Source organism: Streptomyces sp. NPDC049915 (assembly GCF_040656475.1).
GTDB lineage: Bacteria > Actinomycetota > Actinomycetes > Streptomycetales > Streptomycetaceae > Streptomyces.
This window is the reverse complement of the sequence record NZ_JBFAMH010000002.1, coordinates 230,687-287,601: the sequence shown is the minus strand read 5'-3', so window position 1 is coordinate 287,601 and position 56,915 is coordinate 230,687. Positions and strand designations below refer to the sequence as shown.

The following is a 56,915-nucleotide window of genomic DNA, read 5'->3' as shown; positions in this document are numbered from 1 at the left end:
GCATCGAGATCGGCAGCTCCACCCGGCCCGACTGGACGCCCTGGCGCTTCTGCCGTGAGTGCGGCTACGTCCGCACCGAGAACGCCGCCGAGGACCGCAGCCCGTGCCCGCGCTGCCACAGCACCGGCATCGCCGACGACGGATCCTGCCTCCACCACGTGATCGAACCGACCGTCGTCACCTCCCGCGACAAGCGCGACGACGCCCGGATCGGTGACGACAAGGACGACCGTGAGCAGCGCTTCTACTCCGTCATCGACGCGGTCGACTTCCCCGCGGAGCACATCGAGGCCAAGGCGTCCTGGCGTCACACCCGCGAGACCTTCGGCGTCGACTACTCCCGCAAGGCGGTCATCCGGAGGATCAACGTCGGCCCGCTCCGGTTCGACGCCCGCGCCGAGGAGGAACTGGCCGGACACGACGTCCGGCTGGCGCCCTTCCACGTCTGCACCGCGTGCGGGGCGGCGAGCGCCGACGGCAAGCCCGTCTTCGACCACGACACCGACGCCCTCGACACCTCCGCCGTACGCAACCTCGCCGTCAAGCACCACCAGCCGTGGTGCCCGCTGCGCCGGGGCAAGAGGGGAGCGGACGCGCCGAAGCAGGAACCGGTACTCCTCGCCCACCAGCTCACCACCGAGGCCCTGCGCATCCTGCTGCCGGCCGCGACCGTACTCGTCGACGAGAAGGTCCACTCCTTCCGGGCCGCGCTGCGGCTGGGCGTCGACCGGCACTTCGGCGGAGACCCCGCCCACCTGGACACCACCCTCGCCACCATGCCCGACGCGGCCACCGGCGAGCGACGGCACTTCCTCGTCCTGTACGACCGGCTCCCCGGTGGCACCGGCTACCTGGACCGGCTCAAGAAGCCCGCCGCCCTGCGCGACACCCTCGCCGAGGCACGGGCAGTGCTGATGACCTGCCCCTGCAAGGAGGAGGGGCGCCGCGCCTGCCACCGCTGCCTGCACCGCCACTCCGAGGAGCGGCACCAGGACGCTGTGTCACGCCACGAGGCGCTGGAGATCATCAACAGTCTGCTCGGTCCCGTCGACGAGGACGGCCGTCCGCTCACCGACGACGAGGGGAACCTGGTCAGCTACTGGGCCACCGAGGAGATCCCGACAACCGCGGCGATCGGCCTGGACCGGCAGGTCGAGTCCGACCTGGAGGCCCGCTTCCTCGCCGCCCTGCGCGGCTGGAGCACCGGCCAGGACGACGCCTCCCTAGAGGAGAGCGGCACGCACAGCGGCAAGCTCCGCTTCGCCGGGGCCGCGGCCTGGCGCCTGACCGCCCAGCGCGACGAGGACTTCACCCGGACCGACTTCACCTTCGAGAAGACCGAGGGCACTCCCCAGAAGGTGCACGTCTTCCTCGACGGCCACCGCTACCACGCCACCCGCACGCACAACCGCATCGCGGCCGACTCCGCGAAGCGGGACGAGCTGCGGGCCGGGGGCGCCCTCGTCTTCCAGATCACCTGGGACGACCTCGAACTCTTCGAGAAGGGCGAGCGGGCCACCGTCCGCCCGGTGTGGCCGCCCTACCGGCGCACCGGCCAGGACACCGCCAAGGACTGGTACGAGGAACTCGGCGGCGACCGCGCCGACCTCGCCGACGCCGTCTTCGTCAACCCCATCGACACCCTTCTCGGCTACCTTCGCGACCCCTCCCGCACACGCTGGGGGCGGCGGGCGGAAGCACTGGTCGGCGGACTCCTAAGCGCACCTGAGCCGCTGGCCCAGAACGTCGACCCCGCCCAGGCCCGCGCGACGCTGCGCAGCGCCCTGAGCTCCCTGGCGAAGGGCGGGAACCCGACCGCCGACGTGGAACCCGTCACCGGGGACGGCGAGATCCTCGTCCTCTCCGCCACCGACGAGCACGACCTGCCCCTGCTCTACACCGTGGACCCCTCCGGAGGACCGGACGGCACCGCCAAGGTCGGCTGGGGCGCCCTCGCCGTACTCGACGACCAGGACGACGACCGGCTCGGCACCCCCGCACACAAACTCCGGTGGCGCTCCTGGCTCTACTGGTCCAACCTCCTGCAGTTCCTCGCCTTCAGCGGCGGCGACGGCGTGCAGCTCGCCGCCAGCCGGGCCGCCGACTTCGCCGTGGAGGCACTACGGGTCGGAGGCGGAGCCGGGGAGCTGGAGACGCTCGTCGCCCGGCTGCGTCCGGAGACGGAGACCGACGGCGCCACGGCTCCCGCGGACGTCACGGAGCCGACGGCGACCGACCGGCCCTCGATCCCCTCCTCCCTGGAACAGGCGGTCGAAGGCCTGCTCCGAGACGCCGCCTGGGACGAGGACATCCTCGAACTCCTCGAAGAGGACGAACCCGACTCCGACCTCACCCGACTGGCCAAGGCACTCGCCGCACGCGGCAAGAAGGCCCCGGCCTTCGGCTACGAACTGGGCGACCGCGGCTGGCAGGCCGACTTCGCCTGGCCCGACGCCCCCACCAAGGTGGCGGTGTTCGTCGACTCCGACACCCACGACAGCGAGGAGCGGCAGAAGCGGAACGCCGCCTACACCGGCGACGGCTGGACCGTGCGCACGGCAGCCGACTGGCTCGACCACCTCGACGCCCTGCTCACCCTGCTCCCGGACACGGAAGGCACCACCCACCGATGACCGCACGGCTCAGCCTGTACGAGAAGGCCGAACAGGAGCTGTACAAGCTCGACCGCTCGGTCAAGGGAAAGTTCTACGACTTCTCCCACCGCTTCCGGCAGGACCCCGACCACCCGGGTCTCGACCTCAAGCCGCTCAAGGGTGACGGCCGCGTCTACCGCGCCAAGATCGACCAGTCCTACCGCGCGCTCCTCGCCAAGATCGGCATCGACGAAGTCGGCCGCGAGAAGTGGCTGGTCGTCGCTGTCCGCCACCGCAAGCACGTCTACGAGGAACTCTCCGTCGCGATCAACCGCATCACCGGGGAGATCGAGTTCGTCGACCTCTCCGTGGTGGGCCAGAGCGTCCTCCAGCGGGCCGGGATGACGCTCACCCCGGCCGAGCAGCCCGAAACAGCGGACGAGCCGGAGACGTCCGCCCCCGTACCGGCCACCTCGGAACCCGCGGACGACGCCACCGCTGTGCCCGAGGCCGAGCCGCTCCTCGCCGGCCTCACCACCGAAGACCTCCGTGACCTCGGTGTCGCCGAACAGCTCATCGATCTCGCCCTCGCAGTCACCGAGAGCACCGAACTTGACGCCCTCGTCTCCGGCGCCCCCCTCCTCACCAAGGACATCCTGTACGGCCTCGCCGCCGGCCTGTCCATCGACGACGTCCGCAAGGAGATCACGGCCCCCGTCGACGTCGAACTCGACGAAGACGAGCGGCACGACCTGGACGCGGCGCTCGCCCGTACCACGGTCACCACCATCGACGACGCCCTCAAGGACATCATCGAGGAGGGCGACTTCCGGGCCTGGAAGGTCTTCCTCCACCCCGCCCAGGCCAAACTCGTCGACCGCCGCTACAATGGCCCGTTCCGGGTCTCCGGCGGCCCCGGCACGGGCAAGACCATCGTCGCCCTCCACCGCGTCAAGCACCTCGCCGAGCAACTGCCCCCCGGCCACAACAAGCCGATCCTGTTCACCACCTTCACCAAGAACCTCACCACCGACCTGCGTGCCCGTCTGGCGTCCCTGCTCGAACCCGAACTGCTGGCCCGCGTCGACATCACGCACATCGACCAGCTTGCCGCCCGCGTCCTCAACGAGAACACCGTCGCCGGAGCCGGGAAGCAGCGCATTTACGACAACGTCGCCCTGAACACCCTCCGCCAGGTCCTCCTCGAACTCGACGAGAAGCGCTGGGACGCGGAGTTCCTCTACGAGGAGTGGGAGCAGGTGATCCTTGGTCAGTCCCTCGGCACCCGCAAGGCGTACTTCGATGCGCGGCGAGCCGGACGCGGGCGGTCCGTCAGTCGGCCCGACCGGGCGCAGATCTGGAAGATCCTGGAGCAGTTCACCACCCGTCTCGACAAGGAGGGCCGCGAGACCTGGGGGCAGGCCGCCGAGCGCGCCGCCCGCTTCGAGATGCAGCGCGCCGCCAAGATCGAGCAGCGGCAGGAGTACAAGGACGAGATCGGCGGCAAGGACCTCGTCCACCGCGACGACGGCTCCGGCATGTACTACCTGGGCCACCGTTACAAGCACGTCGTCGTCGACGAGGCACAGGACCTCAGGCCCGCCCACTGGAAGATGCTCCGCGCCATGGTCGCGCCGGGGACGGACGACATGTTCATCGCTGGCGACACCCACCAGCGCATCTATGACCAGCAGGTCACTCTGGGCACTGTCGGCGTCAACATCCGCGGTCGCGCGGCCCGCCTCACCCTCAGCTACCGCACCACCCGCGAGATCCTGAACCGGGCCATGGAAGTGGTGAACCCCAAGAGCGCCCAGATCACCTTCGACGACCTCGACGACGGCACCGACACCCTCGACGGCTACCGCTCGGTCCTGCGTGGTCCGGCCCCCGAGCTCGTTCGGTGCGAGAGCTGGGACGACGAACTCGCCCAGCTCGCCACCACCCTCCGGACCTGGCGCCAGGACCTTGCCACCGGCGGAGCCGACGGCAAGGTCCGCGACCCCCGCGGCAACATCGCGGTGTGCGTGGCCGACCGCGAGGCCGTCAACCAAGTCATGTACTACCTGGTCACCGAGGCCGAGCTGACCGTCGCGGAACTCACCAAGGAGGGTGTCAAGGGAGACGGAGACATCCACATCGGCACCATGCACCGCTTCAAGGGCCTCGAATACCAGAGGCTCGCCATCGTCGGTGCCCGCGACGGCGTCATCCCCCGTGCGTCCGTCGTCCAGCGCTACCGCGACACGGACCCTCGGCGCCTCGCCCGCGAGGAACTGAAGGCCCGGTCACTGCTGTTCGTCGCGGCCACCCGCGCCCGCGACACCCTGCGCATCAGCTGGTACGGCAAGCCGAGCCCGTATCTGCCGAAGTAGCAAGTCAACCGCATGCAAGTCGCTCTGGCCAGGCGAAGCGTCGCTGACCCTGCGGGTCCAGTGCTACACCGGACTGACGACCGCTTTAGGAGTTCGATCTAACCCCGGCCTGGTCAGGCCTCGCCTCGTGCGTCGGTGCCGTCCGCGACCGTTGTGTGTCGCTCTTATCTGGGGTCGTTGATATCAGCGTTGGGTGTCAGCGGAACAGCTCCGGCACCGGACAGGCCTCCAAAGGTTCATCCGGCCGATCGGCCCAGCGCCACCAGACATGCCGACCAGTGCACCTCCATAGCGTCCGACACGTCCGCCGGCCATCGTCCTCCCGCTTGGAGAGGACGATGCCGCCGGACTTCATGGGCTGGCTGCACTCGGGACACGCCGGGGCGTCGTCGGTCATGCGGCGCACCCTAACGGAGCGACCGCTTCGTCCCGAAGCAACTTGGGCGGGGCTTCTGCCTTGGGCGATCGCGCCTCCTGCCTGCGTTGACGGTCCGCAGACGTCCGCGCTCGTCCGCCGCTGTTCGTCGGTGTTGTCACGCAGTTAGACACTCACGCGCCCTCTCAATGCGAACTATCGGCGGGGTGGTCATCGGGGTCCCGGTGCGTTGGTCAGTCGGTCACTGGGAGCTGTTGACAGTTGGCTGCGGTCGTAGCCGTTGCTGTACTCCGGTGCTGTACAGCAACGGCCCCGCTCGCTGGCTGGACGAGGCGTTTTGCGGTCGAGTGGCGGATCCTGGCTGAGGCTTCGATCCGTCGTTACGGTGGCCGCTACGTGGTCTGCGGGCAGGTTGGACGGAACAAGGAGTAGCGGTGACAGCGACTGGTAGGGCGGCGGGCCGATCCTGGCGTTGGTACGGCGCGGCTGCCCTGGCCTCAGCCGTGTTCCCTGCCGTGTTCGTGCAGGCGACGCTCCTCGCGAACTGGTACGTGGAACACCCGGTGATCGACCCCAGCGACGACTCACCTGGCGGCGGAAACATGGGGAACGTGATCGCCTTGCCGTTTTTTGCCGTCGCTGCGATCGTCTGCCTGCTGTTCCCGCTGCTCTGGGGGATCGCGGCGTTTCGCACGTGGAAGGGCGCGGCGGTGAAGGATCTCTCGGAGGTAACTACCGTCCTGCAGGGGGTCACCTCGCTGGTGGCCCTTCCGGTCGCCAAGACCCTGCCTTACCACTGGGCCGACGTCACATTCCTCGTCGCCGCAGGCCTGGTCGCACTGGGCATCGTCCTGAGGCCGCTCTGGTCGCGCTGGACAGGTCCTAAGCCGGCGTAGCGACACAACGGCGCCGGAGCCCTCAGCTTGGGAAGCTAAGGTGATCTAGGGCTCGCTGCTGGGCTGACCTGCTGCGGAAGGGCAACGCCGACCGGCGGCACGCCCGTTGCTTCCCCGGTGTTCCCCGTGGTTCCGCGCACGATCTGGCACGCCTGTGGCACGACCGCTTCCTTGTGGGCGGGCCCCCTTGGTACCAGGCGCTTAGAAGATGCGGGCACATGGCGGTCTGGCGCGCAGTCAACACGCGGCTGGCACCGTGCCGGGCTGCTGAGTGCAGTTGGTGTTCACCGTCGTTGCCGTCAGCGTTGCCGTCACTGCCGTCTGGACGAACCTGACTGACCATCGCATTAGGAGTTCAATCATCCCGCGTCGCGGCGTTGCCGAAACGGGCCTCAGTGGTCGCTGGTCGATCCCGTTCCGTCCGCTTCGGTCCGCCAACGTTTGCTGCCATTGACCGAGTTGGTGATGTCAGCCCGACGGTCTATGCGTCGATGGGCAACTCCGGTGCTGCTGTCGGGTTTGTCTGCCAGGTCCTGGAGGCCGTCACAGAGCGCGTTTTGGCGGTAGGTGCCGCGGCAAGTCGAAATGAGAGATGACATCGCCCAGACGCTCAGCTTGCGGAGCTGTGGTCATGCCGGGTGCACTGATTGGACGGTTGCCCGTTGTTCCATGCTCGATCTGGTGCGGTGTAATGCGGTCGGGATGACGGCCGCATCAATGGAGTGCTGCCTGGGATGCCTCGGGTTCGATAAGGCGAATACCGCTTATGGTCCACTCAGTGCAAAGCGACTTCTGGTTAGGAGGCCATATCTTACACCCGATGGCTAAAGGTCGCATTTGGAACCGCCCTCAGTTTACCGTTACCGATGCCCCCGCTGGACACGTTGAGAGCCAAGTGGGAATCTGTTGAGAGGGAGCAGTCGTCACCGGTGGCATCTAGCGAGTGGGGCAGCGGGGTGTTCAAAATGTTGCTGCTCGAATTTGCCTTGGGTCTAGCGCAATCAGTGCTAGGAAATGCCATCTCAGAAATGGTCAATGGACGACTAAAGAGTGCTCGTGAAGAGCAGCTAAGGAAAAGTGTAGAGGCAGAACTTAGCAGGCGGTCTCAGTTTGACGATGATGACATCGGCAGGATCGTGAAGCACACCGTCAAGGAGATATTCGCCGTGGCTGCCGCGGACCCCGATCTTGAAATCAAGGGGAAGGAAATAAGAATCACTCCGAAAGAGGAGGGTCGGCCTGAGCTGGAGGAAGTGGCCAGGCGCCTTCGTGCTTTGAAAGAGACTGTCGAGTATCGAAGGAATCAGTTGCATGAAGATCCCACGGCGCATTCTGAGCATATAGCAACCGAGTTCCTGAGGCCCCCGCCGAATGATATAGATTGGCAAGCGGAGATTCAAGGAATGCAGCGGCGCATTCGCAATCGTAGGCGCGCCCGACGTTGATGGAGGCGTTTAGCATGCGAGAGCTCATTCCAGCGAGATTCCGTCGAGAAATATTGCTCCATCTGTACAAGAACCTTATGCCGGAGGCTGGAGGCGGGGTGCCCTTGATACTTGGAATCCATGGCCCAAGTGGGCAGGGTAAGACGTATCAGTGCCACAAGGTGCTTGATGAGATAGATGCACACGTTTCCCTCATCTCCTGCGGTGAACTTGAGAGCGTGGATGCGGGCGAACCGGCTCGTGTTATTCGAGAGGCATATTTGGACTGCGCTTCCACGAGGTCCCAGAGCGCCGGCGGCTTCGGGCCAGCGGCCCTGGTGATCAACGATGTCGACGCAGCTGTAGGTCAGTGGGGGGAGCTCGTCCAGTACACGGTCAATAGGCAGAACGTTTTTGGCGAGCTAATGAATCTAGCGGATTCGCCAACTCTCGTGGAGCGGCAGCGAGTAAAGCGGGTTCCCGTAATATTGACGGGTAACGATTTCACGAAACTATATCCCCCCCTCGTGCGCTCTGGGCGCATGCACTCCTTTGTCTGGACTCCGACGGCGGAGGAGCGTAATCGGATACTAGAGTCGATATTCCCTGATCTGGCCGGTGCGGAAATTGCCCGGCTGTCGGAAAACTTCACTGAGCAGCCAATCGCCTTCTTCTCTCATCTGCGCTCTCAGATTTACGACGACCTCTTCTGGAATTATATTGAAGAAGTTGGAGTCCATGAATCCTTCTCGAGGATTAGTGCGGGGCAAAGCCCCCCGGGTAACGCCGTACTAAGCTTTGACGCTCTCAACTCTCTAGGGGTGGAAATGCTGGAAAAGGGGCGCTTGGTGGATCACCTGGTCGGATAGAGGGATCGAGATGGCCAGAACTACTACCAGAACTGTTACACGAACCTTCGCAAGAATGGACTTGATCGTAGTGCAAGTTCGTTGCGCATTGCGGCGGGTTGGCATAAGTGAATCTTCGATTGAAAACGCGGTTAAGGGCGTGAGGAAGAAGTATGTAGAGCACCTGCTCATTTATGGGACTGATCTGCTCGGCACTGTATGGTGCGAGCTTGATATAAAGATAGATTGGAGTCGCCACGAATTCCACATGGCGGCGGGGCGGACGACGGTGGGGATAGATTCACGGTGGCGGGATGGTGCGGCAATTGAAGTGGACGAAGCGGTTGACCTATTCGAAAAATGCATGGCGGCCAGGGGTCTCTCGCCGAAGGTGATGTACAGATACCCGGCGGGGGCGGACGTGCAGACCATAAGAAAGGAGTTGGGTACAGGACCTGGGGACCCCGTTAAATGGGCGGGTGTTGCCGAGGGGCCTCAGATGCGGGTGTCTGGACTGGACGAAGTAAGCGCCGGAATTCGCATATTCTTGGACTAGTGGCAGGTGTCACCGCAATAATATGGGATTGACATTTCGGTCGATGTCCGCACTCGGGGGTCGTAAACGACGAGGTCGGTGGAGCGGCTTTGGGCTGGAGCTGATTTGGCGCGAGTGATCATGGCCCATTACGCTAACCAGCGGATCGGGCAGGTTTGTGAGCCTGCCCGTTAGTGCCCGATCTTGGGCCGTGATCTTCGAGGCTCGCGCCAAATTGGCTGCCTAAAGCCGTGGAGCCGACCGCGCCCCAGCCACAGAGGGTTTCTCCCCACGACGTGCCCGCAGCCGCTGAGCGCGCCGCCGGGCGCGGCCAGCCGGGGCGAAGACAGGAGGCAGGCCGCGCCGCAGAGGCGGCGCGCGCCCGCGCCGTGCGCGGGCCTTGATGAGGTAGGGAAACCTGTAACAGGTAACAAGGATGAGGCGTTGGCGTCTGATGGGCACGCCCCCCGAGCGGCTAAACCGTACTCCTTCGTGGTGTAGAACCCTGGTCATGGGGAGTGAGCGGCAGGATCGAATCAAGGCGCTCGGAATGCGTCTTCGTGGGCTTCGTACCGAGGCTGGTCTGACTGGTGCCGTGCTGGCGCAGCTGGCCGGGGTCGGTCAACCGACCGTGTCGAAAGTGGAGACAGGCCGGATGGTCCCCAGCGCTGACGTCTTGGGTCGTCTGTCCCGCGCTCTCGGCCTCGATGAGACGACCGCTCGGGAGGTGCGTGACCTCCTGGCCGCGGTGGAAGCCGCACAGCACACACCCCAAGCCGCTGACGCAGGAGCGGCACTTGGCAGCGCTCTCGACGAGGCGGTGCGGTCCGCCCGACTCGTCCGTTCCTTCCAATGTGTCGTGCTGCCGGCCATGCTCCAGAGCGCTGAGTACGCCCGGCACGTCTTCGACAGTGCGCCAGCTGCCACACCCGAAGCGGTTGGCCATGCTGTCGCCGCACGTGTAGAGCGACAAAGCCTCTTGTACGAGCCGGGGCGCGAGTGGGTGTTCGTGTTGACGGAAGGTGCTCTTCGCACCTGGCCGGGCAGTCCCTCGCTCATGCTCGCCCAGCTTGACCGGCTGCTGGCTGTCGAGAGTCTGAGCACAGTTGGCCTCGGCGTCATCCCCTGGCGTCGGGCCGTACCCGTCATACCCATGCACGGGTTCAGCCTGTGCGACCGGGAGGCAGTGGTCGTCGAGACCATCCGCGGTGAGCACGTGCTGGACGACTCCGCTGACGTCGCCTCGTACGAGGGCACGTTCAGCAGCTTCGAGGAAGCCGCGACGTTCGGGGCCGGCGCGCGGGAACTGCTCCTGCAAGTGATGAACGACTTCCGGGCGCTGGGCGACGATACCGCCACCCGTTAGAGGAATAATTCCTCTGTATGCCTAGCCCGCTCGTCGATCCTGGGAATACTCTGCTGCCTGCATTGTCTAGCCCCCTAGACGCAGGAGGAGATTACTCATGCCCAAGAACTGGGGCCGTAGCTTTCCGGGCCAGCCCTGGCAGGTGGCCGAGGCTCGCCACTTCGTTGCCGCTCTGTTGGAGGGGGAGGCGCCTGACCTCGTTGATGACGCCGTCCTGGTCGTCGGCGAACTGGCGGCCAACGCTGTCGGGCACACGCGAAGCGGCTGGTATCGAGGCTGGTTCCTCGTGATCGTCGGCTTCGCGGACGACTTCGTACGCATCCAAGTCATCGACCAGGGCAGTGACGACGAACCCATGGTGCGCAGCGTGAACAGTTCGGTGGAGCAGGGTGGCCGCGGGCTGATGCTCGTCTCGGCCTGTGCGAAGGATTGGGGTGTGAAGGACCGGTCCGGCGGTGGGCGCTGCATCTGGGCCGACCTGGCGCGAGTGAGCGTCTGATGGCCGCCAGCGGGAGGACGGGTCGGGCCTGCCTGCTGGGTGGGGGAAGGTGAGCCCCAAGGGTGTGCCTCGGCGGCGGGCTGCGTTCTACGTGATCGGGGTGAGATCGGGACGGCGCCTCGCGCCCGTTTTGTCTAGGGCCCTAGACTCCTGGGTAGTGCTAGGAGGTGAAGTCATGTCGGACGAGTTGCAGCGCATCATGGCCATCCAAGACCCGTACCTGCTACTCCGCGAGGTCACGACCCGTTTGGCCAACGCTCAACAGGAGGTGACTGAACTCGCCCGGCTTCGTCGCCGAGTGGTTCAGGACCTCCACGCGCAGGGCCTTTCGTACGCGCAGATCGCCACGAAAGCTGGTCTGAGCCGCGGGCGTATCCATCAGATCCGCCACACTGGGCCGGCGCCGGAAGGGGCCCTCCTCGGGCGCGGGGCGGTCGTCATTGCGACCCCCCTGCGGCGGGACGACGAGCGCGGGCGCACGGTCGTTGCCGTGGACGACGTCAGTTCCGGCAAGCGGCTCGAAGACCTCGCGCGGTCGTACGGTCTTGACGTCACGTCCGAGCACGTGCCGGTGAGCGGTGACATCGACCTCAACCGTGACGGCCTGGTCGTCGTCTGCGGTCCGCGCATGTCCCAGCAGATGTGGGACACGTATGCCCAAGACCCCGTACTGAACTGGGAACAGGCAGAAGACGGCCCCTGGACCATCGCCGACCGTCGAACCGGCGAGGTGTACCGGTCCGGACAGGACAGTGATCCTGTTCGTTCGTACGACGTCGGCTACGTCGGCAAGCTGCCTCGGCCGGACGGCAAGGGATCGCTCCTCGCGATCGCCGGTATTCACACGCAAGGTTCCCTCGGCGTCGTGCAGCTGCTCGCCTCCGACCTGAACACTCTCTGGGGGCAGGTGGGTGAGCACCGGTTCTCCACCCTTGTCGGCGTCGAGTACGACCCGGAGACCAGCGAACCGCAGTCCGTTGAACTGCTCACCCCCCTCTACCGGCACGACGAGGAGTCGGCCGCGTGAGGGTCGCCCTCGCGTCCCTACCCGCGCAACCGGGCCGGGAAAACGAGGACTTCGCCGCCACTGCTTCTGGGGCTGCCGTGCTCCTTGACGGCGCGGGTGTGGCCGGAGCGGAAACCGGCTGCTCGCACGGTGTCGCTTGGTTCTCCTCGAGCTTGGGCGGTCTGCTGCTCGGTGCCATCACCGCGCACGCTGCCCGGCCCCTGTCTGAGTGTCTGGCCGACTCGATCCGGGCTGTTCGGTCGCTGCATCAGGGCACTTGCGACTTGGTCCATCGGGCCAGCCCTACCAGCACAGTCGTAGCCGTACGTGCCTGCGGTGACGCCCTTGAATACCTCGTCCTCGGCGACTCCTCCCTCCTGCTGGCTGGCAAGGGGGGGGAACCAACCGTCGTCACTGATCGGCGCCTGGACGAGGTGGGCAAGCGGCTGCGTGGTCCGGTCGACGCATTGCCCACCGGCTCCTCCGAACACGCCGTCGCCCTGGCCGAGTACCGCGACGCCCTCACGGAGCTCCGGAACCGGCCTGGCGGCTTCTGGATCGCTGGGCCCGACCCGCGAGCGGCCGAGCATTCCCTGACCGGGGCAGTGCCGCTCGCCTCCCTGGCCTCCGTGACGCTGCTCAGCGACGGGGCTACCCGGCTCGTCGACCGCTTCGAACTCACCACATGGCAAGAGACCTTGGCGGTCGTCGACTCCTCCGGGCCGGCCGAGTTGGTCCGCCAGGTGCGTGAAGCCGAGGCTGGAGACATCGAGGGGCGACGGTGGCCGCGCGGTAAGGCGCACGATGACGCCACCGTCCTTCACTGGGCGATGCCGTAGCTCCGTCCCTCACTCGAGAACGCGCCCGTATACCCCCCTAGACAGTTGACGGTCCGTCGGTCTACTGTTGTCGTCAACCCCCCTAGACAGTTAGGGCGGGCCACCTCTCTGCTGTCTAGGGGGGTATCCAATCGAAGCGGTGCCCGGTGGTGCACTGCCAACCAGTGAGGTTCAGAAATGCGTGTCATTCCCGTCGACGTCTCCTCCGCAACGCTGCTCGTGACCAAGCTGCCGGAGGTCAAGGTCAAGGACCGGCAGACCGGTGAGGTTGCCCTGGACCCGACGACGAACCAGCGGCTCATGGTCCTGGAGCTGGTGTTCATCGCGCAGGGCGGCTCGGACATGATCAAGGTCACCGTCCCCGAGGCGGGTATCGGTGAGGGCCTGGTACAGGGTGCGCCGGTCATCCTGTCCGGACTCGTCGCCCGCCCCTGGGAGAGCGAGTTCGGCGGGCGGATGCGCCACGGCATCGCCTACCGGGCCGACGCCGTCATGGTCAACGCCCCCGCGCCGGTGAAGGGCTGACGGCCATGTCCGACACCCCGTGGGTCCTGACGCTGTGCCTGGTGGGGGTCGTCGCGCTGCTAGTGCTGCGTCGGCGTATGCCGGTCGCGTTCTGGTGGCTCGTGGGATACCCGCTAGTCGCGCTGCGGGTGGTCACCACCTACCGGGCCACCATGGACGCCTGCGGCCTGACGGTCCCGGCTTCCGCCGTCCGCCGGGCCACGGCCCGCCTGGTTGGCAGGGAGGCGGCCCCCGTGCCCCCGCGTCGGTCGTTTCCGCTGCCGACCGGGTCCGGGCTGGTGATGCGGCTGCGGATGGCGACCGGCCAGGCTCCCGAGGACTTCATGGCCTCGGCCGATCGGCTGCGGCACGCCTGGGCGGCTCACGCGGTGCACATCCGCCCCACCAAGCCGGGATGGCTGGAACTCCGGCTGATCGGCTGGGACGTGCTAAACGACGTACGGAGTGCGCTGCGCCAGCGAAAGGGTGGGGGCCTGCTCACCCTGCCGTTGGCGCTGCGGGAAGACGGACGGTGGCACGTACGGGACTTCCGCACCGTGCCGCACGAACTCATCCTCGGCGCCACGCAGTCCGGCAAGTCTGTCTTCCTGCGCAACCTGGTCTGCGGGCTCGCCCGGCAACCGGTCGTGCTGGTCGGTATCGACTGCAAGTGGGGTGTGGAACTGGCGCCGTTCGCTCCGCGTCTGTCGGCCCTCGCCGATACCCCGGACCGTGCGAACGACTTGCTGGACGCGCTGCTCGACGAGATGGAGGCCCGGTTCCGGCTCATCGGACTAAGCTCCGTGGCCGGTCCCGATGCGGTCCTCACCTCGGACGTGTGGGGCCTGCCCGAGAAGGTACGGCCGGTGCCGGTCGTGGTCGTCGTCGACGAGGTCGCGGAACTCTTCCTCGCCGCGAACCGGGACGACGAGAAGCGGCGTGACGCCATGGTCACCAAGCTCATCCGCATCGCCCAGCTTGGCCGCGCGGCCGGCATCTACCTCGAAGTCTGCGGACAGCGCTTCGGCTCCGAACTCGGCAAGGGCGCCACCATGCTCCGAGCCCAGCTCACCGGCCGTGTCTGCCACCGCGTGAACGACGAGTCGTCGGCGAACATGGCGCTCGCCGACATCTCGCCCGAGGCGGCCCTAGCCGCCACCGCGATCCCCGCCGAGCGCCCCGGCGTCGCCATCGTCGGTGACTCCTCCGGCGGTTGGTCCCGCATCCGGTCCCCGCACCTCAGCCTCGACGAAGCGGCGGCCGTCTGCCGCGCCACCTCCGCCCTCGTGCCCGAGCTGCCCCGCCTCGACGCCTTCCGGCCCACCGTCGCCGCCGAGTCCGCCGGAACGACGGCCCCCGTCACCCCCGTGCCCACCGCGCGCCCGGTGACCGAGTAAGCCTCCCTCCCTTCCCCACGGTCGGCGTGACCGCCTCGCGCCAGGTCCCTACCCCTCCCATGCCTCGAAACGGAAGGAAAACGAGCCGATGCGTGCCCACCTCGCCCGCGTGGACGCCGTGATCGTGCAAGCCGTCATCGCGGGCGCCCTGTCCTTCGCCCACCTGCACGACCTCGCCGAAGCGGCAGGACAGGGCGGCTGGAAGGCATGGGCCTACCCGGTCAGCGTCGACCTCCTGCTGGTCGCCGCCTGGCGTCGCATGCGGGCCCACCAGCGTGCCGGACAACCGGCCGGGGGAGCGCGGCTGTGGTTCCTGATCGCCCTGGCTGCGTCCCTCGGCGCCAACGTCGCCACGGCCGGTCTCCTCGACCTGGACCACGTTCCCGCCTCGCTGCGGGTCGTGGTGGCCGGGTGGCCGGCCGTCGCTTTCTTCGGCGGAACGCTCCTGGCGCACGAGCCACGAGCATCCGAGGAAGCTCCGGTTCTCGTCTCCCCGGAGCGGGACGCCGAGACGCCTTCGGCTCCGCCGGTCGACGACTCTCCTCGTGACGCGCTCCAGGCCTCGCCGCCGGATGCCGCCTCCGACCCGGGCGCCACCCCGGCTCCCACGCCTCCGGCTGTCGCCTTGCCGCCCGCGCTCGTCGACCGTCTTCAGGCCCTCGCCGAGGAACACCGCGCCGCCACCGGCCAACCGGCCGACCCCGACGCCGTACGCGCCCGGCTCGGCCTGCCCGCGTCCATGACGGCCTCCGTCGCCGCTCACCTCTGAGAAAGGACCGCCCCAGTGAACCCGCGCTTCCGCAACGTCCGCCGCTTCGGTCCCGTGCAGGTCGCCTCGTTCCTCGCCCGAGGCCGCAATCGCCACCTCGCCGCCTGCACCGCGCCCCGCTGCGACTTCTCCGCCGAGTACGACAGCCGTGCCGCCGCCGAACTCGCCGCCCGTGCCCACCGCTGCAAGGCCTGAGAAGGAGACCACCGCCATGGACGTCCCGCTTTGGTTCGCCGTGCTCGTCGTCGCCGTCCTCGGCATCCAGCTCGCCCGCCCGCCGTGGTGGCTGGTCGCCCTGCTGCTTCTCGGCGGCTACCTCGTCGCCAACAGCGTCCTCGCCCCCGCCGTCGCCACGCTCCTCGAGTGACCGCCTCAGAAGGGACCACCGACGTGTTCACCCCGAAGTACCCGCCCCGGGACACCGCCCCCGCCCCCACGCCGACGGTGCCGACCGTCTACCGCCCGGTGCCCTACGCCCCCGCCCGCATCCCGGCTCAGCCCGCCCCGCCGGCCCATCGGCCCTCCGTCCAGCTGACCGCCGGAAGCACCCTCGCCCTGGTCGCCGGTGGTGGCGCCGCGGTCCTGGTCGTGGGCGCGGTCCTGGTCTCCATGCTCCTCGCGGTCGCCGTCACCGCCGCCTCCGTCGCGGTCTGCGCGGTCGTCGTCCGCTCGATCCTCAAGGAGAACAAGAGGTGACCCACTCCGCCGTCACGGCGGGCCTGGACCCGGCCACCCTCGCCGACGTGCTGAGACTGGCCGGGTCCCCCGGCTTCGACCGCGTACAGGACCAGATCCGTCGCACCGGCGGATGCTCCAACCCGATCCACCTGCAAGGATCGACGGTCACCCGCGACCGGGCCACCGGCCGCGTCCTTCACCGCTACAGCACCGATAGCGAACCTGGTGGCCGTCTGCGCATCGCGTGCGGCAACCGCCGCGCCTCCCGCTGCCCGGCCTGCTCCTGGACCTACGCGGGGGACACGTACCACCTCATCCGCGCCGGCCTGGTCGGCGACCCCGCCAAGGGCACCCCGGACACCGTCCGGGATCACCCGCGGGTCTTCGCGACCCTGACCGCGCCGTCGTTCGGCCCTGTCCACAACCGCCCCGGTGACCGGCCCTGCCGCTGCGGGGTCCGCCACGCCGAGGACGCGCCGGAGCTGGGCACACCGCTCGACCAGGACACCTACGACTACGCGGGCGCGGTGCTGTGGAACAACCACGCCTCGGAGCTGTGGCGCTACTTCACGATCTACCTGCGCCGCGAGATCGCCAAGCGGGCGGGGCTTACGCAGAAGGCAGCACACGCGCAGTCCCGCGTCTCCTTCGGCAAGGTCGCCGAGTACCAGAAGCGCGGGGCCGTGCACTTCCACGCCGTAATCCGCTTCGACGGCCCCGAGGGCCCCGACTCGCCGCCCCCAGCCTGGGCCACCCTCGACCTCCTCACCAGCGCGATCAGGGCTGCCGCCGCCCGCGTCGCGGTCGACGTGCCTCCGGCCGGTGACCAACCCGCCCGCACCCTGCGCTGGGGTCAGCAACTCGACGTCCAGCCCATCGGCGCCTTCGGCAACGGCGAGGAGATCACCGAACAGGCCGTGGCCTCCTACGTCGCCAAGTACGCCACCAAGGCGGCCGAGACCACCGGCACCGTAGACCGCCGCATCGGCAACAAAGAGGCCCTGGTCCTCCTGAACGTCCCCGAGCATCCCGCCCGGCTCATCGCAGCCTGCCTCGAGCTGCACCCGTTCTACCCAGACCGCAAACTGCGCGACTGGGCCCACATGCTCGGCTTCCGCGGCCACTTCTCCACCAAGTCCCGCCGCTACTCCACCACCCTCGGCGCACTCCGCCAGACCCGCGCCGACTACCGCGCAGCCCAACAACGCGAAGCCCTCGGCCTGCCCGAGCCGGACGACGAGGAAGCAACCACCCTCACCCTCGCCCACTGGACCTACGCCGGCCACGGCCACACTCCCGGCGAATCCTGGCTGGCCGCCAGCATCCGCCGGGACATCCAGCTCAACCGCGAAACCGCCCGCGAAGAAATTGCCGCCTTGGAAGGAGTCTGACGTGAGAGATGAGCTGATGACCGTCCCGCAGATCCTCGATGAGCTGGGTGGGGTTTCGCGGCGTACGTTCTACCGCTGGCGTGAGCTGGGGATGGGGCCCACGGCCTTCAAGCTGCCCAACGGTGAGCTTCGGGTCTGGCGCAGTGATTTCACCTCGTGGCTCCGGCAGTTGGAGGAGGCAGCGTGAAGTCTCTCGACGTCAAGGTCTGGGGTGTACGCAAGCGGGACACCAAGACGCCTTCGTACGGCGTCCGCTGGTCCGTCGCGGGGAACGTCTTCTCTGACTCGTTCCGTACCAAAGCGCTGGCTGATCACTACCGAGCGAAGCTCATGAGTGCCATGCGGGGCGGCGAAGAGTTTGACACAGAGACTGGTCTTCCAGCCTCGATGGAAGAGAAGAAGTCGCCATTGTCCTGGTACGACTTCGCCCTCAGGTATCTCGCAATGAAGTGGCCGCACGCTGCGCCCAATACGCGAGACGGCATCAACGAATCTCTGACCAGCGTGACCATGGAACTGCTGGCGGAGGGCGCAGGGCGACCGTCCGACGAGGAGATCCGCAAGGCCTTACGCAATTGGGCCTTCGTGCTGCCAGGGCCCTACGACCGGGAAGTCCCGGACAGCGTCCGGAACGTTCTGCACTGGGTGGCGAAGGCTTCCCGGCCGCTTGCAGACCTCGCTGAACCGGCGACGGCCCGCGCGGTGCTCGACGGGCTGAAGCTCAAGCTCGACGGCACCGCGGCAGCTGCCGAGACCGTGCGGCGGAAGCGGCGGACCCTCGTCAACGCTGCGAACTACGCGGTCGACCTCGGGGAGCTGCGAGAGAATCCGATCACGGCGGTTCGCTGGCAGAAGCCCAAGGTCTCGAACCAGGTCGATCCGCGCGTTGTCGCCAACCCGGAACAGGCCCGCAATCTCCTGGCGGCAGTGTCCTACGTCGGCGGCTACCGGCGTGCTCGCGGCCGGCGTCTCGTCGGGCTGTTCGCGGCGATGTACTTCGGTGGCCTCCGGCCCGCTGAGGCGGTCGGCCTGGTCGAGACTGACCTTGTCCTCCCCGAGCACGGATGGGGATCGGCGCTGCTCCACCGGACTCGTCCGTCGGTCGGCAAGCAGTGGACGGACTCGGGGGAGACCCACGACGACCGCGGGCTCAAGAATCGACCGGCTGAGGACGTTCGGCGTGTGCCTATTCCGCCCCAGCTCGTCGCCGTGCTGCGCGAGCACCTGGCCACGTTCGGCACGGCGGAAGACGGGCGGCTCTTCTTCAGCGAGAAGGGCTCGGTCGTCCCGTCCTCGACCTACTACCGCGTATGGCAGGAGGCTCGGCTCCTGGCGCTTCCTCCGGCTGTCGCAGCCTCGCCGCTCGCGAGTAGGCCGTACGACCTTCGGCACTCGGCACTGTCTACGTGGCTCAATGCCGGGGTGGATCCCACCGAGGTTGCCGAGCGCGCCGGCAACAGCGTTGAGGTCCTGCTGACCCGCTACGCGAAGTGCCTCGACGGACGGCAGGATGTCGCCAACCGGCGTATCGAGGACCTGCTCCGCGAGTACGAGTGAGACAACCTGCACCGACACTGAGGCCTCAGGCATGCCGCTTGGGGCCTCCTTCGTTTCGTGCCCTACCTACGCCGATGCATCGTTCGGAAGGGCAAGCTGAGTCGCGCGGCCTGCGCTGCACTCTTGTGGCCTCGTCTCGCTAGCTGCTGGCATGTCGGCAACGGCAATGCCGGAGCACAGGGGGCCTTGTGGAGCTGCACGTCACGCGCTGGAAGCGATACGGGCATGATCGTCTGTACGCCAACCTGCCTGATGGCACCGCGGTTGGTTGGGCGGATGTCCCAACGGGGGGTATCACGGTCTTGCGGGCTGAGTATCGCGACGACGTGATCGCCCTGCTGACAAAGCACTTACAGAACCTCACCGAGCCCGTCCCACCGGGCAAGGCGTCCGAGGTGCCAGCACGTCCAATGCTGCCACCTCTTACGCCTGCCAACGACTTGGCCGTCAACCTCCCTGGGGAGTCCATACGTGATCTGCTCGATGAATCCGGCCCTGGGCTAATGGGGCGAGTCGTCTCACGCCTATTGCGGCGCCCCACTGAGTGGGACTCCTGGCGAAAGGGGTTGGCAGGGGAGCGGCGAGTGGGAGCCGAGCTGAGCCGATTAGAGCGCCACGGCTGGCGCGTCCTGCACTCCATCCCCTTGGCCAACAAGGTGGATATCGATCACTTACTGATCGGGCCTGGCGGAGTGTTCAGCATCAATACGAAGCACCATCACAAGCGGGCCGTATGGGTCGGGGATGATTCCGTGAAAGTCGATCACGGGAAACCGGCGCCCTACGCACGCAAGAGCCGGGCGGAGGCCAAGCGGGTCGCCCGAGTGCTTGAGCGCTATTGCGACTTCACGGTACCGGTGGAGCCGGTGCTCGTCTTCGTCGGTGTCACCGAGCTGAGGGTGGTTGCTACACAGCTCGATGTTCGGGTGTATCAGGAGCGCCAGGTGTCGGCACTCGGTCCGCTCGCAGGCGTTCTCACGGCTGACCAGGTGGAGAAGGTCTACGGCGTTGCTCGCCATCGTCAGGCGTGGACCGAGGCCTGAGTTGGTCGCCGCGGTGAGGTGCCGGCAGTCCTCCTGGGCGGCTGTCGGTAGCCCCTGCGGCGGGACGGTTCCGTGCCGGGCGGGGGCGCCTAGCGTCGGTGCGGGCTTCGCCTTTTCCGGGACCTCACCTGCGGTGATGCTCCAAGATCCCGTCCACGCCTCGTCCACAGACCCCGACATACGCCCGCTCCGGGCCGCATACGCCTGCACATACGCGAAGACCCCGGCCTCAGCGTTTCCGCTGGTGACGGGGTCTTTGGGCACCTCATACAGGGTGCCCCCGGCAGGATTCGAACCTGCGCACACGGCTCCGGAGGCCGTTGCTCTATCCCCTGAGCTACGGGGGCGTGTCGTCCGCTCGGTCGCGGTGACGGGTAGAACACTACCAGCTCCGATGGGGTGGTCATGAACGGGTTTTGGTGGCCGTGTCGATCTTCCGTCGGGCCGGGCGTCAGCTTCGTGGGCCCACATCCCTCGCACGGGGTGGAAGTCACCAAAACCCGGACGCGGTGGCCGGTCCGGACCTACTCTCGAGTTGTGTCTGGCGCGTCGGGCCGGGTCCTTGTGGTGGACGACAACAAGGTCATCCGGCAACTGATCAGGGTCAACCTCGAGCTGGAGGGTCTCGAGGTCGTGACCGCGGCCGATGGTGCCGAGTGTCTGGATGTCGTGCATCAGGTGCAGCCGGATCTTGTGACCCTCGACGTCGTCATGCCCCGGCTGGACGGGCTCCGGACCGTCGCCCGGCTGCGTGCCGACCCCCGTACCCGGGACCTCCCCGTTGCCATCGTCAGCGCCTGTCCGGAGTACGAGGTCGATGCCGGCCTCGGCGCCGGTGTCGACGCGTTCCTCGCCAAGCCCTTCGAGCCGCACGAACTCGTCCGGGTCGTCCGGGAGTTGATCGAGCGCGGACGCGAGAGTGGGCGTGAGGGCGTCCGTGGTGGGGGAGCGGGGGAGCTCGGCTCCGTCGTCTCCGCAGACGCCGATGTCCTGTCCGGAGACACCGACGTCCTGTCCGGCGACATCGAGGGTGATCCGACCGCCGACGACACCACCGAGCACGCCGGTCACTGACCACACCCGAGCGCACGGCCAAGGCAAAGCCTCCGGTCCCACCCGCCTGCCTCAAGGCAAACCCCGCCGTCCCACATCCCGGGACCCCCCGAAACCGGCTCGCCTACCCACCCCCCTCCTCCCCTACGCTTGTCCCGTGACCCCCGCCGAGCTCTCCCGTACCGTGCTGTGCGCGGTGCGTCGTGCTGTCGACGCGGGGGAGCTGAGCGTGAGCGTGCCCGAGCGGGCCGTGGTCACCGTGCCGGGGCCCGGGGGGTGCGGGGACTACGCGACCAACATCGCCCTGCAGCTCGCCCGTCCCGCCGGACGGCCCCCGCGTGACGTCGCCGAGCTCCTCCAAGGTCACCTCGTCCGCGCCGACGGAGTCTCCCGCGTCGAGATCACCGGGCCCGGGTTCCTCAACATCAGCCTCGAGGGGACGAGCAACACGCAGCTCGTCCGGCGGATCCTCGATGAAGGGCTCGCGTACGGGCACACCGACGCCCTCGCCGGGCAGGTCATCGAACTCCGCGTGCCGTACGAGATCCGTGCCGAAGTCGTCGCCGACGCGCTCGCGCGGATCGCCGCCACGCAAGGCGCGCGCGTCGAGATCGGCCACGGCCACCCACAAGACGTGAATCTCCGCCCCCTCCCCGCCCCCGAGGACCCCACCCCCCTCGGCCCCGACGCCGCCCGCTGGGCGCTGCTCCACCCCGCCCCGCACGACCGGCCCCGGATCACCGCCGATCATCTTGTCCAGCGGGAGACCAACCCTCTCTTCCGTGTCCGGTACGCCCACGCCCGCACCCGGGCCCTGCACCGCAACGCCGCCGATCTCGGGTTCGGCCCCGAGCCAGCCGAGCCGGGGGCCGTCGACCGGCCGAACCAAACCGCCGACCGGCACAGCCGCCTCACCGCCGACCGGCGCAGCCCCCTCGCCGTCGACCGGCCGAACGAAACCGTCGACCGGCCGGACCCAACCGCCGACCGGCACACCCACCCCGCCGGCAACCCGCAGAACCAAACCACCGACCGGCCCACCCACCCCCCCGCCGACCCGCACACCCCCCTCCTAGCCGCCCTGGCCGACCACCCCCGGATCCTGCGCGCCGCCGTCACCCACCGCGGCCCCGACCGGCTCGCCCGGCATCTCGTCACCGTCGCCGATGCCACCCTTGCGCTGCTGCCCGGTGTGCTGCCGCGTGGCGAGGAGAAACCCTCGGCCGCCCACCGTGCCCGGCTCGCGCTCGCCGAAGCCGCCGGGACGGTGCTGGCCGGCGGCCTGTCCCTGCTCGGCATCGACGCACCCGACCACCTCTGAGCCAAAAAGAGACCCAGACATGAGCCGTTCCGCACATCCCGCCGGGCCCCGTCACGCCGACGTCCTTCCCGAGGGGCACTACTCCGCCCCGCCCGCCGACCTCAACGCGCTCGACCCCAAGGTGTGGGCCGAGACCGTCGGCCGCGGTGACGACGGCGTGCTCACCGTCGGCGGGATCGATGTGAAGACGCTCGCCGAGACCCACGGCACCCCCGCCTACATCCTCGACGAGAGCGACTTCCGGGCCCGTGCGCGTGCCTGGCGCACCGCCTTCGGGGCCGATGCCGACGTCTTCTACGCGGGCAAGGCGTTCCTGTCCCGGGCCGTCGTGCGCTGGCTGCACGAGGAAGGGCTCAATCTGGACGTGTGCTCCGGCGGCGAGCTGGCCACCGCGCTGTCCGCCGGGATGCCCGCCGGGCGCATCGCCTTCCACGGCAACAACAAGTCGGGCGAGGAGATCCGCCGGGCCGTCACCGCCGGGGTCGGGCGGATCGTGCTCGACTCCTTCCAGGAGATCGTGCGGGTAGCCCACATCGCCCAGGAACTGGGCGTGCGCCAGCGCGTGCAGATCCGCATCACCGTCGGCGTCGAGGCCCACACCCACGAGTTCATCGCCACCGCCCACGAGGACCAGAAGTTCGGGATTCCGCTGGCCGGCGGGCAGGCCGCCGAAGCCGTGCGGCGGGCCCTGCAGCTCGACGGGCTCGAGCTGATCGGGATCCACTCGCACATCGGGTCGCAGATCTTCGACATGTCCGGCTTCGAGGTCGCCGCTCACCGGGTCGTCGGGCTGCTGAAGGACATTCGCGACGAGCACGGGGTCGAGCTGCCCGAGATCGACCTCGGGGGCGGGCTCGGGATCGCGTACACCAGCGACGACGACCCCCGCGAGCCGCACGAGATCGCCAAGGCGCTCACCGAGATCGTCACCCGGGAGTGCGAGGCGGCGCGGCTGCGGACCCCGCGGATCTCCGTGGAGCCCGGGCGGGCCATCGTCGGCCCGACCGCCTTCACGCTGTACGAGGTCGGCACCGTCAAGCCGCTCGACGGGCTGCGCACCTACGTCTCCGTCGACGGCGGCATGTCCGACAACATCCGCACCGCGCTGTACGACGCCGAGTACAGCGTCGCCCTCGTCTCCCGCGCCTCCGACGCCGAGCCGATGCTCGCCCGGGTCGTCGGCAAGCACTGTGAGAGCGGTGACATCGTGGTGCGGGACGCGTTCCTGCCGGCCGACCTGGCGCCGGGCGACCTCATCGCCGTCCCGGCGACCGGGGCGTACTGCCGGTCGATGGCCAGCAACTACAACCATGTGCTCCGCCCGCCGGTCGTCGCCGTGAAGGACGGCGAGGCCCGGGTGATCGTCCGGCGGGAGACGGAGGAGGACCTGCTCCGGCTGGACGTCGGATGACGGACGGGGCAACCCCGGGCGACGGCGGAAGATCTTCCGGCTGCCGCCCCGCCCGAAATGAAATAAACGTCTCACAATTCGGACCAAGGGCAGAAAATCCCGTCCGGTGAGTGAGACTGGTCGAACCGTAGACGGTATGAGGAAACGAGGTCGGATGATGCGTACGCGTCCGCTGAAGGTGGCGCTGCTGGGCTGTGGAGTGGTCGGCTCAGAGGTGGCGCGCATCATGACGACGCACGCCGACGACCTCGCCGCCCGGATCGGTGCCCCGATCGAGCTCGCCGGAGTCGCCGTACGGCGCCCGAGCAAGGTCCGTGAGGGTATCGACCCGGCCCTCGTCACCACCGACGCCACCGCCCTCGTCAAACGCGGGGACATCGACGTCGTGGTCGAGGTCATCGGCGGGATCGAGCCGGCCCGGTCCCTCATCACCACCGCCTTCGAGCACGGCGCCTCCGTCGTCTCCGCCAACAAGGCCCTGCTCGCCCAGGACGGGGCCGCCCTGCACGCCGTCGCCGAGGAGCACGGCCGGGACCTCTACTACGAGGCCGCCGTCGCCGGCGCCATCCCGCTGATCCGGCCGCTGCGCGAGTCCCTCGCCGGCGACAAGGTCAACCGCGTGCTCGGCATCGTCAACGGCACGACCAACTTCATCCTCGACAAGATGGACTCCACGGGCGCCGGTTATCAGGAGGCCCTCGACGAGGCCACCGCCCTCGGGTACGCGGAAGCCGACCCGACCGCCGACGTCGAGGGCTTCGACGCCGCCGCCAAGGCAGCCATCCTCGCCGGGATCGCCTTCCACACGCGCGTGCGCCTCGACGACGTCTACCGCGAGGGCATGACCGAGGTCACCGCCGCCGACTTCGCCTCCGCCCGCGAGATGGGCTGCACCATCAAGCTCCTCGCCATCTGCGAGCGGGCCGCCGACGGACAGTCCGTCACCGCGCGCGTGCACCCCGCGATGATTCCGCTGACCCATCCGCTCGCCTCCGTGCGCGGCGCGTACAACGCCGTGTTCGTCGAGTCCGACGCCGCCGGTCAGCTGATGTTCTACGGCCCCGGCGCGGGCGGTTCGCCGACCGCCTCGGCCGTGCTCGGCGACCTCGTCGCCGTCTGCCGCAACCGGCTCAGCGGGTCCACCGGGCCCGGCGAGTCGGCGTATGCCGCCCTGCCGGTGTCGCCCATGGGCGACGTCGTCACGCGCTACCACATCAGCCTCGACGTGGCGGACAAGCCGGGCGTGCTCGCCCAGGTCGCGACCGTCTTCGCCGAGCACGGGGTGTCGATCGACACCGTGCGCCAGCAGGGCAAGGACGGCGAGGCCTCTCTCGTCGTCGTCACCCACCGCGCGTCCGACGCCGCCCTGAACGGGACCGTCGAGGCGTTGCGCAAGCTCGACACCGTGCGGGGTGTCGCCAGCATCATGCGGGTTGAAGGAGAGTAACCAGCAATGACCCACCAGTGGCGCGGAATCATCGAGGAGTACCGGGACCGGCTGCCGGTATCCGACACCACGCCGGTCGTGACGCTCCGCGAGGGCGGCACGCCGCTCGTGCCCGCGCAGGTGCTCTCCGAGCGCACGGGCTGCGAGGTCCACCTCAAGGTCGAGGGCGCGAACCCGACCGGGTCCTTCAAGGACCGCGGCATGACCATGGCCATCTCCCGGGCGAAGGAGGAGGGGGCGAAGGCGGTCATCTGCGCCTCCACCGGCAACACCTCCGCCTCGGCCGCCGCCTACGCCGTGCGCGCGGGCATGGTGTCCGCCGTGCTCGTGCCGCAGGGCAAGATCGCGCTGGGCAAGATGGGCCAGGCCCTCGTGCACGGCGCGAAGATCCTCCAGGTCGACGGCAACTTCGACGACTGCCTCACGCTGGCTCGCGCGCTGAGCGACAACTACCCGGTGGCGCTGGTCAATTCGGTCAATCCGGTGCGGATCGAGGGGCAGAAGACCGCCGCCTTCGAGATCGTGGACATGCTGGGCGACGCGCCCGACATCCACGTCCTGCCGGTGGGCAACGCGGGCAACATCACCGCGTACTGGAAGGGGTACCGGGAGTACGCCGCCGACGGCATCGCCTCCCGTACGCCCCGTATGTGGGGCTTCCAGGCCTCCGGCAGCGCCCCGATCGTGCGCGGCGAGGTCGTCAAGGACCCGTCGACCATCGCCACCGCCATCCGTATCGGCAACCCGGCCTCCTGGCAGTACGCCCTGGCGGCGCGGGATGAATCGGGCGGTGCCATCGATGAGGTGACGGACCGTGAGATTCTGCGCGCCTACCGGCTGTTGGCGTCGCAGGAGGGCGTGTTCGTGGAGCCCGCCTCCGCGGCCTCCGTCGCCGGTCTGCTCAAGGCCGCCGAGCAGGGCAAGGTGGACCCGGGCCAGAAGATCGTGTGCACCGTCACCGGCAACGGCCTGAAGGACCCCGACTGGGCCGTCGCCGGCGCTCCGCAGCCGGTCACCGTCCCGGTCGACGCCGCCACCGCCGCCGAGCGCCTGGGTCTCGCGTAAGAGCCGAGCCTCTCGGTCTCGCGTAAGAGCCGAGCGCCTCGGCCTCGCGTAAGCAACGCCGCAAGCGCCCGGGCCTCAGCCAGGTCCGGGCGCAGACGGCGACGACCTGGGGAGTTCCCCACGGGCGGGGCACAGGGGGCTCGCGACACGCATCGTGCGCCTCCTGTGCGCCCTATGTCGCCACAGAACCTTCCTTCGATAGGCTGTACTGAACCCGCCCGCCGCATATGCCCTCACCGCATGTGCCGCGGCGCCGCGCGTCTCGTGCGGCCCCGGGGTTCTCGGCACATATCGAGAGTCATTTCGACCATCACGCAGCTCAAGGAGAGTCAACGAGCGATGGCCGGTCCAGCGTTCCGCGCCGCCGCCGTCCGGGTGCGCGTCCCCGCCACCAGCGCCAACCTCGGCCCGGGCTTCGACGCCCTCGGCCTCGCGTTGGGGCTCTACGACGACGTCGTCGTCCGGGTGGCCGACTCCGGGCTGCACATCGACATCGCCGGGGAGGGCAGTGAGACCCTGCCGCGCGACGAGAGCCACCTCCTCGTCCGCTCCCTGCGCACCGCCTTCGATTCCCTGGGCGGCCAGCCGCGCGGCCTGGAGATCGTCTGCGCCAACCGCATCCCGCACGGCCGCGGCCTCGGCTCCTCCTCCGCCGCCATCTGCGCCGGCATCGTCGCCGCCCGGGCCGTGACCATAGGCGGCGAGTCCAAGCTCGACGACGCGGCGCTGCTGGAGCTGGCCACCGAGATCGAGGGCCACCCCGACAACGTCGCGGCCTGCCTGCTCGGCGGGTTCACTCTGTCCTGGATGGAGAACGGCGCCGCCCGGGCGATCAGGATGGACCCCGCCGATTCCGTCGTTCCGGTGGTTTTCGTGCCCGGAAAGCCGGTACTGACGGAGACCGCCCGCGGTCTGCTCCCGCGCACCGTTCCGCATGTCGACGCCGCCACCAACGCCGGCCGTGCCGCCCTGCTCGTCGAGGCCCTCACCCGGCGCCCCGAACTGCTGCTGCCGGCCACCGAGGACCGGCTGCACCAGGAGTACCGCGCCCCCGCCATGCCGGAGAGCGCGGCATTGGTGGAGCGGCTGCGCGCCGACGGCATTCCGGCGGTCATCTCCGGCGCCGGACCCACCGTCATGGCGCTCTCCGACGCGGCCGGTGCCGACAAGGTGGAAGCCCTGGCGGGCGCGGACTGGGCGGCCAACCGGCTGAGCCTGGACCTGCAGGGTGCGAGCGTGCTGCCGCTCGGGACCTGACACACGCTTGCCGGATTAAGAGAGGGGGAATGTTTGTTGGATCCGGTAGTGTTAATCTCAAGTCTGCACCCGACCCCACCATGGCGAGGTGCCTCGTGTCCCCGTCCGGGACAGACATTCTTCCGGGAGCTCCCCACGCCGCACTGTGTTTCGTACGTCGTATCTGGGCAGTACGGCGTATGCGGGCACTGAGCGGGCCGATGGGCACGCTCCGGAATCGGTGCGACCACGCCACGTGACACCGGGTGCCACGGCTCGAGGTAGCGCCATCACCAGAAATTTCTTCCGCCGCTTTGGCGGACCACCGCCCCGGCTTCGTCCACACAGCAAGGACCGGAGTCGGACAGCACAACCGGTCGCCGAGCCAGACAGGCCGACGTCCGCTCCAGGGAAGGACCCTTCGTGAGCGACACCACCGATCTGATGGGCGCACGTGTCGAGGAGACCGCTGCCGCGCCCGCCACGGACGCCTCCGCGCCTGCCTCCGGTGCCGGCTCCCGGCGGCGCCGCGGTACCGGCCTCGAGGGCATGGTGCTGGCCGAGCTGCAGCAGGTCGCCTCCGGCCTCGGCATCAGGGGCACCGCGCGGATGCGCAAGAGCCAGCTGATCGAGGTCATCAAGGAGGCCCAGGCCTCCGGCAGCGCTCCCAAGGCCGCTGAGCCCGCCACCGAGAGCAAGCCGAAGCGCCGCGCCACCTCCAAGGCCCGCACCGGCGACGCCAGCGCGGACGGCGAGAAGAAGGCGGAGAAGGCCGCGCAGGCCCCCGCCGAGAAGGCCGTGGCCCAGCAGCAGATCGAGATCCCCGGCCAGCCCGCCAGCGACGACGCCCCGAGCGAGCGCCGTCGTCGCCGCGCCACCGCCGAGGCCGGCAGCCCCGAGACGGTCGCCGCCGAGGCCAAGAGCGAGTCGAAGGCCGAGACGCCGGCGCAGCAGCAGCCGCAGGGCGACGCCAAGTCCGACGGCGACGGCGGCGAGGGCCGCCGCCGCGACCGCCGTGAGCGGGGCCGCGACCGTGACGGCCGTGACCGTGACGGTCGCGACGGCCGTGACCGCGGTGACCGCCGCAAGGGCGACGACCAGCAGGGCGGCCAGCGCGGTCAGCAGCAGAACCAGCAGCAGGGCGGCGGCCGCCAGGACCGTCAGGACCGCAACAACGGCCCGCAGGACGACGACGACTTCGAGGGCGGCCGCCGTGGCCGTCGCGGCCGCTACCGTGACCGCCGTGGCCGCCGTGGCCGCGACGACATGGCCACCGAGCCGCAGATCAACGAGGACGACGTCCTGATCCCGGTCGCGGGCATCCTGGACATCCTCGACAACTACGCCTTCATCCGGACCTCCGGCTACCTCCCGGGCCCGAACGACGTGTACGTCTCCCTCGCCCAGGTCCGCAAGAACGGCCTGCGCAAGGGTGACCACATCACCGGCGCGGTCCGCCAGCCGAAGGAGGGCGAGCGCCGCGAGAAGTTCAACGCGCTGGTGCGTCTCGACTCCGTCAACGGCATGGCGCCCGAACACGGCCGTGGCCGCCCGGAGTTCAACAAGCTGACGCCGCTCTACCCGCAGGACCGCCTCCGTCTGGAGACGGACCCGGGCGTGCTGACCACCCGGATCATCGACCTGGTCTCGCCGATCGGCAAGGGCCAGCGCGGTCTGATCGTGGCCCCGCCGAAGACCGGCAAGACCATGATCATGCAGGCGATCGCCAACGCGATCACGCACAACAACCCCGAGTGCCACCTGATGGTCGTCCTCGTCGACGAGCGTCCGGAAGAGGTCACCGACATGCAGCGGTCGGTCAAGGGCGAGGTCATCTCCTCGACCTTCGACCGCCCGGCCGAGGACCACACCACGGTCGCCGAGCTGGCCATCGAGCGCGCCAAGCGCCTCGTCGAGCTGGGTCACGACGTGGTCGTGCTGCTGGACTCCATCACCCGTCTGGGCCGTGCCTACAACCTGGCCGCCCCGGCCTCCGGCCGCATCCTGTCCGGTGGTGTCGACTCCACGGCCCTCTACCCGCCGAAGCGCTTCTTCGGTGCGGCCCGCAACATCGAGGACGGCGGCTCGCTGACCATCCTCGCCACCGCCCTGGTGGACACCGGGTCCCGCATGGACGAGGTGATCTTCGAGGAGTTCAAGGGCACCGGCAACATGGAGCTCAAGCTCGACCGGAAGCTCGCCGACAAGCGCATCTTCCCGGCGGTGGACGTCGACGCGTCCGGCACCCGCAAGGAAGAGATCCTGCTCGGCAACGACGAGCTGGCCGTCGTCTGGAAGCTGCGCCGGGTGCTGCACGCGCTCGACCAGCAGCAGGCGATCGAGCTGCTGCTCGACAAGATGAAGCAGACGAAGTCGAACGGCGAGTTCCTGCTGCAGATCCAGAAGACGACGCCGTCGCCGGGCAACGGCGACTAGTCGCTCCGCTGGGTGAGCCGACGTCCCCAGGCCGTCGGTCGGCTGCGGCTCGTCCGTGGCCTGTAGCGCAGTTCCCCGCGCCCCTTCGGGCGTGAAGGGCCGCCCCTCGTCATGAGGGGCGGCCCTTCGTCTTGCCTGCGATCTGTGCCACAGGTGCGTCTTTGCGCCTGCTCGGTGACCATCGGGGAAACATGCAGGTGAGCGTCGTACGAGACGCTCTGGTCATGACGGAAAGTGACCGTGTTTGTCCGCTGCGGTCACGGGGCGTTGTGCAACCCTTTCCCGAGTTTCCCCGTCTGACCATTCGGGGCGACCATGGATCCCAGACGAGCTGAGGAGCACATGTCCGCCGAGAGCACGCCGGGCCCCGGCATACCCGAGGCGCCCGGAAACAGCAGCGGCCCGGGCCGTCGAGCCAAGGGCCGCCGCCGCAAGCCCCGCGCCAGGCGCAGAGGCGTCCTGATCGCGGCGTGGACCGCGGCGGGCATCGTCGTGCTGGGCGGTACCGGGCTCGGGTACGTCTACTTCAAGCTCAACGGCAACCTCAAGAGCATCGACATCAACCAGATGCTCGGCACGGACCGCCCCCAGAAGGTCGACAACGGTTCGCAGAACATCCTCGTCCTCGGCTCCGACACCCGCTCCGGCAGCAACAAGAAGCTCGGCGGCGGCGCGGACGACGGCAGCGCCCGTTCCGACACGGCGATGATCATCCACGTGTACAAGGGCCACAAGAAGGCCAGTGTGGTCTCCATCCCGCGCGACACCCTCATCGACCGTCCCGCCTGCACCGACACCCAGGGCACCACGCACGACGCCGCGCAGGGCGTGATGTTCAACTCCGCCTACTCCACCGGCGGCGCGCCCTGCGCCGTCAAGACGGTCGAGTCCCTCACCGGCGTCCGGATGGACCACTACCTCGAGGTCGACTTCGCCGGCTTCCAGAAGCTCATCGACGAGCTGGGCGGCGTCCAGATCACCACGACCAAGGACATCGCCGACCACGACAGCCATCTGAACCTCAAGGCCGGCACGCACCGCCTCGACGGTCAGCAGGCGCTCGGCCTGGTCCGCACCCGGCACGGCGTCGGCGACGGCTCCGACCTCGGCCGTATCCAGCTCCAGCAGGCGTTCATCAAGGCCCTGGTCAAGCAGGTCAAGGACATCGGGGTCTTCACCAGCCCGAAGAAGCTCTACGACCTCGCCGACACCTCCACCAAGGCCGTCACCACCGACTCCGGCCTCGGCTCGGTGAACTCCCTGATGTCCTTCGCGGGCGGCCTGAAGGGCATCAGCCCCGCGCACATGACGATGGTCACGATGCCGGTCCGCTACGACCCGAACAACGGCAACCGCGTCCTGGTCGAGAAGACGAAGGCCCGGCTGGTCTGGAACGCATTGAAGAACGACCAGCCGATCCCCAAGTCGGCCACGCAAGGCACAGCCGCAGGCGAGGCGAACGGCGTGGTGAGCGCCCCGTAAGGAGCGCGGGGCTGCATTCGATCTGCGGCTCCGCCGCGTGGGCGCCAGCAACCACGCACGACCCGCACGGAATAGAACAGAGCAACCCCCGGTTTGGGAGGATGGCGCCAGTCCTGGCAGACTGGTACGTCGGCTCCGGTTCACGCCCCCGCACCCCGCGGCAGGCGACCCGGCGCCCTCCCGAAACCTAGGAGACACCTTGAAGCGCGACATCCACCCCGCGTACGTCGAGACGCAGGTCAGCTGCACCTGCGGCGCGTCGTTCACCACCCGCAGCACCATCGACTCGGGCACCGTCCGGGCCGAGGTCTGCTCCGAGTGCCACCCGTTCTACACGGGCAAGCAGAAGATCCTCGACACCGGTGGCCGTGTGGCCCGCTTCGAGGCCCGCTTCGGCAAGGCCGCCGGCTCCAAGAAGTAGCGAGCCCCATTTCGCCGGTCCACGGCCGCACGCCCGCGTGGCGTGCGCGCCGGGACCGGCGTTTTTGGTCGTCCGCCTTCCCCCGTTGTCACGCAGTAGCAGGAGCCCAAGATGTTCGAGGCCGTCGAGGAACTCGTCAGCGAGCACGCCGAGCTGGAGACGAAGCTCGCCGACCCGTCGGTCCACGCCGACCAGGCGAACGCGCGCAAGCTGAACAAGCGCTACGCCGAGCTCACCCCGATCGTCGCCACGTACCGCTCCTGGAAGCAGACCGGCGACGACATCGAGACCGCGCGCGAGTTCGCCGCCGACGACCCCGACTTCATCGCCGAGGTCAAGGAGCTGGAGAAGCAGCGCGAGGAGCTGACGGAGAAGCTGCGCCTCCTCCTCGTCCCCCGCGACCCCAGCGACGACAAGGACGTGCTCCTCGAGATCAAGGCCGGTGCCGGCGGCGACGAGTCCGCCCTGTTCGCCGGGGACCTGCTGCGCATGTACCTGCGCTACGCCGAGCGGGTCGGCTGGAAGACGGAGATCATCGACTCCACCGAGTCCGAGCTGGGCGGATACAAGGACGTCCAGGTCGCCATCAAGACCCGCGGCCAGACCGAGCCCGGCCAGGGCGTGTGGGCCCGCCTGAAGTACGAGGGCGGCGTGCACCGCGTCCAGCGCGTCCCGGCCACCGAGTCCCAGGGCCGTATTCACACCTCCGCGGCCGGCGTGCTCGTCACGCCCGAGGCCGAGGAGGTCGACGTCGAGATCAACCCGAACGACCTGCGCATCGACGTCTACCGCTCCTCCGGCCCCGGCGGCCAGTCGGTGAACACCACCGACTCCGCCGTGCGCATCACGCACCTGCCGACCGGAGTCGTCGCCTCCTGCCAGAACGAGAAGAGCCAGCTGCAGAACAAGGAGCAGGCGATGCGTATCCTGCGCTCCAGGCTGCTCGCGGCGGCGCAGGAGGAAGCGGAGCGGGAGGCCGCCGACGCCCGGCGCAGCCAGGTCCGCACCGTCGACCGCTCGGAGAAGATCCGCACCTACAACTACCCGGAGAACCGCATCTCCGACCACCGCGTCGGCTTCAAGGCGTACAACCTGGACCAGGTCCTGGACGGCGACCTCGACGCGGTGATCCAGGCCTGCGTCGACGCGGACTCGGCCGCGAAGCTCGCCGCAGCGTAAGGCAGTACGAGTAAGTACCGGAGGACTTGCGTGAACCTGCTGCTCGCAGAGGTGGCCCAGGCCACCCAGCGGCTCGCCGACGCGGGCGTGCCCTCGCCGCGCACCGACGCGGAGGAGCTCGCCGCGTTCGTGCACGGCGTCAAGCGCGGCGAGCTGCACTCCGTGAAGGACTCCGACTTCGACGCCCGGTACTGGGAGGTCATCGCCCGCCGTGAGCAGCGCGAGCCGCTGCAGCACATCACCGGCCGGGCCTACTTCCGCTACCTGGAGCTCCAGGTCGGCTCCGGCGTCTTCGTGCCGCGCCCGGAGACCGAGTCCGTGGTCGGCTGGGCCATAGACGCGGTTCGGGCCATGGACGTCGTCGAGCCGTGCATCGTCGACCTGTGCACCGGCTCCGGCGCGATCGCGCTGGCCCTCGCCCAGGAGGTGCCGCGCTCGCGCGTGTACGCCGTCGAGCTGTCCGACGAGGCCCTGCACTGGACGCGCAAGAACGTGGAGGGCTCCCGGGTCGAGCTGCGCCAGGGCGACGCCCTCACCGCCTTCCCGGACCTGGACGGCCAGGTCGACCTGGTCATCTCCAACCCGCCGTACATCCCGCTCACCGAGTGGGAGTACGTCGCCCCCGAGGCCCGCGACTACGACCCGCAGATGGCCCTGTTCTCCGGCGAGGACGGCCTGGACCTGATCCGGGGCCTGGAACGCACCGCGCACCGCCTGCTGCGCCCCGGGGGTCTGGTGGTCGTCGAGCACGCCGACACCCAGGGCGGCCAGGTGCCGTGGATCTTCACCGAGGAGAAGGGCTGGGCCGACGCGGCCGACCACCCCGACCTCAACAACCGCCCCCGCTTCGCCACCGCCCGCAAGGCGCTGCCGTGAGCACCACCCAGTCTTCGACCCCGCAGTACGTGTACGAGGAGGCCCGCTAGTTATGGCTCGGCGATACGACACCAACGACGCGACCGACCGTGTGACGGGTCTGCGCGAGGCCGCGTCCGCCGTCCGCCGCGGCGAACTCGTGGTGCTGCCCACGGACACGGTGTACGGCATCGGCGCCGACGCGTTCTCCAAGGAGGCCGTCGGAGACTTGCTGCAGGCCAAGGGCCGTGGGCGCAACATGCCCAGCCCCGTCCTCATCGGGTCGCCGAACACGCTGCACGGGCTCGTCACGGACTTCTCCGAGCAGGCCTGGGAACTGGTCGACGCGTTCTGGCCGGGCGCGCTCACCCTCGTCGCCCGGCACCAGCCGTCCCTGCAGTGGGACCTGGGGGAGACCCGCGGCACGGTGGCGATCCGCATGCCGCTGCACCCGGTCGCCATCGAGCTGCTCACGGAGTTCGGCCCGATGGCCGTCTCCTCCGCGAACCTCACCGGGCACCCGGCGCCGGAGACCTGCGACGCCGCCCAGCAGATGCTCGGCGACTCCGTCTCCGTCTACCTGGACGGCGGGCCCACCCCCGGCAACATCCCGTCCTCCATCGTGGACGTCACCCGCGAGGTGCCCGTCCTCCTGCGCGAAGGCGCCCTCTCCCCGGAGGAGCTGCGCAAGGTCGTACCCGACCTCGAGGTGGCGAATTGACGGCCCCTGACGCGGGGCGTGGCATAGCCGACGGGGGCTTCAACGCGGAGGAGACCACGACTTTCGGCTTCCCCCGCGACACCTTCCGCATCCTCCACGTCAGCACCGGCAACGTGTGCCGCTCGCCGATCACCGAGCGGCTGACCCGGCATTTCGTCTCCGAGCGGCTCGGCATCCTCGGCGGCCCGATCATCGCGGAGAGCGCGGGCACGTGGGGCCACGAGGGCGCGCCCATGGAGTCCCACGCCGAGACGGTGCTGGCCGACTACGGGGCGGACGCCTCCGGATTCATGGGCCGCGAGCTGCACGACGAGCACGTGATCCGGGCCGACCTGGTCCTGACGGCGACCCGGGACCACCGCGCCCAGGTGATCTCGATGGGGCACTCGGCGGGGCTGCGGACGTTCACGCTGAAGGAGTTCACGCGCCTCGTCCGGGCGATAGACCCCGCGACGCTGCCGCCGCTGGAGGACGGCGTGGTCAACCGCGCCCGGGCGCTGGTGCGGGCGGCGGCGGCTCTACGCGGGTGGCTCCAGGCACCGACGGCGGAGGCGGACGAGGTCTACGACCCGTACGGGGCGCCGCTGGGCTTTTTTCGCAGCGTCGGCGAGGAGATCCACGAGGCGCTGGACCCGGTGGTGACGGCGCTCACGGGCGTGCCGGCGCGGATGCAGTGACCGGCGGGGGTGGGTGCGCTCGCCGGCGCTGATGGGGCGACCCGCCCTGGGGGTGGCTTGGCCGACGGCACTGCAGCCGACCTCAAGGGGCGCGGGGAACCGCGCGACCGGCCACCACGTACCCGCAGACGCACGACGACCCCCGCCTGGCTGTACGCACCGCGCCCCCCACGCCGCCGCGGGCTACCTTGGACGTACGTCACCGTCGACGCCATGCCCGGAGCCCACCATGACGGTCACCCACGCCACCGAAGCCGACGCAGGCATCCTGCGGCGACAGGACCCCGAGCTCGCCGACGTCCTGCTCGCGGAGCGCACCCGGCAGTCGACGACCCTCCAGCTGATCGCCGCCGAGAACTTCACGTCGCCCGCCGTCCTGGCCGCCCTCGGCTCCCCCCTCGCCAACAAGTACGCCGAGGGCTACCCCGGCGCCCGCCACCACGGCGGCTGTGAGATGGCCGACGTCGCCGAGCGCATCGCCATCGACCGCGCGAAGAGCCTCTTCCGCGCCGACCACGCCAACGTGCAGTCCCACTCCGGCTCCTCCGCCGTGCTCGCCGCCTACGCCGCCCTGCTGCGCCCCGGCGACAAGGTGCTGGCCCTGGGCCTGCCCCACGGCGGTCACCTCACGCACGGCTCCCCGGCGAACTTCTCCGGCCGCTGGTTCGACTTCGTCCCCTACGGCGTCGACGCCGAGACCGGCCTCATCGACCACGAACAGGTCCGCACCCTCGCCCGCGCGCACCGCCCGAAGGCGATCGTGTGTGGCTCCATCGCCTACCCGCGCCACCCCGACTACGCCTTCTTCCGCGAGGTCGCCGACGACGTGGGCGCCTACCTCATCGCCGACGCCGCCCACCCCATCGGCCTGGTCGCGGGAGGCGCCGCGCCCAGTCCCGTGCCGTACGCGGACATCGTGTGCGCCACCACGCACAAGGTCCTGCGCGGGCCCCGCGGCGGGATGCTGCTGTGCGGCGAGGAACTGGCCGAACGCGTCGACCGCGCCGTGTTCCCCTTCACCCAGGGCGGCGCCCAGATGCACACCATCGCCGCCAAGGCCGTCGCGTTCGGCGAGGCGGCGACCCCGGCGTTCTCCGCGTACGCCCATCAGGTGGTCTCCAACGCCCGCGTCCTCGCCGGTCACCTGGCCGCCGAGGGACTGGTCGTCACCACGGGCGGCACCGACACCCACCTGATCACCGCCGACCCCGCGCCCCTCGGCGTGGACGGCCGCACCGCCCGAGGCCGGCTCGCCGCGGCCGGGATCGTCATGGACTGCTGTGCGCTTCCCCACGCCCACGACCGCGGCCTGCGCCTGGGCACGGCGGCCGTGACGACGCAGGGCATGGGCGAGGCCGAGATGGTCCGCATCGCCGCCCTGATCGCGGCGGCCCTGCGCGACGGCCCCGACGCCAGGCGGATCCGGGACGACGTACGCGAGCTGGCCGAGGCGTTCCCGCCGTATCCGACGTGACCGCCGTATCCCGCCGGAAGCGGGGTAGGCGCACCCCCGTATCCGGCCCACAGCCCGGCCGCACAGCCGCGCGTGCAACCATCCTGGCTACCCGGAAGTCCACAACCATATGCGCACCTCGCTAGGGTGTGGGGCTGAGATGGCCAGCGAGACCTGTGGGGAAGCCTGTGCGTGAATACCTGCTGACGCTCTGCATCACGGCCGCGGTGACGTATCTGCTGACAGGGCCGGTACGGAAGTTCGCCATCGTGGCCGGCGCGATGCCGGAGATCCGGGCACGCGACGTGCACCGCGAGCCCACTCCGCGGCTCGGCGGGATCGCGATGTTCTTCGGCATGTGCGCGGGCCTGCTGGCCGCCGACCATCTCACCAACCTCAACGAGGTCTTCGAGAAGTCCAACGAGCCCCGCGCCCTGCTCTCGGGCGCGGCACTGATCTGGCTGATCGGTGTGCTGGACGACAAGTTCGAGATCGACGCCCTGATCAAGCTGGGCGGCCAGATGATCGCCGCCGGTGTGATGGTGGTCCAGGGGCTGACGATCCTGTGGCTGCCGGTCCCCGGCGTCGGCACGGTCGCGCTCACCCAGTGGCAGGGCACGCTGCTGACCGTGGCGCTCGTCGTGATCACCATCAACGCGGTGAACTTCGTCGACGGCCTGGACGGTCTGGCGGCCGGCATGGTGTGCATCGCGGCGGCCGCGTTCTTCATGTACGCCTACCGCGTCTGGTACTCGTACGGCATCGAGGCGGCCGCTCCGGCGACGCTGTTCGCGGCCGTGCTGATGGGCATGTGCCTGGGTTTCCTGCCGCACAACATGCACCCGGCGCGGATCTTCATGGGCGACTCCGGTTCCATGCTGATCGGGCTCGTGCTGGCGGCGGGCGCGATCTCGGTGACCGGGCAGGTCGACCCGGACGTGATGAACCTGTTCGCCGGGTCCGAGCGCAACACCGTGCACCAGATGGTGCCGGTGTACATCCCGCTCCTGCTCCCGCTGAGCATCATCGCGATCCCGGCCGCCGACCTGATCCTGGCGATCGTGCGCCGCACCTGGCGCGGCCAGTCGCCGTTCGCCGCGGACCGCGGGCATCTGCACCACCGGCTGCTGGAGATCGGCCACTCGCACAGCCGGGCCGTGCTGATCATGTACTTCTGGTCGGCGCTGATCGCGTTCGGCGCGCTGGGCTACTCGGTCAACTCGGCTTCGATGTGGATCGTGTTGGGCGTGGTCGCCCTCAGCGCGATCGGCCTGGTGCTGCTTCTGCTGCCGCGGTTCACGCCGCGCGCCCCGGCCTGGGCGGAGCGGTTCGTGCCGCCGCGCTACCGGCGCCGCCGTCGCCGCGTCATCGCCGAGCCCGCCGCCCGGCGCGCGCACCCGGCCGACGAGGACGAGACGGAGCGCACCCCCGTCGCGGCCGGCACCCCGGGCGTCTCCGGAGTCAACGGCGCCACCGCGATCGGCCCCCGTTCGCGCCTGCACGACCGGCGGAAGGCCGGTACCTCGCGCTGACCCGCGGCGCTGACGCCAAGGTAAGAATCTGACTAGAGCATTGCCAAGTCGTGGGGGAGTATTTCGGCGCAATACCAGACAAATGGGCGCCGAAACCGCACAGACGCGCACGGTCACTCTCATGTGTGACAGCAAGCACATCCGACAGGTAAAGACTGCATCAAATAGTTTGTGATACGGTTCACGAGAACCCCGGAGAGAGCCGAAGGACCCTAGTGCGAGGGTCCGTCGACGCGAGGTCCACACCCCCTCGGCCGGGACTACGCTCGTCCATGACGACACCCCTTGCCCCCTGTGAAAAGCGGAGTTGCCGCCATGCCGTCCAACGACGTCCGGATCCTGGCCCAGGCTGCCGTGCCCACTGCCGCCGTCGGCGCTGTCGCCGCCGTCGTGAGCGGTGTGGTCGCCGGCGGCAAGGGCGCGATCGGGGCCGTCGTCGCGACGCTGGTGGCGATGCTGTTCATGGGCATCGGTCTCTACGTCCTGCAGCGCACCGCCAAATCGCTTCCGCACCTCTTCCAGGCGATGGGCCTGATGCTCTACGCGGCGCAGATCCTGCTGCTGTTCGTCTTCGTCGCGGCCTTCAAGCACACGACGTTGTTCAACCCCAAGGCCTTCGCGCTGACGCTCGTCGCGGTCACGCTCGCGTGGATCGCCGCGCAGACGCGTGCCCACATGAAGGCCAAGATCCTCTACGTCGAGCCCGACAAGTCTGAGAAGACGGGTCACTCGTCGTGAGGGGTAGGGCCGGGATAAAGACGCATGAGAGATCCTGCTATCGTCCGGTGCCAACTGCGGCATCGCGGGCGCGGGCATCTGAGCTGACGCCTGCTCGATCGCGAGGCGAGATGCCCCCACGCCGCCCCCACATCCGTAACACCAGTCCCGTGCCGAACCGCGGCCTCACGCCGCGCCGACACCACGAGGTTGCCGTACCTATGCGCCACGCTGAAGGAGCCCGCGGTGAGTGCTGACCCGACGCAGACGCTCGCTTTCGACTCGAGCTGCCACCTGTTCAACGGGTGCGGTTTCGACACCGTCGCTCCGGGCCTGCACTCGTTCCTCTTCAAGCCGATCTGGGGCGACACCGACGGCATCTACTTCAACAAGCCGATGCTGCTGGCCCTGCTGGGCTCCATCATCGTGGTGGGCTTCTTCTGGGCCGCGTTCGCCAAGCCCAAGGTCGTCCCGGGCAAGATGCAGATGGTCGCGGAGGCCGGTTACGACTTCATCCGCCGCGGTGTCGTCTACGAGACCATCGGCAAGAAGGAAGGCGAGAAGTACGTCCCGCTCGTCGTCTCGCTCTTCTTCTTCATCTGGATGATGAACCTCTGGTCGATCATCCCGGTCGCCCAGTTCCCGGTCACCTCGATCATCGCGTACCCGATGGTCCTGGCCGCGATCGTCTACCTCGTCTGGGTCCCGCTCACCTTCAAGCGGCACGGTTTCGTCGGCGCCTGGAAGAACATCACCGGCTACGACAAGTCGCTCGGCGCCGTGCTCCCGCTGGCCATGACCATCGAGCTCTTCTCGAACCTGCTGGTCCGCCCGTTCACGCACGCCGTCCGGCTCTTCGCGAACATGTTCGCCGGCCACACGCTGCTCGTGCTCTTCACGGTCGCCAGCTGGTACATGCTGAACGGCATCGGCATCGCCTACTCCGGTGTCTCGTTCATCATGACGATCGTGATGACCGCCTTCGAGCTGTTCATCCAGGCCGTCCAGGCGTACGTCTTCGTCCTGCTGACCTGCTCCTACATTCAGGGCGCGCTCGCCGAGCACCACTGAGCCACCCCGCCCCGCACCCCTTGGTCGTCCGGTGGCCAACCCCCACCGGTCCGTAAAGAAAAGGAAGAACTGGCATGTCCCAGACCCTTGCCGCTGTCACTGGCTCGCTCAGCTCCGTCGGTTACGGCCTGGCCGCCATCGGCCCCGGCGTCGGCGTCGGCATCATCTTCGGCAACGGCACCCAGGCCCTCGCCCGCCAGCCCGAGGCGGCCGGTCTGATCCGCGCCAACCAGATCCTGGGCTTCGCGTTCTGTGAGGCGCTGGCCCTGATCGGCCTCGTCATGCCGTTCGTCTACTAAGACGGACGACAGCGACAGCCCCATTCGACGAAAGGCACTGATGTGAACCTCATGGTTCTGGCGGCCGAGAAGGAGAACCCTCTCGTTCCGCCGTGGCCCGAGCTCGTCATCGGCCTGATCGCCTTCGTCATCGTCTTCGGCTTCCTCGCCAAGAAGCTCCTTCCGAACATCAACAAGGTTCTGGAAGAGCGTCGCGAGGCCATCGAGGGCGGTATCGAGAAGGCCGAGGCCGCGCAGACCGAGGCCCAGAGCGTCCTCGAGCAGTACAAGGCCCAGCTCGCCGAGGCCCGGCACGAGGCCGCGCGCCTGCGCCAGGAGGCGCAGGAGCAGGGTGCCACGCTCATCGCCGAGATGCGTGCCGAGGGCCAGCGGCAGCGTGAGGAGATCATCGCCGCCGGCCACGCGCAGATCGAGGCCGACCGCAAGGCCGCCGCGTCCGCGCTCCGGCAGGACGTCGGCAAGCTCGCCACGGAGCTGGCCGGCAAGCTCGTCGGCGAGTCCCTGCAGGACCACGCCCGGCAGAGCCGCGTGATCGACCGTTTCCTCGACGAGCTTGAGGAGAAGGCCGAGGCGACTCGATGACCGCGCACGGAGCGAGCCGCGAGGCCCTGGCCGCCGCACGCGAGCGTCTGGACGCACTGACGGACAACACGGCTGTGGACGCGGCGAAGCTCGCCGACGAGCTGGCCGCCGTCACCGCGCTGCTGCACCGCGAGGTGTCGCTGCGTCGGGTCCTCACCGACCCGGCGCAGGCCGGTGAAGCCAAGGCCGAGCTGGTCCAGCGCCTGCTCGGCGCCCAGGTCAGCGGCGAGACCGCCGACCTGGTGGCCGGCCTGGTCCGCTCCCGCTGGTCGCAGTCCCGGGACCTGGTGGACGTCCTCGAGGAGTTGGCGGACGTCGCCGACCTCACGGCCGCCCAGCGGGCGGGCACGCTCGACGACGTGGAGGACGAGCTGTTCCGGTTCGGCCGGATCGTCTCCTCCAGCACCGAGCTGCGCGCCGCGCTGACCAACCGCAAGGCCGGCGCCCCGGCCAAGGGCGAGCTGCTGCGCAGCCTGCTCGGCGGCCGCGCCAAGGCCACCACCGAGCGTCTGGTCACGCGCCTTGTGACCGCGCCGCGGGGACGTAGCCTGGAAGCGGGACTCGAGTCCCTGTCCAAGCTCGCCGCCGACCGCCGGGACCGCACGGTCGCCGTCGTCACCTCGGCGGTGCCGCTGAGCGACGGCCAGAAGCAGCGCCTCGGCGCCGCGCTGACCAAGCTCTACGGCCGTCGTATGCACCTCAACCTCGACGTGGACCCCGAGGTCCTCGGCGGGATCCGGGTGCAGGTCGGTGACGAGGTCATCAACGGCTCCCTCGCGGACCGGCTGGAAGACGCCGCCCGTCGCATGGCGAGCTGAGCGGCGCTCGGCAAACCGAACAAGCAGTACGTAATTACGGCCCTGGTTGGGCCGTGCAGAGGATTCACCTCCTGTTGGGGGGAGTCCCCATCCCCCCAAAGTGAAACTTCGGGCCCAACAAGGAGAGCAGGGAACCCAGATGGCGGAGCTCACGATCCGGCCGGAGGAGATCCGGGACGCGCTGGAGACCTTCGTCCAGTCGTACAAGCCGGACGCGGCCTCGCGCGAGGAAGTCGGTACGGTCACCGTCGCCGGCGACGGCATCGCCAAGATCGAGGGTCTGCCCTCGGCCATGGCGAACGAACTGCTGAAGTTCGAGGACGGATCCCTCGGTCTCGCGCTGAACCTGGAAGAGCGCGAGATCGGTGCGGTCGTCCTCGGCGAGTTCAGCGGCATCGAGGAGGGTCAGCCGGTCACCCGTACCGGTGAGATCCTCTCCGTGGCGGTCGGCGAGGGCTACCTCGGCCGAGTCGTCGACCCGCTCGGCAACCCGATCGACGGCCTCGGCGAGATCGAGACCGACGGCCGCCGCGCCCTCGAGCTGCAGGCCCCCACGGTCATGCAGCGCAAGTCGGTGCACGAGCCGATGGAGACGGGCTACAAGGCCGTCGACGCCATGACCCCGATCGGCCGTGGCCAGCGTCAGCTGATCATCGGTGACCGTCAGACCGGCAAGACCGCGCTGGCCGTCGACACGATCATCAACCAGCGCGACAACTGGCGCTCCGGCGACCCGAAGAAGCAGGTCCGCTGCATCTACGTCGCCATCGGCCAGAAGGGCTCCACCATCGCGTCGGTCCGCCGCGCGCTGGAGGAGAACGGCGCGCTGGAGTACACGACCATCGTCGCCGCCCCGGCGTCCGACCCGGCCGGCTTCAAGTACCTGGCGCCCTACACCGGTTCCGCCATCGGCCAGCACTGGATGTACCAGGGCAAGCACGTCCTGATCATCTTCGACGACCTGTCGAAGCAGGCCGACGCCTACCGTGCCGTGTCCCTGCTGCTGCGCCGCCCGCCGGGCCGCGAGGCCTACCCGGGTGACGTCTTCTACCTGCACTCCCGTCTGCTGGAGCGCTGCGCGAAGCTCTCCGACGAGATGGGCGCGGGCTCGATGACCGGTCTGCCGATCGTCGAGACGAAGGCCAACGACGTCTCGGCGTTCATCCCGACCAACGTCATCTCCATCACCGACGGCCAGTGCTTCCTGGAGTCCGACCTGTTCAACGCCGGTCAGCGTCCGGCCCTGAACGTCGGTATCTCGGTCTCCCGAGTCGGTGGCTCCGCGCAGCACAAGGCCATGAAGCAGGTCTCCGGCCGTCTGCGCGTGGACCTCGCCCAGTTCCGTGAGCTGGAGGCGTTCGCCGCCTTCGGTTCCGACCTGGACGCCGCCTCCAAGTCCCAGCTGGAGCGCGGTCAGCGCATGGTCGAGCTGCTGAAGCAGGACCAGTACCAGCCGATGTCCACCGAGGACCAGGTCGTCTCCGTGTGGGCCGGCACCACCGGCAAGATGGACGAGGTTCCGGTCGCCGACATCCGCCGCTTCGAGAAGGAGCTGCTGGAGTACCTGCACCGCAAGGAGCAGGGCCTCATGACCTCCATCCGGGAGGGCGGCAAGATGTCCGACGACACCCTGACGGCCGTCGCCGACGCGATCGCGGAGTTCAAGAAGCAGTTCGAGACCTCGGACGGCAAGCTGCTCGGCGAGGACGCCCCGTCCGCCGCCAAGTGACGTAAGGAAGGGACCTGACTCATGGGAGCCCAGCTCCGGGTCTACAAGCGTCGCATCCGATCCGTCACCGCGACCAAGAAGATCACGAAGGCGATGGAGATGATCGCCGCCTCGCGCGTCGTCAAGGCGCAGCGCAAGGTGGCGGCCTCCACTCCCTACGCGACCGAGCTGACGCGGGCCGTCACGGCCGTCGGTACGGGTTCGAACACCAAGCACCCGCTCACCACGGAGGCGGACAACCCGAGCCGTGCCGCGGTCCTGCTCCTCACGAGCGACCGCGGTCTGGCCGGCGCCTTCAACTCCAACGCCATCAAGGCCGCGGAGCAGCTGACCGAGCGCCTGGAGCGCGAGGGCAAGCAGGTCGACACGTACATCGTCGGCCGGCGCGGTGTCGCCCACTACAACTTCCGTGAGCGCACGATCGCGGAGTCGTGGACGGGCTTCACCGACGAGCCGTCGTACGCGGACGCCAAGAAGGTCGCGGCGCCCCTGATCGAGGCGATCGAGAAGGACACGGCCGAGGGTGGTGTGGACGAGCTCCACATCGTCTTCACCGAGTTCGTCTCGATGATGACGCAGACGGCGCTCGACGCCCGGCTGCTTCCGCTGCGTCTCGAAGAGGTCGCCGAGGAGGTCAAGCCGCAGGGCGAGATCCTCCCGCTGTACGACTTCGAGCCGTCGGCGGAGGACGTCCTCGACGCCCTGCTTCCGCGCTACGTGGAAAGCCGTATCTACAACGCGCTGCTCCAGTCGGCCGCTTCGAAGCACGCCGCCACGCGGCGCGCGATGAAGTCGGCCACCGACAACGCGGGCGAGCTGATCAACACGCTCTCCCGTCTTGCCAACGCGGCCCGCCAGGCCGAAATCACCCAGGAAATCAGCGAGATCGTCGGTGGCGCGAGCGCCCTCGCCGACGCGACCGCGGGGAGTGACCGATAAATGACCACCACTGTTGAGACCGCGACGGCTACGGGCCGCGTCGCCCGGGTCATCGGCCCGGTCGTCGACGTGGAGTTCCCCGTCGACGCGATGCCGGAGATCTACAACGCCCTGCACGTCGAGGTCGCCGACCCGGCGAACGAGGGCGCGAAGAAGATCCTGACCCTGGAGGTCGCCCAGCACCTGGGTGACGGCCTGGTCCGCACCATCTCCATGCAGCCCACCGACGGCCTGGTCCGCCAGGCCCCGGTGACGGACACCGGCTCCGCCATCTCCGTCCCGGTCGGCGACTTCACCAAGGGCAAGGTGTTCAACACCCTCGGTGAGGTGCTGAACGTCGACGAGACTTACGACGGCGAGCGCTGGCCGATCCACCGCAAGGCGCCGAACTTCGACGAACTCGAGTCGAAGACCGAGATGTTCGAGACCGGCGTCAAGGTCATCGACCTGCTGACCCCGTACGTCAAGGGCGGCAAGATCGGCCTGTTCGGCGGCGCCGGCGTCGGCAAGACGGTGCTCATCCAGGAGATGATCTACCGTGTCGCCAACAACCACGACGGTGTCTCCGTGTTCGCCGGTGTCGGTGAGCGCACCCGTGAGGGCAACGACCTGATCGAGGAGATGTCCGACTCGGGCGTCATCGACAAGACCGCTCTGGTCTTCGGTCAGATGGACGAGCCGCCGGGCACCCGTCTGCGCGTCGCGCTGGCCGGCCTGACCATGGCCGAGTACTTCCGTGACGTCCAGAAGCAGGACGTGCTGTTCTTCATCGACAACATCTTCCGCTTCACGCAGGCCGGTTCCGAGGTCTCCACGCTGCTCGGCCGTATGCCGTCCGCGGTGGGTTACCAGCCGAACCTGGCCGACGAGATGGGCCTCCTCCAGGAGCGCATCACGTCGACCCGCGGTCACTCGATCACCTCGATGCAGGCGATCTACGTCCCCGCCGACGACCTGACCGACCCGGCCCCGGCGACCACCTTCGCCCACCTCGACGCGACGACGGTTCTGTCCCGTCCGATCTCCGAGAAGGGCATCTACCCGGCCGTGGACCCGCTGGACTCCACGTCCCGGATCCTGGACCCGCGCTACATCTCTGCGGACCACTACAACGCGGCCATGCGCGTGAAGAACATCCTGCAGAAGTACAAGGACCTCCAGGACATCATCGCGATCCTCGGTATCGACGAGCTCGGCGAGGAGGACAAGCTCGTCGTCCACCGTGCCCGTCGTGTGGAGCGCTTCCTGTCCCAGAACACCCACGTCGCCAAGCAGTTCACCGGCGTGGACGGCTCGGACGTGCCGCTCGACGAGTCGATCGCCGCGTTCAACGCGATCTGCGACGGTGAGTACGACCACTTCCCCGAGCAGGCGTTCTTCATGTGCGGTGGCCTCGAGGACCTCAAGGCCAACGCCAAGGAGCTGGGCGTCTCCTGAACTCCCTGAGTTCGGTGTGAGGGGGCGGGCGCGTCCCGCCCCCTCACGCACGCCCCGTAGAATTGACCCCAACACCCGGCAGAACCGCCGGGTGGTGACCCGAGGAGCCACCCTTGGCTGCTGAGCTGCATGTCGAGCTGGTCGCCGCCGACCGTCAGGTCTGGTCCGGCGAGGCCACCCTGGTCGTCGCGCGCACCACGTCCGGCGACATCGGCGTCATGCCCGGTCACCAGCCGCTGCTCGGTGTGCTGGAGTCGGGCCCGGTGACCATCCGGACGAGCGAGGGAGGGACGGTCGTCGCCGCGGTGCACGGCGGTTTCATCTCGTTCGCCGACAACAAGCTGTCGCTGCTCGCGGAGATCGCCGAGCTGTCCGACGAGATCGACGTCCAGCGCGTGGAGCGAGAGCTCGAGCGCGCGAAGGCGGAGGGCGATGCCACGGCCCAGCGCCGCGCCGACGTACGACTGCGTGCGGCGACGGCCCGCTGAGACGCGAGCACGCCTTACGATGACCTACTCAGCCGCGGTCGGCACCGGAGTGATCCGGAGCCGACCGCGGCTGAGGCAGATCTGGATGTTTTTTCCGTTCCGTTACCTTGGAGTCGAGGAGGTCGGTAGTCGATGGTCCTCGCTCTGACTGTGTGCGGAGTCGTCGTTGCCCTCGTGGTACTGGGTCTGTTCGTCTTCGGTCTGCGGCGCAGGCTGATCCAGCGCTCCGGGGGCACCTTCGACTGCAGCCTGCGCTGGGACGTGGCGGAGAATCCCGACACGAGCGGAAAAGGCTGGTCGTACGGGGTGGCCCGGTACAGCGGCGACCGCGTCGCCTGGTTCCGGGTCTTCTCCTACGCCCCGCGTCCGCGCCGGGTCCTGGAGCGCGGCTCCATCGAGGTGGCGGGACGCCGGCTGCCGGAGGGTGAGGAGGAGCTGGCGCTGCTGTCCGACGCCATGATCCTCGTCTGTCTCCATCAGGGCACGCGCCTCGAACTCGCGATGAGCGAAGACGCGCTGACCGGTTTCCTCGCGTGGCTGGAGGCAGCCCCGCCCGGACAGCGAGTGAATGTGGCGTAGCCACATTCACCCTCCCCCGGACGAAGCTGAGGGAGGGTGAACGGGCGTCATCGCGGTTGCGGTTACAGGTTGCTGCTGATCGCGTTCACCAGCTCGCCGTTCGCGGTGTCACCGCTGAACTCCCAGAAGAACGCGCCGCCGAGTCCCTGGTTCTTGGCCCAGCTCATCTTGGAGCCGATGGTGGCGGGGGTGTCGTAGGACCACCAGTTGCTGCCGCAGTGGGCGTACGCGGTGCCGGCGATCGTGCCGGTGGCCGGGCAGGACGTCTTGAGGACCTTGTAGTCCTCGATGCCCTGCTCGTAGGTGCCGGCCGCAGGTCCCGTGGCGGTGCCGCCCGGGGCGTCCTGGGTGACGCCGGTCCAGCCGCGGCCGTAGAAGCCGATGCCGATGAGCAGCTTGTTCGCGGGCACCCCGATCGCCTTGAACTTGGCCATCGCGTCGGCGGTGGTGAAGCCCGCCTTCGGGATGCCGCTGTACGAGGTGAGCGGGGAGTGCGGGGCGGTCGGGCCCTTGGCGTCCCAGGCGCCGAAGAAGTCGTACGTCATCACGTTGTACCAGTCGACGTACTGGGAGGCGCCCGCGTAGTCGGCGGCCTCGATCTTGCCGCCGGCCGAGCCGTCCGCGGTGACCGCGGCGGTGACCAGGTTGTTCGCGCCGAACTTGGCGCGCAGCGCGGACATCACGTTCTTGAAGGCCGCGGCGCCCGAGGTGTCACAGGACAGGCCGCAGGCGTTCGGGTACTCCCAGTCGATGTCGATGCCGTCGAAGACGTCGGCCCAGCGCGGGTCCTCGACCAGGTTGTAGCAGGACTGGGCGAACGCGGCCGGGTTCTGCGCCGCCTGGCCGAAGCCGCCGGACCAGGTCCAGCCGCCGAAGGACCAGAGCACCTTGATGTTCGGGTACTTCGCCTTCAGCTCGCGGAGCTGGTTGAAGTTGCCCCGCAGCGGCTGGTCCCAGGTGTCGGCGACGCCGCTGACGGACTGGTCGGCGGTGAAGGCCTTGTCGTAGTCGGCGTAGGAGTCGCCGATGGCGCACTGGCCGTTGGTGACGTTGCCGAAGGCGTAGTTGATGTGGGTGATCTTGGCGGCGGAGCCGGAGGTCACCAGGTTCTTGACGTTGTAGTTGCGGCCGTAGATGCCCCACTCGGTGAAGTAGCCGAGCTTGACCTTGCCGCCGCCGGTGGGCGGGGGAGTGGTGGTGCCGCCGGTGGTGTGCACCTTGACCGCGCCGCTGACCGGGCCGGTCTGGTCGGCGGTGTCGCGGGCCTGCACGGTGTAGGAGTAGTCGGTGCCGGCGCTCAGCCCGGTGTCGGTGTACGACGTGGTCGTCACCGTCGCGACCTTGGCGCCGTCGCGCAGCACGTCGTAGTTCTTGACGCCCTTGTCGTCGGTGGCCGCGCCCCAGCCGATCTTCGCCGAGGTGTCGGTCACGGAGGAGGCGGTCGGGGTGCCCGGCGCGGAGGGCGCCGCGTCACCCGGGACGGTGGTGCCGTCGCAACTGTCGCCGTTGAGCTTGCAGTTGGACGGGGAGCCCGGGCCGGCGCCGTTGAAGCCGAAGGAGACGGCGGCGCCGGGGGCGATGGTGCCGTTGTAGGACTTGTTCTTCGCGGTCCAGTGGGTGCCGGAGGAGGTGACGTCGGCGTCCCAGGCGGAGGTGACGGACGTGCCGGTGGGGAAGTCCCACTCGATGGTCCAGGAGCTGATGCTGCTGGTGCCGGTGTTCTTGACGGTCCACTGGCCGCCGAAGCCGGTGCCCCAGTCGCTGGTCTTGGTGAAGGTCGCCGTCGCGTTGCCCGCTGCCTGGGCGGGACCCGCGAGGCCGACGAGGCCGGCCAGGGGGAGCAGCAGGGTCGCGAACCCTGCCGCGGCCCGGTGTCTGAAGCGCATGGAGCGCCTCCTCTGTATGTGGGGATGTCAGGGGCATGACTGAGCCTTCATGCCACGGTGCCGCGAGAATAGAAAGGTCTGGACCACGGGTCAATAGGTCTGGACCAGTTGGCGGAAGGTGCTCTAGATCCCCAACTCCTGCGCGAGCACCGCCGCTTGCACCCGGCTGCGCAGCTCCAGCTTGCCCAGCAGTCGGCTGACGTGCGTCTTCACCGTCGCCTCGGCCATCTCCAGCCGCTCGGCGATCCCCGCGTTCGACAGCCCCTGCCCGAGACAGGACAGCACCTCGCGCTCGCGCCGGGTGAGGACGTCGAGAACGGCCGGATCGGTCCTTGCCTCCCGCGTCGGCCTGGCCGCGAACTCGGCGATCAGCCGCCGGGTGACCGCGGGCGCGACGATCCCTTCCCCGCGGGCCACCGTGCGCACCGCCTCGATGAGGTCGCTCGCCTCGGCGCTCTTCAGCAGGAACCCGGCCGCGCCCGCGCGCAGCGCGCCGAAGACGTACGCGTCGAGGTCGAAGGTGGTCAGCACGAGGACGTCCGCGAGCCCCTCCGCCACCACCTGCCGGGTCGCCGACACCCCGTCCAGACGCGGCATCTGGACGTCCATCAGCACCACGTCCGGCCGCAGCTCCCGGGCCAGCGCCACCGCCCGTTCCCCGTCCTCCGCCTCCCCTGCGACCTCGATTCCGGGCGCGCTGCGCAGGATGAGCACCAGCCCGGCGCGCACGGCGGACTGGTCCTCGGCGACGAGGACACGGATCACCGCGGGCCTCCCTCCGACAGGGGCAGAGTCGCGTGTACGACCCAGACGGCGCCCTCGGGCCCGGCCGTAAACGCCCCGCCGAGCAGGGAGGTCCGCTCCCGCATGCCGACGAGCCCGGCGCCGGCGCCGGGGGCGCGGGGACCGGAGTGACCGTCGTAGGGGCTGGTCACGGTGACGTCGAGGCGGTGGTCCCGGCGGGCCAGCGACACGGTGACCCGGCCGGCGGAGGCGTGCTTGAGGGCGTTGGTCAGGGACTCCTGGACGATGCGGTAGGCGGCGAGGCCGACCGGTGCGGGCAGCGGGCCGTGCCCGGCGTCCAGGCGGACGTCGAGTCCGCCCGCGCGGGCCGCCTCGACGAGCGCGCCGAGTCTGTCCAGGGTGGGCGCGGCGGCCGGTTCGTGATCGCCGCTGCCGTCGCGCAGGATGCCGATCAGCCGCCGCATCTCGGCCAGCCCGTCGACGCTGTTCTCCCGGATGACGGCCAGCGCCTCCCGGGTGGTCGCCGGGTCGTCGATGGACAGGGCGGCGGTGGAGTGGATGGCGATGGCCGACAGGTGATTGGCGACGAGGTCGTGCAGCTCCCGCGCGACGCGCGCCCGCTCCGCCGTGACGGCCTGCGTCCGGTCCAGCTCGGCCAGCAGCGCGGTCTGCTCGGCCCGCAGCCGGGCGGCTTCGGCGGCGTCGCGGTGGTTGCGCACCAGCGCCCCGGTGGCGGCCGGGGCGAAGGACACCACGGCCGCGCCGAGGCCGACGAACAGCGCCTGCGGGCTGCGCCACCAGATCAGGAAGCCGAGCGTGACGCCGACGCTGGCCAGCCCGGTGACGACCGGGACCCGCCGGGCGGCGGCCGGTGAGCCGTACAGCACGGCGGCGTAGGCGAGATCGGTGTACATCAGGATGGTGGCCGCGTTGCCCGTGGTGAACATGTCGAAGACGAGCGCCAGGGAGCCCACCGCCAGGGCGAACTGCGGCCGGGTGCGGCGCAGCAGCTCCAGGGCCGCCATCACCGCCAGCGAGATCAGCCCCCACGTGGACGACAGCACCCCGCTGCCCGAGGTGTACAGGCCGAGCGCCCACATCACGACCCCGCCGAGCAGCCCGGCGACGGCGACGTACACGTCGAACCGGTGCGGTCGGGGGAGTGTCACGGCCATGCCCTTATCCAACACGGCCCGTGACCCCCACGCGTGCACCCCGGGAAGGGTCCCGGACTGCATCTTTCGATGTACCGCGAGTTCGTCTCCGGCGACGACGAAAACGGCGCCGGGCGGCGGAAGCCTGGAGGGACGAACGAAGGGAGCGAACCGTGATCGTCGGGTTGATCATCGCCTGCGAGGTGGCCTTCTGGGTGCTGCTCGCGGCCGGGCTGGCCTTCCGCTACGGCCTGAGGATGCCGCGCACGGGCCTGGCGCTGCTGCTGTGCGAGCCGCTGCTGGAGGTCGTGCTGTTCGCCGTCACCGCGATCGACCTCAAGAACGGCGCCCAGCCGGACTGGCGGCACGGGCTGGCGGCGGTGTACATCGGCTTCACGGTGGGACTCGGGCACGCGACGATCAAGTGGGCCGACGCCCGGGTGGCCCACCGTTTCGCGGGCGGCCCGCCGCCGGTGCGGCCGCCGAAGTACGGCGCGGCCCGCGCCGTCCACGAGTGGAAGGTCGCGGGCCGCTGGGTCCTGGCGTCCATGGTCGCCCTGGCCCTGCTCCAGGCGGCCGTCTGGTACGTCGGCGACGACGGCGACACGGGTTCACTGCGCGCCTGGCAGATGCGGATGGTGTGACTGATCGGCATCAACGTGGTGATCGCGGCGAGCTACACGCTGTTCCCGAAGCGGGCGCCGGCCCGATCCGACTGACGAGGCCCGCGTCCGCATACGGTGGCGCCATGGACGACCCGGCGGACTTCGATGCGCTCGAGGGGGCGGCCGACGAGCTGCTCGCGCGCGAGGCGCTAGCGCACCCTGGAGGCGGAGCGCGACGTATCACGTGCATCCCTGGAGGATGTGCTGGCAGATATCCTCGGACGGCCTTCGGACGTGCCTGGCGGAGCCTAGCGCTCGCCCCCCGGGACCCACAGCACGTCGCCGGTCTCCTTGTTCGCCGTGCGGGCGAGGATGAAGAGGAGGTCGGAGAGGCGGTTGAGGTACGTCGCCGTCAGGGGGTTCATGACGTCTCCGTGGGCCTCCAGGGCCGCCCATGTCGAGCGCTCCGCGCGGCGTACGACCGTGCACGCCTGGTGGAGCAGGGCCGCGCCCGCGGTGCCGCCCGGGAGGATGAAGGAGCGCAGCTTCTCGAGCTGCTCGTTGAAGCGGTCGCAGTCCGCCTCCAGGCGGTCGATGTAGAACTGCTCGACCCTGAGCGGCGGGAACTCCGGGTTCTCCACCACCGGCGTCGACAGGTCCGCGCCCACGTCGAACAGGTCGTTCTGCACGCGGGTGAGGACCTTGACGACCTCCTGACCGAGGTTGCCCAGCGCGATCGCCGTGCCGATCACCGCGTTGGCCTCGTTGGCGTCGGCGTACGCGGCGATGCGCAGGTCGGTCTTGTGGACCCGGCTCATGTCGCCGAGGGCGGTGGTGCCCTGGTCGCCGGTCCTGGTGTAGATGCGCGTCAGATTGACCATGCGGCCAGCGTAGTTACGCGCCGGCCTTCCGGAACACTCGTGTGCCCACTGTCACGGCGAGCGCCGCGAATCCGACGGCCACCAGGACGCCGTACAGCATGTGCGCGGTGGCGTACTGGCCGACGTAGGCGTCGCGCATGGCGTCCACCAGGTAGCGGAACGGTACGAAGTGGGACAGGATGTCCAGCCAGTCCGGGGCCAGGGTCATCGGCAGCATCAGGCCGGACAGCAGCATCGACGGCATGGAGACGGCGTTGATCAGCGGCCCGAACTCCTGCGGGGTGCGCACCTTCATCGCCACCGCGTACGACAGCGACGCCAGCGACACGGTGAGCAGCGCGACGAAGGCGAAGCCGATGAGGACGCCGGGCAGGGGAGCCCGCAGCCCCATCGGCAGCGCCGCGAGCACCAGCAGCACCGCCTGGAAGACGAACACGGTGGCGTCCCGCAGGACCCGGCCCAGCAGCAGCGCGAGCCGGCTGACGGGCGTGACCCGCATCCGCTCCACGATGCCCTGCCCGTTCTCCAGGATGATCATGAAGCCCGCGAACAGCGCCCCGAAGAGACCGAGTTGGAGCAGCAGGCCCGGCACCAGAACCTGCCACGAGCTGCCCTTGCCGCCCAGCGGCAGATCGGTGAGCAGCGGCCCGAAGAGCAGCAGGTACAGCAGCGGCATCAGTGCGCCGAAGAGCATCGCGAAGCGGGAGCGCAGGGTCTGGCGCAGATAGCGGCCGTAGATGAGTGCGGTGTCGTGGAACAGCATCTGTCCGGGTGTCCTATACGGCTACGGGGGCGGCGTCGGCCGGGGCGGGCCCGCGGCCGGTGATGGCGAGGAACGTGTCCTGGAGCGTGGCGTCGATCGAACCGCCGTAGCGGAGCTTGAGCGCGCTCGGCGTGCCCTCGGCGACGACCGTGCCCTTGTCGACGATGACCAGGCGGTCGGACAGGGCGTCGGCCTCGTCCAGGTAGTGCGTGGTGAGGAAGACGGTCGTGCCGTGCTCGTCGCGCAGCCGTCGCACCAGGTCCCACAGGTCGGCGCGGCTGGCGGGGTCGAGCCCGGTGGTCGGCTCGTCGAGGAAGAGCGCGCGCGGGCGGTGGGTGAGCGCCATCGCGATGTCGAGGCGGCGCCGCTGACCGCCGGAGAGCGCGCCGCACCTGCGGTCGAGCAGCTCGGTGAGGCCGAGGTCGCGGGCGAGTTCGCCGGCGCGCGAGAGGGCTTCACTCTTGCTCAGCCGGTACAGCCGCCCCTGTGTGACGAGCTCCTCCCGCACCCCGATCTGCGGGTCGACGCCGCCGGACTGGGCGACGTAACCGCAGGCCCGGCGCACGCCGACCGGGTCGGTCGCCAGGTCGTGCCCGGCGACGGTGGCGCTGCCGCCGGTCGGCTTCAGCAGGGTGGTCAGCATGCGCAGGGTGGTGGTCTTCCCGGCGCCGTTGGGCCCGAGGAAGCCCAGGATCTCGCCGTCGCGGACGGTCAGGTCGATGCCGCGTACGGCCTCGACGGGGCCGTGTTTGGTCGTGAAGGTGCGCGCGAGTCCGCTCGCGCTGATGACTGCTGGCATGCGACCAGAAAAACAGAGTCCCTGAAATTTTGCAACGACTCCAAATTTCCAGTGCGGCCAGCAAAGCTAGGATGGGGGCATGGCAGAAGGGCTCAGGGAGCGGAAGAAGCGGCAGACCCGGCAGTACATCTCGGATGTCGCCACGGGTCTGTTCCTGGAGCGCGGCTTCGAGGCGGTGACGGTCGCGGAGATCGCCGACGCGGCGAACGTCTCCGTCAACACCGTCTACAACTACTTCCCCGCCAAGGAGGACCTCTTCCTGGACCGCTCGGCCGGCGTCGTCGACCGGCTGGCCCGCTGGGTCCGGGGCCGGGACGTGGGGGAGTCCGCCGCGCGCGCCGTCCTGCGGGAACTGCGCGAGGAGGTCGAGGCCGTCTCACCGCGCGTCGGCCTGATGGAGGGCTACAGCCGCTTCATGCGCGTCATCCAGGAGGCGCCTACGCTGCGCTCCCGGTTGTGGGCTCTTCAGCAGGACAGCCACGACAACCTGCGGACGGCCCTGTGCGAGGAGACCGGCGCCGCCGAGGACGACCCGCTGCCGGACCTGATGGCCGGCCAGATCTGCTGGATCTACGCGACGGTGTTCGCGTCCATCGGCCGCGCGATGCTGAAGGAGCGGAAGCCGGCGGAGGTGTCCCGGGAAACGCTTCAGCTCCTCGACGAGGTCGAGGAGCTGCTGAGTGAGCGGGTGCTGAGGTATGCGGTGCGCGAGGGTTAGCGCAGCCCGTCGACGAACGCCTGCCAGGCGGCTCCGCCGATGAGCAGGACGGGACCGGCGGGGTTCTTGCTGTCCCGGACGGGGACGGTGCCGGGGTGGTTGTCGGCGACCTCGAGGCACTCGCCGCCGGTGTTTCCGCTGTAGCTGGACTTACGCCACTGCGCGTTCCTCAGGCTGGGAGCGGTCTCCATAGCGTTCCTCCATCACGCGGGCGATCAGTGCCGCCGAATCCTCCACGGAGAGGGCCGCGGCCTGCAAGCGAGCGTAACGGAGCGTTCCGTCCTTGACGATCTCTGGGCTGGCGGTCATGTGGCCGGAGATCAGGTCCTCCGTGTAGACGATGTCCGGGTCGTCGGTGAAGCGCATGACCGTGAACGACCCCGCCAGGCTGGCGTGTGCGCCTGCCGAGTTCGGCAGCACCTGGATGTGCACCCAACGGTGATCTGTGAGCTCCAACAGTCGGGCGAGTTGCCGCCGCATGACCTCCCGGCCGCCCATCGGGCGGAGCAGTACGGCCTCGTCCAGCACCACCCAGGCGAGCGGCGGCTGCTCCCGCTCCAGAATCCGCTGGCGCTCCATACGGGCCGCCACCAAGCCGTCCACGTCCTCGGGCATGCCGGTGGCGAGCACGGCCCGCGCGTACTCCTCCGTCTGGAGCAGGCCATACACCAACTGCGCCTGGTAAGCGCAGATATAGGTCGCCTTCGCCTCCATGGCCGCGAACGGCTGGAACCACGTGGGCAGTTGACTCCGCAGCACCAGCCCGATCAGCCGCGAGAACAACCCGTCCGTGCCCAGCGCAGCGTCCACCCGCTCGGAGAAGTCCCGCGTGGGGACCTTTCTCGTCGTCTCGATCTGGCCGATCAGTGACCCGGTACAGAAGATGATCTCGCCGAGCTGGCCCTGGCTCAGGCCGGCGGCCTCGCGGTGGCGGCGCAGTTCCCAGCCGTAGTAGTCGAGCGGGGAAGCGGTGGGATCGAGACTCTGGACGTTGGCCACGTCGTACCTCCGGCCTGCAACACCTCACGGCGTTGATTTCGCTGCGTAGTCGAGCGTATGCGATCCGTCGCACGGTGGTGGCATGAACGACGTACCCGGTCCGCGGACGACGGACCTTCAGCCGCACTACCGCGCCCAGTTCGGGCTGGGCGGGCACTCGGTGCGGCATCTGCGCCGCATCCTGCGGATGTACCTGCTGCGCGCGGGCCTGCCGGATCTGGCCGACGACGCCGAACTGGCGCTCACGGAGCTGCTGACGAACGTCGTCCGGCACGTGCCCGGCCGCCGCTGCGGGATCTGCATCCTGCTGCTGCCGGGTGCGGTGCGCGTGGAGGTGTCCGACAGCTGTGCGCGGCTGCCGGTGCGGGTGAGCGGGGAGTTGCTCGCCGAGGGCGGGCGCGGGCTGCTGCTGGTCGAGGCGGTCACGGACCGGTGGGGGGTGACGCCCCACCGCACCGGCGGCGGCAAGACGGTGTGGTTCGAATGCGCGGCCAAGCCGGGGGTGGCGTGACGCTAAGCCGCCGATCAGTCGGTGTCGTCGCTCAGGCCCAGCACCTGCGGGTCGTCGCCGGGGAAGTTGCGGGGCATGCCCGGCACGTCGATGGTGCGCCCGTACACGCCGGCCAGGAACTCGACGGCGCCGACCGGGAACTCGATCCAGTCGGCGTTGTCCGTGCGGACGACCACCGGCCAGGCATCCGGGTCCGCGGGGCTCGTCTTCCAGTAGAAGGAGTCCCCCGAATTGGACGACGCCCAGGAGATCAGGCCTCCCGGCTCAGGAAAGGGGACGTAGTCCTCGATGTCGCCCATCTCGTACAGATCCTGGAGGATCTCGTCGTTCCTGGACTCGGACGCCCATAACGCCTCGGTGCCGGGTGTCGGAACGGACACCGCGAGGAAGTCGTCGATGGCCAGCACCGGGTACGCCTCCGCCAGCGCCCGGAAGTCGGAGGGCAGCGCCGTCCCCAGGGCCGCCTCGAGCGTGGCCCAGTCCACACGGCGTCCACCGGGCACACGCCATCGCGTCATCGCCGGGAGCGCGGCCTCCAGCTCTTCGAGCTTCGGCTTGTCCTCGGCGACTGTCTCGCCGTACGTCGATGCGGCCACTTCACCCAGACCTCCCCGTTGTCCGTACACGTCGTAGTCGCCCGGCTGACGCGATGTCAATCGACCTCATATGTCCGACAGGTCTGCGATCCCGGGATATGGGCGCCCGGCCTCCGCGACCGGACGTGACCGGCGTCTCACCCCGTGAGACGTGAAACGCGTTACTAACTCCGCCGCGCCGCCCCTCACGGGCGCTAGTGTCCGCCGGAGAGAA

The 56,915-nt window shown here is 69.1% G+C and carries 56 protein-coding genes, 1 tRNA gene and 1 pseudogene (1 of these 58 cut by a window edge); 48 read left to right on the top strand and 10 right to left on the bottom strand.

Annotated elements, in window-relative coordinates:
- From AB0J12_RS03715 to AB0J12_RS03620, 20 genes are all read left to right on the top strand, one after another.
- Positions 1–2,633, top strand: partial view of a DEAD/DEAH box helicase gene (locus AB0J12_RS03715; RefSeq protein WP_363262530.1) — the 3' portion only. It extends 4,189 nt beyond the left edge of the window; the window shows 2,633 of its 6,822 coding nt (coding positions 4,190–6,822); its start codon lies off the left edge, out of view; its stop codon occupies positions 2,631–2,633.
- Positions 2,630–4,969 carry a UvrD-helicase domain-containing protein gene (locus AB0J12_RS03710; protein WP_363262529.1) on the top strand — a complete coding sequence of 780 codons (2,340 nt, stop codon included), beginning with the start codon at positions 2,630–2,632 and terminating at the stop codon, positions 4,967–4,969. The genes AB0J12_RS03715 and AB0J12_RS03710 overlap by 4 nt, the downstream gene beginning before the upstream one ends.
- Before the next feature lie 879 nt (positions 4,970–5,848).
- A complete protein-coding gene (locus tag AB0J12_RS03705; protein ID WP_363262528.1) occupies positions 5,849–6,241 on the top strand; it encodes a hypothetical protein in 393 nt (130 codons plus the stop codon).
- A gap of 929 nt (positions 6,242–7,170) precedes the next feature.
- On the top strand, positions 7,171–7,686 hold the full coding sequence (locus AB0J12_RS03700; RefSeq protein WP_363262527.1) for a hypothetical protein: 516 nt from the start codon (positions 7,171–7,173) through the stop codon (positions 7,684–7,686).
- Positions 7,687–7,700: 14 nt separating this feature from the next.
- A complete protein-coding gene (locus tag AB0J12_RS03695; RefSeq protein WP_363262526.1) occupies positions 7,701–8,534 on the top strand; it encodes an AAA family ATPase in 834 nt (277 codons plus the stop codon).
- 139 nt (positions 8,535–8,673) lie between these two features.
- A complete protein-coding gene (locus AB0J12_RS03690) occupies positions 8,674–9,069 on the top strand; it encodes a hypothetical protein (RefSeq protein WP_363262525.1) in 396 nt (131 codons plus the stop codon).
- A 490-nt stretch (positions 9,070–9,559) separates the two neighbouring features.
- The gene (locus AB0J12_RS03685; RefSeq protein WP_363262524.1) at positions 9,560–10,414 is read left to right on the top strand and encodes a helix-turn-helix transcriptional regulator; all 855 of its coding nucleotides are present in this window, start codon (positions 9,560–9,562) and stop codon (positions 10,412–10,414) included.
- Positions 10,415–10,511: 97 nt separating this feature from the next.
- Positions 10,512–10,913, top strand: a complete 402-nt coding sequence (locus tag AB0J12_RS03680; RefSeq protein WP_363262523.1) for an ATP-binding protein — start codon at positions 10,512–10,514, stop codon at positions 10,911–10,913.
- Between the two features lie 175 nt (positions 10,914–11,088).
- Positions 11,089–11,940, top strand: a complete 852-nt coding sequence (locus tag AB0J12_RS03675) for a sigma-70 family RNA polymerase sigma factor (RefSeq protein WP_363262522.1) — start codon at positions 11,089–11,091, stop codon at positions 11,938–11,940.
- Positions 11,937–12,758 (top strand): integrase, encoded by an 822-nt coding sequence (locus AB0J12_RS03670; RefSeq protein WP_363262521.1) that lies wholly within the window; start codon positions 11,937–11,939, stop codon positions 12,756–12,758. Before AB0J12_RS03675 ends, AB0J12_RS03670 begins: the two co-directional genes overlap by 4 nt.
- A gap of 177 nt (positions 12,759–12,935) precedes the next feature.
- Positions 12,936–13,283 (top strand): hypothetical protein, encoded by a 348-nt coding sequence (locus tag AB0J12_RS03665; protein ID WP_363262520.1) that lies wholly within the window; start codon positions 12,936–12,938, stop codon positions 13,281–13,283.
- A 5-nt stretch (positions 13,284–13,288) separates the two neighbouring features.
- The gene (locus AB0J12_RS03660) at positions 13,289–14,659 is read left to right on the top strand and encodes an FtsK/SpoIIIE domain-containing protein (protein WP_363262519.1); all 1,371 of its coding nucleotides are present in this window, start codon (positions 13,289–13,291) and stop codon (positions 14,657–14,659) included.
- 88 nt (positions 14,660–14,747) lie between these two features.
- A complete protein-coding gene (locus AB0J12_RS03655) occupies positions 14,748–15,428 on the top strand; it encodes a DUF2637 domain-containing protein (RefSeq protein ID WP_363262518.1) in 681 nt (226 codons plus the stop codon).
- 15 nt (positions 15,429–15,443) lie between these two features.
- Complete coding sequence (locus AB0J12_RS03650) at positions 15,444–15,623, top strand: mobile element transfer protein (protein ID WP_363262517.1); 180 nt, start codon at positions 15,444–15,446, stop codon at positions 15,621–15,623.
- Positions 15,624–15,639: 16 nt separating this feature from the next.
- Complete coding sequence (locus AB0J12_RS03645) at positions 15,640–15,795, top strand: hypothetical protein (protein WP_363262516.1); 156 nt, start codon at positions 15,640–15,642, stop codon at positions 15,793–15,795.
- 23 nt (positions 15,796–15,818) lie between these two features.
- Positions 15,819–16,124: a SpdD protein gene (locus tag AB0J12_RS03640; RefSeq protein ID WP_363262743.1), complete on the top strand. Its 306-nt coding sequence runs from the start codon at positions 15,819–15,821 to the stop codon at positions 16,122–16,124.
- Positions 16,121–17,497, top strand: coding sequence for a replication initiator protein RepSA (gene repSA / locus AB0J12_RS03635; protein ID WP_363262515.1), 1,377 nt, complete (start codon positions 16,121–16,123; stop codon positions 17,495–17,497). Before AB0J12_RS03640 ends, repSA begins: the two co-directional genes overlap by 4 nt.
- Before the next feature lie 16 nt (positions 17,498–17,513).
- On the top strand, positions 17,514–17,684 hold the full coding sequence (locus AB0J12_RS03630; RefSeq protein ID WP_363262742.1) for an excisionase: 171 nt from the start codon (positions 17,514–17,516) through the stop codon (positions 17,682–17,684).
- Entirely contained in the window at positions 17,681–19,054 is a 1,374-nt protein-coding gene (locus tag AB0J12_RS03625; RefSeq protein WP_363262514.1) for a site-specific integrase, read from the top strand. Before AB0J12_RS03630 ends, AB0J12_RS03625 begins: the two co-directional genes overlap by 4 nt.
- Positions 19,055–19,242: 188 nt before the next feature.
- Complete coding sequence (locus AB0J12_RS03620; protein ID WP_363262513.1) at positions 19,243–20,097, top strand: nuclease-related domain-containing protein; 855 nt, start codon at positions 19,243–19,245, stop codon at positions 20,095–20,097.
- Between the two features lie 275 nt (positions 20,098–20,372).
- On the opposite strand, the gene AB0J12_RS03615 is transcribed toward AB0J12_RS03620, so the two are convergent.
- Positions 20,373–20,444, bottom strand: a tRNA-Arg gene (locus AB0J12_RS03615).
- Between the two features lie 136 nt (positions 20,445–20,580).
- Here AB0J12_RS03615 and AB0J12_RS03610 point away from each other — a divergent pair.
- From AB0J12_RS03610 to AB0J12_RS03490, 25 genes are all read left to right on the top strand, one after another.
- Positions 20,581–21,171, top strand: a complete 591-nt coding sequence (locus tag AB0J12_RS03610; protein WP_363262512.1) for a response regulator — start codon at positions 20,581–20,583, stop codon at positions 21,169–21,171.
- Between the two features lie 136 nt (positions 21,172–21,307).
- Positions 21,308–22,471 (top strand): ArgS-related anticodon-binding protein NrtL, encoded by a 1,164-nt coding sequence (gene nrtL / locus AB0J12_RS03605; protein WP_363262510.1) that lies wholly within the window; start codon positions 21,308–21,310, stop codon positions 22,469–22,471.
- Between the two features lie 19 nt (positions 22,472–22,490).
- A complete protein-coding gene (lysA, locus tag AB0J12_RS03600) occupies positions 22,491–23,882 on the top strand; it encodes a diaminopimelate decarboxylase (protein ID WP_363262509.1) in 1,392 nt (463 codons plus the stop codon).
- A gap of 157 nt (positions 23,883–24,039) precedes the next feature.
- Positions 24,040–25,329 carry a homoserine dehydrogenase gene (locus AB0J12_RS03595; RefSeq protein ID WP_363262741.1) on the top strand — a complete coding sequence of 430 codons (1,290 nt, stop codon included), beginning with the start codon at positions 24,040–24,042 and terminating at the stop codon, positions 25,327–25,329.
- A gap of 6 nt (positions 25,330–25,335) precedes the next feature.
- Positions 25,336–26,394, top strand: a complete 1,059-nt coding sequence (thrC, locus tag AB0J12_RS03590; protein WP_363262508.1) for a threonine synthase — start codon at positions 25,336–25,338, stop codon at positions 26,392–26,394.
- 339 nt (positions 26,395–26,733) lie between these two features.
- A complete protein-coding gene (gene thrB, locus AB0J12_RS03585; protein ID WP_363262507.1) occupies positions 26,734–27,651 on the top strand; it encodes a homoserine kinase in 918 nt (305 codons plus the stop codon).
- Between the two features lie 402 nt (positions 27,652–28,053).
- Positions 28,054–30,066 carry a transcription termination factor Rho gene (rho, locus tag AB0J12_RS03580; RefSeq protein WP_363262505.1) on the top strand — a complete coding sequence of 671 codons (2,013 nt, stop codon included), beginning with the start codon at positions 28,054–28,056 and terminating at the stop codon, positions 30,064–30,066.
- A gap of 342 nt (positions 30,067–30,408) precedes the next feature.
- Positions 30,409–31,548 carry an LCP family protein gene (locus AB0J12_RS03575; RefSeq protein WP_363262504.1) on the top strand — a complete coding sequence of 380 codons (1,140 nt, stop codon included), beginning with the start codon at positions 30,409–30,411 and terminating at the stop codon, positions 31,546–31,548.
- 199 nt (positions 31,549–31,747) lie between these two features.
- Entirely contained in the window at positions 31,748–31,969 is a 222-nt protein-coding gene (gene rpmE, locus AB0J12_RS03570; RefSeq protein WP_363262503.1) for a 50S ribosomal protein L31, read from the top strand.
- 111 nt (positions 31,970–32,080) lie between these two features.
- Positions 32,081–33,148 carry a peptide chain release factor 1 gene (prfA, locus tag AB0J12_RS03565; protein ID WP_363262502.1) on the top strand — a complete coding sequence of 356 codons (1,068 nt, stop codon included), beginning with the start codon at positions 32,081–32,083 and terminating at the stop codon, positions 33,146–33,148.
- A 30-nt stretch (positions 33,149–33,178) separates the two neighbouring features.
- Positions 33,179–34,024 carry a peptide chain release factor N(5)-glutamine methyltransferase gene (gene prmC, locus AB0J12_RS03560; RefSeq protein ID WP_363262501.1) on the top strand — a complete coding sequence of 282 codons (846 nt, stop codon included), beginning with the start codon at positions 33,179–33,181 and terminating at the stop codon, positions 34,022–34,024.
- A 52-nt stretch (positions 34,025–34,076) separates the two neighbouring features.
- Positions 34,077–34,724, top strand: coding sequence for an L-threonylcarbamoyladenylate synthase (locus tag AB0J12_RS03555; protein ID WP_363262500.1), 648 nt, complete (start codon positions 34,077–34,079; stop codon positions 34,722–34,724).
- Entirely contained in the window at positions 34,721–35,401 is a 681-nt protein-coding gene (locus AB0J12_RS03550; RefSeq protein WP_363262499.1) for a protein-tyrosine-phosphatase, read from the top strand. Before AB0J12_RS03555 ends, AB0J12_RS03550 begins: the two co-directional genes overlap by 4 nt.
- A gap of 229 nt (positions 35,402–35,630) precedes the next feature.
- A complete protein-coding gene (gene glyA, locus AB0J12_RS03545; protein ID WP_363262498.1) occupies positions 35,631–36,875 on the top strand; it encodes a serine hydroxymethyltransferase in 1,245 nt (414 codons plus the stop codon).
- A gap of 167 nt (positions 36,876–37,042) precedes the next feature.
- Positions 37,043–38,386, top strand: coding sequence for an MraY family glycosyltransferase (locus tag AB0J12_RS03540; protein ID WP_363262497.1), 1,344 nt, complete (start codon positions 37,043–37,045; stop codon positions 38,384–38,386).
- A gap of 315 nt (positions 38,387–38,701) precedes the next feature.
- Positions 38,702–39,124: a hypothetical protein gene (locus AB0J12_RS03535; protein ID WP_363262495.1), complete on the top strand. Its 423-nt coding sequence runs from the start codon at positions 38,702–38,704 to the stop codon at positions 39,122–39,124.
- Positions 39,125–39,349: 225 nt separating this feature from the next.
- Positions 39,350–40,174 carry a F0F1 ATP synthase subunit A gene (gene atpB, locus AB0J12_RS03530; protein ID WP_363262494.1) on the top strand — a complete coding sequence of 275 codons (825 nt, stop codon included), beginning with the start codon at positions 39,350–39,352 and terminating at the stop codon, positions 40,172–40,174.
- A gap of 74 nt (positions 40,175–40,248) precedes the next feature.
- Positions 40,249–40,473 (top strand): ATP synthase F0 subunit C, encoded by a 225-nt coding sequence (atpE, locus tag AB0J12_RS03525; protein ID WP_228623583.1) that lies wholly within the window; start codon positions 40,249–40,251, stop codon positions 40,471–40,473.
- A gap of 51 nt (positions 40,474–40,524) precedes the next feature.
- The gene (locus AB0J12_RS03520; protein ID WP_363262493.1) at positions 40,525–41,055 is read left to right on the top strand and encodes a F0F1 ATP synthase subunit B; all 531 of its coding nucleotides are present in this window, start codon (positions 40,525–40,527) and stop codon (positions 41,053–41,055) included.
- The gene (locus AB0J12_RS03515) at positions 41,052–41,873 is read left to right on the top strand and encodes a F0F1 ATP synthase subunit delta (RefSeq protein ID WP_363262492.1); all 822 of its coding nucleotides are present in this window, start codon (positions 41,052–41,054) and stop codon (positions 41,871–41,873) included. Before AB0J12_RS03520 ends, AB0J12_RS03515 begins: the two co-directional genes overlap by 4 nt.
- Before the next feature lie 139 nt (positions 41,874–42,012).
- Positions 42,013–43,602 (top strand): F0F1 ATP synthase subunit alpha, encoded by a 1,590-nt coding sequence (atpA, locus tag AB0J12_RS03510; protein ID WP_363262491.1) that lies wholly within the window; start codon positions 42,013–42,015, stop codon positions 43,600–43,602.
- Positions 43,603–43,623: 21 nt separating this feature from the next.
- Positions 43,624–44,541 (top strand): F0F1 ATP synthase subunit gamma, encoded by a 918-nt coding sequence (locus AB0J12_RS03505; RefSeq protein WP_363262490.1) that lies wholly within the window; start codon positions 43,624–43,626, stop codon positions 44,539–44,541.
- Positions 44,542–45,978: a F0F1 ATP synthase subunit beta gene (atpD, locus tag AB0J12_RS03500; RefSeq protein WP_363262489.1), complete on the top strand. Its 1,437-nt coding sequence runs from the start codon at positions 44,542–44,544 to the stop codon at positions 45,976–45,978.
- A 113-nt stretch (positions 45,979–46,091) separates the two neighbouring features.
- On the top strand, positions 46,092–46,466 hold the full coding sequence (locus AB0J12_RS03495) for a F0F1 ATP synthase subunit epsilon (RefSeq protein ID WP_363262488.1): 375 nt from the start codon (positions 46,092–46,094) through the stop codon (positions 46,464–46,466).
- 132 nt (positions 46,467–46,598) lie between these two features.
- Positions 46,599–47,045 (top strand): DUF2550 domain-containing protein, encoded by a 447-nt coding sequence (locus AB0J12_RS03490; protein ID WP_363262487.1) that lies wholly within the window; start codon positions 46,599–46,601, stop codon positions 47,043–47,045.
- 62 nt (positions 47,046–47,107) lie between these two features.
- On the opposite strand, the gene AB0J12_RS03485 is transcribed toward AB0J12_RS03490, so the two are convergent.
- From AB0J12_RS03485 to AB0J12_RS03475, 3 genes are all read right to left on the bottom strand, one after another.
- Positions 47,108–48,931: a glycoside hydrolase family 18 chitinase gene (locus AB0J12_RS03485; protein WP_363262486.1), complete on the bottom strand. Its 1,824-nt coding sequence runs from the start codon at positions 48,929–48,931 to the stop codon at positions 47,108–47,110.
- A gap of 123 nt (positions 48,932–49,054) precedes the next feature.
- Entirely contained in the window at positions 49,055–49,696 is a 642-nt protein-coding gene (locus AB0J12_RS03480; protein ID WP_363262485.1) for a response regulator transcription factor, read from the bottom strand.
- Positions 49,693–50,850: a histidine kinase gene (locus tag AB0J12_RS03475; RefSeq protein ID WP_363262484.1), complete on the bottom strand. Its 1,158-nt coding sequence runs from the start codon at positions 50,848–50,850 to the stop codon at positions 49,693–49,695. The genes AB0J12_RS03480 and AB0J12_RS03475 overlap by 4 nt, the downstream gene beginning before the upstream one ends.
- Before the next feature lie 152 nt (positions 50,851–51,002).
- Between AB0J12_RS03475 and AB0J12_RS03470 the strand changes: the two are divergent.
- Positions 51,003–51,470: pseudogene (locus AB0J12_RS03470) on the top strand (hypothetical protein); the annotation flags it as partial.
- Positions 51,471–51,742: 272 nt separating this feature from the next.
- Here AB0J12_RS03470 and AB0J12_RS03465 read toward each other — a convergent pair.
- The 3 genes from AB0J12_RS03465 to AB0J12_RS03455 are packed head-to-tail and all read right to left on the bottom strand — an operon-like array spanning position 51,743 to position 53,877.
- Positions 51,743–52,315: a cob(I)yrinic acid a,c-diamide adenosyltransferase gene (locus tag AB0J12_RS03465; RefSeq protein ID WP_363262483.1), complete on the bottom strand. Its 573-nt coding sequence runs from the start codon at positions 52,313–52,315 to the stop codon at positions 51,743–51,745.
- Positions 52,316–52,328: 13 nt separating this feature from the next.
- Positions 52,329–53,078, bottom strand: a complete 750-nt coding sequence (locus tag AB0J12_RS03460; protein WP_363262482.1) for an ABC transporter permease — start codon at positions 53,076–53,078, stop codon at positions 52,329–52,331.
- 13 nt (positions 53,079–53,091) lie between these two features.
- On the bottom strand, positions 53,092–53,877 hold the full coding sequence (locus AB0J12_RS03455; RefSeq protein ID WP_363262480.1) for an ATP-binding cassette domain-containing protein: 786 nt from the start codon (positions 53,875–53,877) through the stop codon (positions 53,092–53,094).
- A 79-nt stretch (positions 53,878–53,956) separates the two neighbouring features.
- Between AB0J12_RS03455 and AB0J12_RS03450 the strand changes: the two genes are divergently transcribed.
- The gene (locus AB0J12_RS03450) at positions 53,957–54,595 is read left to right on the top strand and encodes a helix-turn-helix domain-containing protein (protein ID WP_363262479.1); all 639 of its coding nucleotides are present in this window, start codon (positions 53,957–53,959) and stop codon (positions 54,593–54,595) included.
- On the opposite strand, the gene AB0J12_RS03445 is transcribed toward AB0J12_RS03450, so the two are convergent.
- Positions 54,592–54,786 (bottom strand): DUF397 domain-containing protein, encoded by a 195-nt coding sequence (locus AB0J12_RS03445; protein WP_363262478.1) that lies wholly within the window; start codon positions 54,784–54,786, stop codon positions 54,592–54,594. The genes AB0J12_RS03450 and AB0J12_RS03445 overlap by 4 nt on opposite strands.
- Complete coding sequence (locus AB0J12_RS03440) at positions 54,746–55,594, bottom strand: helix-turn-helix transcriptional regulator (protein ID WP_363262477.1); 849 nt, start codon at positions 55,592–55,594, stop codon at positions 54,746–54,748. Before AB0J12_RS03440 ends, AB0J12_RS03445 begins: the two co-directional genes overlap by 41 nt.
- An 82-nt stretch (positions 55,595–55,676) precedes the next feature.
- Between AB0J12_RS03440 and AB0J12_RS03435 the strand changes: the two genes are divergently transcribed.
- Complete coding sequence (locus AB0J12_RS03435; RefSeq protein WP_363262476.1) at positions 55,677–56,105, top strand: ATP-binding protein; 429 nt, start codon at positions 55,677–55,679, stop codon at positions 56,103–56,105.
- A 14-nt stretch (positions 56,106–56,119) separates the two neighbouring features.
- Here the strand turns inward: AB0J12_RS03435 and AB0J12_RS03430 are convergent, their stop codons facing one another.
- Complete coding sequence (locus AB0J12_RS03430; protein ID WP_363262475.1) at positions 56,120–56,701, bottom strand: SMI1/KNR4 family protein; 582 nt, start codon at positions 56,699–56,701, stop codon at positions 56,120–56,122.
- Positions 56,702–56,915 lie beyond the last annotated feature (214 nt).

What these genes read in the sequence shown, in the direction of transcription:
- AB0J12_RS03710 (WP_363262529.1), top strand. Translation starts at nt 2,630, where the DNA reads ATGACCGCACGGCTCAGCCTGTACGAGAAGGCCGAACAGGAGCTGTAC.
- AB0J12_RS03695 (WP_363262526.1), top strand. Translation starts at nt 7,701, where the DNA reads ATGCGAGAGCTCATTCCAGCGAGATTCCGTCGAGAAATATTGCTCCAT.
- AB0J12_RS03685 (WP_363262524.1), top strand. Translation starts at nt 9,560, where the DNA reads ATGGGGAGTGAGCGGCAGGATCGAATCAAGGCGCTCGGAATGCGTCTT.
- AB0J12_RS03680 (WP_363262523.1), top strand. Translation starts at nt 10,512, where the DNA reads ATGCCCAAGAACTGGGGCCGTAGCTTTCCGGGCCAGCCCTGGCAGGTG.
- AB0J12_RS03675 (WP_363262522.1), top strand. Translation starts at nt 11,089, where the DNA reads ATGTCGGACGAGTTGCAGCGCATCATGGCCATCCAAGACCCGTACCTG.
- AB0J12_RS03665 (WP_363262520.1), top strand. Translation starts at nt 12,936, where the DNA reads ATGCGTGTCATTCCCGTCGACGTCTCCTCCGCAACGCTGCTCGTGACC.
- AB0J12_RS03660 (WP_363262519.1), top strand. Translation starts at nt 13,289, where the DNA reads ATGTCCGACACCCCGTGGGTCCTGACGCTGTGCCTGGTGGGGGTCGTC.
- AB0J12_RS03655 (WP_363262518.1), top strand. Translation starts at nt 14,748, where the DNA reads ATGCGTGCCCACCTCGCCCGCGTGGACGCCGTGATCGTGCAAGCCGTC.
- AB0J12_RS03645 (WP_363262516.1), top strand. Translation starts at nt 15,640, where the DNA reads ATGGACGTCCCGCTTTGGTTCGCCGTGCTCGTCGTCGCCGTCCTCGGC.
- AB0J12_RS03630 (WP_363262742.1), top strand. Translation starts at nt 17,514, where the DNA reads ATGACCGTCCCGCAGATCCTCGATGAGCTGGGTGGGGTTTCGCGGCGT.
- lysA (WP_363262509.1), top strand. Translation starts at nt 22,491, where the DNA reads ATGAGCCGTTCCGCACATCCCGCCGGGCCCCGTCACGCCGACGTCCTT.
- AB0J12_RS03595 (WP_363262741.1), top strand. Translation starts at nt 24,040, where the DNA reads ATGCGTACGCGTCCGCTGAAGGTGGCGCTGCTGGGCTGTGGAGTGGTC.
- thrC (WP_363262508.1), top strand. Translation starts at nt 25,336, where the DNA reads ATGACCCACCAGTGGCGCGGAATCATCGAGGAGTACCGGGACCGGCTG.
- thrB (WP_363262507.1), top strand. Translation starts at nt 26,734, where the DNA reads ATGGCCGGTCCAGCGTTCCGCGCCGCCGCCGTCCGGGTGCGCGTCCCC.
- AB0J12_RS03575 (WP_363262504.1), top strand. Translation starts at nt 30,409, where the DNA reads ATGTCCGCCGAGAGCACGCCGGGCCCCGGCATACCCGAGGCGCCCGGA.
- prfA (WP_363262502.1), top strand. Translation starts at nt 32,081, where the DNA reads ATGTTCGAGGCCGTCGAGGAACTCGTCAGCGAGCACGCCGAGCTGGAG.
- AB0J12_RS03555 (WP_363262500.1), top strand. Translation starts at nt 34,077, where the DNA reads ATGGCTCGGCGATACGACACCAACGACGCGACCGACCGTGTGACGGGT.
- glyA (WP_363262498.1), top strand. Translation starts at nt 35,631, where the DNA reads ATGACGGTCACCCACGCCACCGAAGCCGACGCAGGCATCCTGCGGCGA.
- AB0J12_RS03535 (WP_363262495.1), top strand. Translation starts at nt 38,702, where the DNA reads ATGCCGTCCAACGACGTCCGGATCCTGGCCCAGGCTGCCGTGCCCACT.
- atpE (WP_228623583.1), top strand. Translation starts at nt 40,249, where the DNA reads ATGTCCCAGACCCTTGCCGCTGTCACTGGCTCGCTCAGCTCCGTCGGT.
- AB0J12_RS03520 (WP_363262493.1), top strand. Translation starts at nt 40,525, where the DNA reads ATGGTTCTGGCGGCCGAGAAGGAGAACCCTCTCGTTCCGCCGTGGCCC.
- AB0J12_RS03515 (WP_363262492.1), top strand. Translation starts at nt 41,052, where the DNA reads ATGACCGCGCACGGAGCGAGCCGCGAGGCCCTGGCCGCCGCACGCGAG.
- atpA (WP_363262491.1), top strand. Translation starts at nt 42,013, where the DNA reads ATGGCGGAGCTCACGATCCGGCCGGAGGAGATCCGGGACGCGCTGGAG.
- AB0J12_RS03505 (WP_363262490.1), top strand. Translation starts at nt 43,624, where the DNA reads ATGGGAGCCCAGCTCCGGGTCTACAAGCGTCGCATCCGATCCGTCACC.
- atpD (WP_363262489.1), top strand. Translation starts at nt 44,542, where the DNA reads ATGACCACCACTGTTGAGACCGCGACGGCTACGGGCCGCGTCGCCCGG.
- AB0J12_RS03490 (WP_363262487.1), top strand. Translation starts at nt 46,599, where the DNA reads ATGGTCCTCGCTCTGACTGTGTGCGGAGTCGTCGTTGCCCTCGTGGTA.
- AB0J12_RS03485 (WP_363262486.1), bottom strand. Translation starts at nt 48,931, where the DNA reads ATGCGCTTCAGACACCGGGCCGCGGCAGGGTTCGCGACCCTGCTGCTC.
- AB0J12_RS03475 (WP_363262484.1), bottom strand. Translation starts at nt 50,850, where the DNA reads ATGGCCGTGACACTCCCCCGACCGCACCGGTTCGACGTGTACGTCGCC.
- AB0J12_RS03465 (WP_363262483.1), bottom strand. Translation starts at nt 52,315, where the DNA reads ATGGTCAATCTGACGCGCATCTACACCAGGACCGGCGACCAGGGCACC.
- AB0J12_RS03460 (WP_363262482.1), bottom strand. Translation starts at nt 53,078, where the DNA reads ATGCTGTTCCACGACACCGCACTCATCTACGGCCGCTATCTGCGCCAG.
- AB0J12_RS03455 (WP_363262480.1), bottom strand. Translation starts at nt 53,877, where the DNA reads ATGCCAGCAGTCATCAGCGCGAGCGGACTCGCGCGCACCTTCACGACC.
- AB0J12_RS03450 (WP_363262479.1), top strand. Translation starts at nt 53,957, where the DNA reads ATGGCAGAAGGGCTCAGGGAGCGGAAGAAGCGGCAGACCCGGCAGTAC.
- AB0J12_RS03445 (WP_363262478.1), bottom strand. Translation starts at nt 54,786, where the DNA reads ATGGAGACCGCTCCCAGCCTGAGGAACGCGCAGTGGCGTAAGTCCAGC.
- AB0J12_RS03435 (WP_363262476.1), top strand. Translation starts at nt 55,677, where the DNA reads ATGAACGACGTACCCGGTCCGCGGACGACGGACCTTCAGCCGCACTAC.